Here is a 56463-nt window from a genome sequence, read left to right as displayed (position 1 = left end):
GGCCCGATCGGCCTCGGCCCCGAGCACCTGGCGATCATCCGGCTCTGCCAGCAGGTGATGTCGGTCGCCGAGCTGACCGGCCACCTCGACCTTCCGGTGGCCACCGTGCGGGTGCTGCTCGGCGACCTGCTCGGCAAGGGGCTCGTCACGATGCAGGAGCCCGAACCGGAGGCGGACATGCACGACATCAGGCTCTACAAGGCGGTGATCGATGGTCTCCGGGCTCTCTGACGCCGGGGGCGGGCGGCATGACGCGCGCGCCCGCCGGATGCCCACCGCGGTCAAGATCGTGATCGCGGGCGGTTTCGGGGTCGGCAAGACGACGATGGTCGGCACGGTCTCCGAGACGCGGCCGCTGCGCACCGAGGAGATCCTCACCGACGAGAGCGTCGGTGTCGACGACGTCTCCGGGGTGGAGCGCAAGAAGACCACCACGGTCGCGATGGACTTCGGGCGCCTCACCTTCCGCGACGACTACGTCCTGTACCTGTTCGGCACCCCCGGGCAGGAGCGGTTCTGGTTCATGTGGGACGAGGTGTCGCTCGGCGCGCTCGGCGCCGTCGTCCTCGCCGACACCCGCCGGCTGTCGGACTGCTTCCCGTCCGTCGACTACTTCGAGCGCCGCGGCACCCCGTTCGTCGTCGCGGTCAACTGCTTCGAGGGCGCCCGGCAGTACGACCTCGCGGAGATCCAGCTGGCGCTGAACCTGGGCCCGAAGGTTCCGGTCATGCTCTGCGACGCCCGCCGTCTCGACTCCTGCAAGCAGGTGCTCATCGACCTGGTCCTGCACGCGATGAAGTACCGGGGGCTCCCCGCGCTGGAGTCGCAGGGCGCCTAACCCCGGACGGCCCCGGCGCCTCGGCCGGGGGCGTCCGGGGCCTCGTCCTGGACGGCCCCGGCGACCGCCCGGGCGAAGGCGCGGACGCGCGCGGTGGCGCGGTCGCGGTGCCAGACGAGGGTGAGCGCCGAGTCGGGCAGGCCGGTGAGCGGGACGAAGACGACGTCGCCGCGGACGTGGCGGCGGGCTGTCGGGAGGCACAGCGGCATCGCGCCACGTCCTGCGGCGACCATCGCCAGCGCCTCCTGGATCGTGCCCGCGGCCGGCCCGGACGGGATCGCGCGGCCGCCGGGCGTCGCCGTCGGCGACTGCACGTCGCGCCAGTACCGCGGGGCCGGTCCGGCGATCCGGATGAGCGGGTGCCCGGCCAGTTCCTCGGCGGGGACCGACGGGCGGTCCGCGAGCGGATGGCGGGCCGGGACGGCGAGGCTGAGCGGCGCCTCCGAGAACGCGGGGCCGGGGACCAGTCCGGGTTCCCGCACCGGCGCCAGCACGATCGCGGCGTCCACGTCCCCGTCGCGTACCTGCCCGAACGGGTCGGCGAGCGGCACCTCGACGGTCCGCACCTCGCAGCCGGGATGGTCGCGCTCGAACGCGCGGACGAGGCCGGTCAGGTCCTCGTCCAGCGATCCGACGAAGCCGATCCGCAGCACGCCGTCGACGCCGCGGGCCCGGGCGCGGGCCGCCTCGACGACGTCGAGGAGGGCCGTGTAGGCGGGCGCCAGCTCGTCTCTCAGGCTCGCGCCGAGCGGGGTCAGCCGGACGCGGCGGCTGGTGCGCTCCACGAGCCGGGCTCCGATCCGCGACTCCAGGGAGCGCAGGAGCTGGCTGACGCGGCTCTGGGAGAGGTACAGGCGTTCCGCCGTCCGCCCGAAGTGCAGTTCCTCGCCGAGGACGAGGAAGCACTCCAGCTCCCGGGCCTCCAGTTCCGGCACGTCGCTCCCCCGTCGCCGATCGATGAGCCTCGCTCATAGAAGGATGCGATCTTCGCCGTTGTTCCCGGTGCGCCGCCGGACCAGGGTCGACGGCATGACGGTTCCTCCCGACTCCCCGCCCCGGGGCGGCTGGCCCGCGGTGCTCGCGGTCGCCGCGGCCACGTTCCTCGTCGTCACCAGCGAGATGCTGCCGATGGGGCTGCTGACCTCGATCGGCCCGGACCTCGGTACGTCCGCGGGCACGGCCGGGCTGGCGATGACCGCGCCCGGCCTGGTCGCCGCGCTCTGCGCGCCCGCGCTGTCCGCTGCCACCGCGCGGCTGGACCGCCGCGCCGTGCTGGCCGCGCTGGCGGGCCTGCTGGCGGCGGCCGACCTCGGCTCGGCCGCCGCGCCCGGACTGCCCGCATTGCTGGCGTCGCGGGTCCTGGTCGGCGTCGCGATCGGCGGGGTGTGGGCGATCGCGGGCGGGCTCGCGGCGCGGCTGGTGCCGGAGCGCTCCGCCGGGGCCGCCACCTCGGTGGTCTTCGGCGGGATCTCGGTCGCGTCGGTGGTGGGCGTCCCCGCCGGCACGCTGGTCGGCGACCTCGCGGGCTGGCGCGCCGCGTTCGCCGTCGCGGGCGCGCTGTCCCTGGCCGCCTGCGCGGCGCTCGCCGTGCTGCTGCCGCCGCTGCCCGGAACCGGCCCGGCGGGCCTGCGGAACGTGCCGCGGGTGCTGCGCGCCCCGCGTGCGCGGGCCGGGCTGGTGGTGACGCTCCTGCTGGTCACCGGCCACTTCGCGGCGTACACCTACGTGCGTCCGGTGCTGGAGCGGGTGTCCGGCGTGGCCCCGGACCTGGTCAGCACCCTGCTGCTGCTGTACGGCGTCGCGGGCGTCGCCGGGAACTTCGCCGCCGGGACCGCCGCCGCGCGCGGCCCGCGCCGCACCCTCCTGGCGCTCGCCGCGGTGCTCGCGCCGGCCGTGCTGCTGTTCCCCGTCGTCGGACGGGCTCCGCTCCCGGCGATCGTGCTGCTGGTGCTGTGGGGCGCCGCCTACGGCGGTGTGTCCGTCACCTTGCAGACCTGGCTGCTGCGTGCCGCGCCTCCGCACGCCGCTGAGCCGGCGTCGGCGCTGTTCGTCGCCGCGTTCAACGTCGCCATCTCGATCGGGGCGCTGGCGGGCGGGCGCGTGGCCGACGCCACCGGGGAGTCGGGTGCCCTGTGGCTCGGCGGGTCACTGGGCGGCGTCGCCCTGGCCGCCGCCGCAGTGCTCGGCCGCCGGGCGGAACGGGACGACCGGCCGGCCCCGGCGCCGGTCCCGGCGCGCCCCCAGGGCGTGCCGGACCGGCGGCCGTAGCCGTCAGCCGGTGCGCGACACCACGTAGTCGCAGAGGCCGGTGAACGCGTCGCGGGCGGGGATGGCGGGGAGGGTGAGGAATTCCGCACGCGCGTCCTCCGCGTACTGGCGCAGGTCGGCGCGGGCGAGGTCCATGGCGGGGTGGGCGCGCAGGAGGGCGAGGGCCTCGGCGTGCAACTCGTCGCCGGACAGGTCCTGGACGAGCAGCTCGCGCAGCCGGGCGTCGTCGGGGCCGGAGCCGACGCCGGCGAGGACGTGGTGCATCGGGAGGGTGCGGATGCCTTCGCGGAGGTCGGTGCCGGGGGTCTTGCCGGACTCCTCGGTCTCGGACTCGATGTCGAGGATGTCGTCCGACAGCTGGAACGCGATGCCGATCTTCTCGCAGGCGGAGGTGATGGTGTCGACGACGCGGGCGGGGGCCCCCGACAGCAGCGCGCCGAACTGGCCGGACACCACGATGAGGGACGCGGTCTTGTCGGCGACGACCTGGAGGTAGTGCTTGAGGGGGTCGGCGTCCTCGGCGGGGCCGACGGTCTCCTGGATCTGGCCGCGCACCAGCCGGGCGAACGCGCGGGCCTGGATCCGGACGGCCTCCGGGCCGAGGTCGGCGAGCAGGTCCGACGCGCGGGCGAACAGGTAGTCGCCGGTGAGGATCGCGACGGTGTTCGTCCAGCGGGAGTTCGCGGACGCCTGGCCGCGCCGGACGGTCGCCTCGTCCATCACGTCGTCGTGGTAGAGGGTGCCGAGATGGGTCAGCTCCACGACGACGGCGGCGGGCACCACACCGGGCGCGGCCGGGTCTCCGAAGTGGGAGGCGAGCAGCACCAGCATCGGCCGGAACCGCTTGCCCCCCGCCTCGACGAGGTGCTTGGAGGCCTGGGTGAGCAGCGGGTCCTCGCCCCGCACGGATTCCAGCAGCAGTTCCTCGACTGCGGCCAGGCGCTCCCTGGCGTCGGCCGCGAGGGCCGAGTCGACGGGAAGCCCGAACGGGCCGGACTCCTGTCGAGCCGGCCCGCCGGACCTCTCAGCGATTGGGTCGCTCACCCAAGACTCCCTAGTGGACGAACATGTAGGTCGTTGCGTGGCCCGCGAGGTCCAGAACGGGTTGCGGGATCACGCCGAGTACCACAGTAGCCGTCGCGCCGAGCGCCACCGCAGCCGCGGTCGCCGGCCCGGCGACGACGACGGGGCCGTCCGCCTCCGGCTCGCTGAAGAACATCACGACGATCACCTTCACGTAGAAGAAGGCGGCCACCGCGGAGGAGATGACGCCGACCACGACCAGCGGGGTCGCGCCGCCCTCGACGGCGGCCTTGAACACCGCGAACTTGCCGGTGAACCCGCTGGTCAGCGGGATGCCGGCGAAGGCGAGCAGGAAGAAGGCGAACACCCCGGCGACGACCGGGGAGCGCTTGCCGAGCCCCGCCCAGCGCGACAGGTGCCCGGCCTCGCCGCCGGCGTCGCGCACCATCGTGACGACCGCGAAGGCGCCGATGGAGGTGAACCCGTAGGCGACGAGGTAGAACATCGTGCTGGACAGGCCGTCGCGCGACGTGGCGACGACGCCCATGAGCAGGAAGCCCGCGTGCGCGATGGAGGAGTACGCCAGCATCCGCTTGATGTCGGACTGCGTGATCGCGATGATCGCGCCGACCACCATCGTGAGAATCGCCACGCCCCACATGTAGGGCCGCCAGTCCCACTTCAGCGTCTCGAACCCGACGTAGTACACGCGGAGGATCCCGCCGAACGCGGCGACGACCGTGCACGACGCCATCAGCGCGGTGATCGGGGTCGGGGCGCCCTGATAGACGTCCGGCTTCCACATGTGGAACGGGACGCCGCCGAGCTTGAACAGCAGCCCGACCGACAGCAGCGCGACGCCCGCCAGCAGCAGCGTCTCGCTGCCGGCGTCCTTGCTGACCTGCGCGGAGATGTCCGACAGCCGGACCGAGCCGGCGTAGCCGTACAGCAGCGCCGTCCCGTACAGGAAGAACGCGGAGGAGAACGCGCCGAGCAGGAAGTACTTGACGGCCGCCTCCTGGGAGAGCAGCCGCCGCCGGCGGGCGAGGCCGCACAGCAGGTACAGCGGCAGCGACATGACCTCCAGCGCCACGAACATGGTGAGCAGGTCGTTGGCGGCGGGGAACATCATCATGCCCGCGACCGCGAACATCATCAGCGGGAACACCTCGGTCTGGGTGATCCCGGCGGCAGTGCTGCGCTGCTCCGCCTCGCTGCCCGGCAGCGCGGACGCCTGCGCGGCGAAGTGGCCGCCGCCGACGCCGCTGCGGCCGCTGCCGCGTTCGGCGATCAGCAGCAGGCTGACCAGGGCGAGGATGAGGATGGTGCCCTGGATGAACAGGGCGGGGCCGTCAACGCCGAGGGCGCCCTGCGCAGCGACGTGGTGCGGGTGCACGCGCCGGGCGTGGTTGATCGTCCACACCCACGGCGGCTGGTTGGTGAGGCCGAGGCCGATCCTGATCGTCCACACGAACGCGCCGACGAGGCCGAGGAACGCGACCGGTACCTGGACCGCGTACCGCCAGGTGCGGCCGACGAACGCCTCCACGAGGACGCCCGCGACGGCGATGCCGAGGACGAGCAGCAGCGGGCCGATCTGCCTGTACTCGATGTGCGGCGCCGGGATGTCACCCCCCTGGGCGAGCACCCCGCTGGGGAGCACCGCGCTCACGTGACTGGCAGGGCTCATGGACGGGCTCCGTTCTCGGCGACGTTACCGGTGAGCGTCGGCGCCGGGTCGTGCCGGTCGACACGGGCGAGCGTCTCCTTCACCGACGGGTTGATCACATGCAGCACCGGCTGCGGGAAGAAGCCCATCGCCACGATGATCGCGATGATCGGGGCGACGGCCCACTTCTCGCGGGCCGTGAGGTCCTTCATGCCCTCGACGGCCGGGACCTTCGGGCCGCCCATCGTCCGCTGGTACATCCAGAGGACGTAGATGGCGGCGAGGACGACGCCGGTCACGGCGAAGCACGCGGCCACCTTGTAGCGGCTGAACGTGCCGACCAGCACCAGGAACTCCGACACGAACGGCGACAGGCCGGGCAGCGAGAGCCCGGACAGGCCGGCGACGAGGAACGTCCCGGCGAGCACCGGTGCCGCCTTCTGCACCCCGCCGAAGTCGGTGATCTTCGCCGACCGGCGCCGGACGATCATGAAGCCGACGAGCAGGAACAGCGCGCCGGTGGAGAAGCCGTGGTTCACCATGTACAGCGCGGCGCCGGACTGGCCCTGCGACGTCATCGCGAAGATGCCGAGCACGATGAACCCGAAGTGCGACACCGACGTGTAGGCGATGAGCCGCTTCAGGTCGACCTGCCCGATCGCGAGGATCGCGCCGTAGATGATGCTGATCACCGCGAACACGAGCACGGCGGGCGTGGCCCACTTGGACGCGCCGGGGAACAGCTCCAGGCAGAACCGCAGCATCCCGTAGGTGCCGACCTTGTCGAGCACGCCGACGATCAGGACGAGCGCGCCGGGCGGCGACTGCTGCGCCGCGGTCGGCAGCCAGGTGTGCACCGGCACCATCGGCGCCTTGATCGCGAACGCGACGAAGAAGCCGAGGAACAGCCACTTGGCGGTGGTCGGGTCGACGTGCAGGCCGCGCAGCTCCTGGAACATGAAGGTGCCGTGGCCGAGGCCGCCCTCGCTGACCGGCTTGTTCGACAGCGGGTACAGCCAGATGACCGAGACGAGCATCAGCAGCCCGCCGAACAGCGAGTACAGCAGGAACTTCACCGCGGCGTAGGAGCGCTCGCGGGCGGCGCCGCCGCCGTAGTGCCCGATGATGAAGTACACCGGGATGAGCATCGCCTCGAAGAAGACGTAGAACAGGAACACGTCGGTCGCCGCGAAGACGCCGATCATCGCGGCCTCGAGGGACAGCAGCAGCGCGAAGTAGGTCTTCACGGACCGCTTCGCCGGGACGTCCACCCCGCCGGACCGCTCGTCGTCCGTCCAGGACGCCAGCATGACGAGCGGGACGAGGATGACCGACAGCAGGATCAGCACCAGCGCGACGCCGTCGACGCCGAGCGCCCAGTGGATCCCGAACTCCTTGATCCACCAGTACTTCTCGGTGAACTGGAACCGGTCGCCGCCCGCGTCGAAGCCGGCCGCCATACCGATCGAGAGGGCGGCGACGACGAGGGAGACGCCGAACGAGAACCACTTGACGAGCGGCTCGTTGTCGCGCGGCAGCACGCTGACCGCGACGGCGCCCAGCAGCGGCAGCGCGATGAGGACGCTCAGCCAGGGAAAGTCACTCATGACACGTTCACCACCAGGAGGGCGGCCACCACAAGGGCTGCGCCGAAGAACATCGAGAGTGCGTAGGAACGGGCGAAGCCGGTCTGGATGCGGCGGAACCGGCCGGACGTGCCGCCGATGAGGGCGGCGAGCCCGTTGACGGCGCCGTCGACGCCGCGCCCGTCGAGCCAGACCGCGAGCCGGGTCAGCCACTGGCCGGGCCGCATCAGCAGCGACTCGTTGAGGGCGTCGCCGTACAGGTCCTTGCGGGCCGCGACGGTGACGAACGACCCCTTGGGCGCCTCGCGCGGCACGGGACGGCGCCCGTACTGCATCCACGCGATCGCGAAACCGGCGACCATCAGGACGAGGACCACGATGCCCGGCAGCGTGACCCACTTGAACGACTCCGCGTGCGCCGGCTTGCCGGTGACGGGCTCCAGGAAGTCGGAGAACCCGCCGAGGATCAGCCATCCGCCGGCGAAGACCGAGCCGACCGCCAGCAGCATCAGCGGGATCGTCATCACCTTGGGCGACTCGTGCGGGTGCACGCCCTCCTCCCAGCGCTTCTCGCCGAAGAAGGTCATGATCATCACGCGCGACATGTAGTACGCGGTGATGCCCGCGCCGATGACGGCGCAGACGCCGAGGATCGCGCCGGACGTGCCGCCCTTGTCGAACGCGGCCTCGATGATGGCGTCCTTGGTGAACCAGCCGGACAGGAACGGGAACCCGATGATGGCGAGGAACCCGAGCCCGAACGTCACGTACGTCGCCATCATGACGCCGCGCAGCGCGCCGTAGTGGCGCATGTTCACGTCGTCGTTGGTGCCGTGCATGACCGAGCCGGCGCCGAGGAACAGGCCCGCCTTGAAGAAGCCGTGCGCGATGAGGTGCGCGATGGCGAACACGTAGCCGGGCCGGCCGAGGCCGGCGGCGAGCGTCATGTAGCCGATCTGCGACATCGTCGACCCGGCGAGGGCCTTCTTGATGTCGTCCTTGCCGCAACCGATGATCGCACCGGCGAGCAGCGTGGCCGCGCCGACGATCGTCACCACCAGCTGCGCGGTGTCGGACATCTCGAAGATCGGCCCGGACCGGACGATCAGGTAGACGCCCGCGGTCACCATCGTCGCCGCGTGGATGAGCGCCGACACCGGGGTCGGGCCCTCCATCGCGTCCAGCAGCCAGGACTGCAGCGGGAGCTGCGCCGACTTGCCGCACGCGCCGAGCAGGAGCAGCAGCCCGATCGCGGTCGCGGTGCCGGTGCTCAGCTTGGCGGCGAGCCCGGCGTGCTCGGCGCCCGCGCCGAGGATCGGCCCGAAGTCGACGGTGCCGAACGTGGAGAACATCAGCGCGATCGCGATGATCAGCCCCATGTCGCCGACGCGGTTGACGACGAACGCCTTCTTCGCCGCGGTCGCCGCGGTCGGCTTGTGCTGCCAGAACCCGATCAGCAGGTACGAGGCGAGGCCCACGCCCTCCCAGCCGAGGAACAGCACGAGGAAGTTGCCGCCGAGCACCAGCAGCAGCATCGCCGCGACGAACAGGTTCAGGTAGGCGAAGAACCGGCGCCGGTCGGGGTCCTCGGCCATGTAGCCGACGGAGTAGACGTGGATGAGCGAGCCCACCCCGGTGATCAGCAGCACGAAGCTGATGGACAGCGGGTCCACCAGCAGGTCCATGCCGATCTTGAATCCGCCGACGCTGATGAAGTCCCACAGGTGCACGGTGCGGCGGCGCGCGGCGTCGTCGTACCCGAGCATCTGGACGAGCATCGCGACGCCGATGGCGAACGACGCCACCGGCGTCGCCACGCCGAGCAGGTGCCCCCACTTGTCGGTGCGCCGCCCTCCCAGCAGGAGGATCGCGGCGCCCACCAGGGGCAGCGCGATGAGAAGCCAGGACGCGGCCTGGATGCCTTCCGCTTTCATCCCCGACCTCTCAGTACTTCAGCAGGTTCGCGTCGTCCACCGACGAGGACCTGCGGGTCCGGAAGATGGTCATGATGATCGCCAGGCCGACCACGACCTCCGCCGCCGCCACCACCATCACGAAGAACGCGATGATCTGGCCGTCGAGGGTGCCGTGCATGCGGGAGAACGTCACGAACGCGAGGTTCGTGGCGTTCAGCATGAGCTCGACGCACATGAACACCACGATCGCGTTGCGGCGCACGAGGACGCCGAGACCGCCGATGGTGAACAGGATCGCCGAGAGCGCCAGGTAGTGCCCCGGACTCATTGACCAGCCTCGCCTTCACGCTCGTTGGCCGAGCCGCCGCCGGACCCGCCGGCGGCCGGTGTCCCGGCCCTGACGACGCGCGACTCGGCGTCCGCGTCCTTCGCCTCTTCGGTGGCCGCCTTGACCGCGGCGACGTCCTCGTCGACCGCGCCCTGCTCGGTCCCGCCGTACAGGTCGGCGTGGCGCTCGGAGGTGTCGGTGCGGGCCGCGATGACGGGGTTGATCGACAGCTCCGACGGCGTCCCGTCCGGCAGCAGCGCCGGCATGTCGACGGCGTTGTGCCGCGCGTAGGTGCCGGGGCCGGGCAGCGGGCCCGGGTGCGCGCCGGACGCGAACCGCTGCTTGGACAGGTCCTTCTGCGTCGGCTTCGGCTCGGTCCGCTCGCGGTGCGCCAGCACCATCGCGCCCAGCGCCGCGGTGATCAGCAGCGCGCTGGTCGCCTCGAACGCGAACACGTACTTGGTGAACAGCAGCCGCGCGAGGCCGAGGACGTTGCCGTCGGCGTTGGCGGCCTTCAGCCCGGCGGAGTCGCCGAGCGCGGCGTTGCCGAGCCCGGTGCCGAGCAGCACGATGAACCCGATCGCGACGATGACCGCCCAGAACCGCTGGCCCTTGATCGTCTCCACCAGCGAGTCGGTGGAGGTGACGCCGACGAGCATCAGCACGAACAGGAACAGCATCAGCACCGCGCCGGTGTAGACGATCACCTGGACGAACGCCAGGAACGGCGCGTTCTGGATCGCGTACATCGCGGCGAGGCAGAGCATCACGGTCGCCAGCAGCAGCGCCGAGTGCACCGCCTTGCGGACCAGGATCATGCCGAGCGCGGCGCAGACCGACACGACTGCGAGCAGCCAGAAGAAGAACGGCTCACCCGACTGCTTGTCGGCGACGTGCCCGGCCAGCACGTGCGCGGCGGCGAGGTGGTCGGCGGAGAGCGCGGCGCTCACTTGCCCTCACCGCCCTTGGCCGCCTTCTCCCGCTTCACCGCGCTGTCGGCGCTCGCCCGTCCGCCGCCTTCGGCGGGGACGGTCGGCGCCGCGTCCTCGGGCTGGAGGCCGAGGCGGTAGTAGTCCTCCTCGGTGTCGCCGAGCCGCATCTCGTGCGGCGGCGTCTCCATGCCCTCGCGCAGCGGGGCGAGCAGCATGTCCTTGGTGTAGATCAGGCTCTCGCGGCTGTCGTCGGCGAGCTCGTACTCGTTGGTCATCGTCAGCGCCCGCGTCGGGCACGCCTCGATGCACAGGCCGCAGAAGATGCACCGCAGATAGTTGATCTGGTAGGTGCGGCCGTACCGCTCGCCGGGCGAGTACCGCTCGTCCTCGGTGTTGTCGGCGCCCTCGACGAAGATGGCGTCGGCGGGGCACGCCCAGGCGCACAGCTCGCAGCCGATGCACTTCTCCAGGCCGTCCGGCCACCGGTTGAGCTGGTGCCGCCCGTGGAAGCGCGGGGCGGTCGGCTTCTTCACCTCGGGGTACTGAACGGTCTCGCTCTTCATGAACATCTGGTGGAACGAGACCCCGAACCCCTTGACCGGATTCAGGAAATCAGTGAGTCCCACTGGTGACCTCCTCAGAGGCGGATTCGATCGTGGCCGGGCGGGCCGGCTCGTCGCGGGCCCGGCCGTGGTAGTGGGGGGCGTCCATCGGCGGCACCGGGAACCCGCCGGCGAACGGGTCGCCCTGCGGCGCGCCGGGCGCCGGCCGCTCCGCACCCGGGACGATCTCGCCGCCGTCGCCGCCGCGGACCATCTCCCAGACCACCGTGATCACCAGCACCACGGCGATGACCCCGGCGGTGATCCACAGGATCTGCTGGATGTCGTAGCCGTCGTTCTTGAACGCCTTGATGGTCGACACCAGCAGGATCCAGGCCAGCGAGACCGGCATCAGGATCTTCCAGCCGAGCTTCATCAGCTGGTCGTAGCGCACCCGCGGGAGCGAGCCGCGCAGCCAGATGAAGAAGAAGATGAACAGCCACAGCTTGACCAGGAACCACAGCACCGGCCACCAGCCGGAGTTGGCCCCCGACCAGACGGTGGAGATCGGCGCGGGCGCCCGCCACCCGCCGAGGAACAGCGTGGTGGCGAGGGCCGACAGCGTCGCGAGGTTGATGTACTCGGCGAGGAAGAACATCGCGAACTTCAGCGACGAGTACTCGGTGTGGAAGCCGCCGACCAGCTCGCCCTCGCCCTCGGGGAGGTCGAACGGGATGCGGTTCGACTCGCCCATCATCGTGATCACGTAGACCACGAACGACGGGGCGAGCAGCACCGCGAACCAGATGTGGTCCTGCTTGGCGACGATCTCCGAGGTGGACATCGACCCGGCGAACATGAACACCGCGACGAACGACAGCCCCATCGCGATCTCGTAGGAGATCATCTGCGCGGACGAGCGGAGCCCGCCGAGCAGCGAGTACGGCGACATCGACGACCAGCCCGCCAGCACGATCCCGTAGATGCCCATCGACGACATCGCCAGCACCAGCAGCACCGCGACCGGCAGGTCGGTGCCCTGCAGCGCGGTGTGGTGCCCGAAGATCGACACCGTCGGGCCGAACGGGATGATGATGAACGAGATGAACGCCGGCACCGCCGACATCACCGGCGCGAGGACGAACACGACCTTGTCGACCTGGCGGGGGACGATGTCCTCCTTCAGCGCCAGCTTCACGCCGTCGGCCAGGCCCTGCAGCAGGCCCTGGGGCCCGGCGCGGTTCGGGCCGACGCGCAGCTGCATCCGCCCGATGACCCGCCGCTCGACCCACATCGACAGCAGGACGGTCAGCACCAGGAAGACGAAGATGACCAGCACCTTGCCGCCGATCAGCCACCACGGGTCCTTGCCGAACGTGGCGAGGGTGGGATCGGCGGCGGGCGCCGCAAGCGGACTCATCGGGTACCTCCCGCGTTCTCGGTCGGGCGGGCGAGCACCCCGCTCGCGATCTTGACGACGCCGCCCGCCGCCGCGCCCAGGTCCCGGTGGAGCGCGCAGCCCGCCGAGTTCGTCGGCAGCCACACCACCCGGTCGGGCAGGTCGGCGGTGATCTCCAGCGGGAGCGTCACCTCGCCGCGCGGCCCCGACACCGTGACCGCCGCGGTCGCGCCGATCTCCGCCGCGGTCGCGGGCGACAGCCGGGCCACCGCCGCCTTCGCGGTGCCCGCGAGGAACGGCTCGCCGTCCTGCAGCCGGCCCCGGTCCAGCAGCAGCCGCCAGGTCGCCAGCAGCGCCTCGCCCTGCTCGGGGTGCGGCGGCAGCGCCGGCGCGACGTCCGGCGGCTCCGGCCGCTCGCCGCGGTGGGCGCCGAGCTGCGCCAGCTCCCGCCGCGCCGCCTCCGGGCCCGGGAGCCCGAGGTGGACGTCCATCTCGTCGGCCAGCGACTGCAGGACCCGCAGGTCCGACATCTTCCCGGCGGACTTCAGCACGACGTCGAACGGGCGGCCGCGGCCCTCCCAGTCGACGAACGTGCCGGCCTTCTCGGCGACGGCCGCGACGGGCAGCACCACGTCGGCGCGGTCGGTGACCGCGCTCGGCCGCTGCTCCAGGCTCACCACGAACGGGGTGGCGTCGAGCGCCCGCAGCGCCGCGTCCGGGTCGGGCAGGTCGTAGGGGTCGACGCCGCCGACCAGCAGCGCGCCGAGCCGTCCGGCGGCGGCCGCCGCGATGATCCCGGCGGTGTCCTCGCCGGGCCCGGCGGGCAGGTCCGCGACGCCCCAGGCGCGGGCGACCTCCGCGCGCGCCTCCGGGTCGGTGACGGGGCGGCCGATCGGCAGCAGCCCGGGCAGCGCGCCGGCCTCGATCGCGCCGCGCTCCCCGGCCCGGCGCGGCACCCACGCCAGCCGGGCCCCGGTCACCTGCGCCAGCCGGACCGCCGCGGTCAGCGCGCCGGGGCTGGCGGCGAGCCGCTCGCCCAGCATGATGACGGCGCCGGGCGTCTCCAGCAGGGCGCGGACGCCGGCGCGCGACGGGTCGCCGATCAGCGAGCCGAGCGTCTCCGACTCCGAGCCGGGCGCCGTCGCCAGCAGCGTCCCGCCGACCTTCCGCAGGCCGCGCGTCGCGAACGGCGCGATCCCGAACACCTTCAGCCCGTTCTTGCGGAACGCCTTGCGCAGCCGCAGGAACACGATCGGGGACTCCTCCTCCGGCTCGAAGCCGGCGAGGACGACCGCGGGCGCCTTCTCCAGGTCGGCGTAGGACACCTCGATCGGGCGGCCCGCGACGGAGGAGGCGAGGAACCGCGTCTCCTCGTCCGACAGCGGCCGGGCGCGGAAGTCGACGTCGTTGGTGCCGAGCGCGATCCGCGCGAACTTGGCGTAGGCGTAGGCGTCCTCGAGGGTGACCCGGCCGCCGGTCAGCACGCCCGCGGAGCCGCGCGCCGCCGACAGCCCGCGGGCCGCGACGGTCAGCGCCTCCGGCCACGACGCCGGCTCCAGCTCGCCGTCGGCGTTGCGGATCAGCGGGTGCGTGAGCCGCTCGGGGCGCGTCCCGTAGGTGAACGCCCAGCGGCCCTTGTCGCAGTTCCACTCCTCGTTGACCTGCGGGTCGTCCCCGGCCAGCCGGCGGGTGATCTTCCCGCGCCGGTGGTCGGTGCGCAGCGCGCAGCCGGACGCGCAGTGCTCGCAGACGCTCGGCTGCGACACCAGGTCGAACGGCCGGGACCGGAACCGGTACGCGGCGCCGGTCAGCGCCCCGACCGGGCAGATCTGCACGGTGTTGCCGGAGAAGTAGGACTGGAACGGCTTGCCCTCGGCGGTGCCGACCTGCTCCTTCGCGCCGCGGTCGAGCAGGTCGATGAACGCGTCGCCGGCGATCTGGTCGGAGAACCGGGTGCAGCGGGCGCACTGGATGCAGCGCTCCCGGTCCAGCAGCACCTGGCTGGACAGCGGGATCGGCTTGGGGAACGTCCGCTTGGTCTCGACGAACCGGGACTCGCCGCGCCCGTTGGACATCGCCTGGTTCTGCAGCGGGCACTCGCCGCCCTTGTCGCAGATCGGGCAGTCCAGCGGGTGGTTGATCAGCAGCAGCTCCATCACGCCGTGCTGCGCCTTGTCGGCGACCGGCGAGGTGAGCTGGGTCTTGACGACCATCCCGGGCATCACCGTGGTGGTGCAGGACGCCTGCGGCTTCGGCATGCCGCGCCCGTTGCCGGCGTCGGGGATCTCCACCAGGCACTGCCGGCAGGCCCCGACCGGGTCCAGCAGCGGATGGTCGCAGAACCGCGGGATCTGGATGCCGAGCAGCTCGGCGGCCCGGATGATCAGCGTGCCCTTCGGCACCTCGATCTCGAAGCCGTCGATGGTGCAGGAGACCATCTCGACCGGCTTCTCCACCGCCGACTTGTCGTCGGTGACGGTCACTTCGCACCTCCCCAGAGGGTGGACTTGGCCGGGTCGAACGGGCAGCCGCCCTGCTCGAAGTGCTGGAGGTACTCGTCCCGGAACAGCTTGATCGACGAGACCACCGGGCTCGTCGCGCCGTCGCCGAGGGCGCAGAACGAGCGGCCGAGGATGTTGTCGGACAGGTCGAGGAGCGTCTCCAGGTCCTCTTCCTTGCCCTGGCCGGCCTCCAGCCGCTTGAGCATCTGCTTGTACCAGTAGGTGCCCTCGCGGCACGGCGTGCACTTGCCGCACGACTCGTGCGCGTAGAACTCCGACCAGCGCAGCACCGCGCGGACGACGCAGGTCGTCTCGTCGAAGATCTGCAGGGCGCGGGTGCCGAGCATCGACCCGGCGGCGCCGACGGACTCGAAGTCCAGCGGCACGTCCAGGTGCTCGTCGGTGAAGATCGGGGTGGACGACCCGCCGGGCGTCCAGAACTTCAGCCGGTGCCCCGCGCGGATCCCGCCCGCCATGTCGAGCAGCTCCCGCAGCGTGATGCCGAGCGGCGCCTCGTACTGCCCGGGCCGGGTGACGTGCCCGGACAGCGAGAAGATCCCGTAGCCCGCGGACTTCTCGGTGCCCATCGAGGTGAACCAGTCGGCGCCGTTCTCCACGATCGAGGGAACCGATGAGATCGACTCGACGTTGTTGATGACGGTGGGGCCGCCGTACAGGCCCGAGACCGCCGGGAAGGGGGGCTTGAGCCTGGGCTGACCGCGGAACCCTTCGAGGGAGTCCAGCAGCGCCGTCTCCTCGCCGCAGATGTAGGCGCCGGCGCCGGTGTGCACGACCACGTCCAGGTCGTAGCCGGAGCCGAGGATGTCCGTGCCGATGTAGCCGGCCTCGCGCGCCTCGGCGACCGCCTGCTGCAGCCGGCGGATCACGTGCAGCACCTCGCCGCGCACGTAGATGAACGCCTGGTTCGACTTGATGGCGTACGAGCTGATGATGACGCCCTCCACGAGGACGTGCGGGTTCGCCATCATCAGCGGGATGTCCTTGCAGGTCCCCGGCTCGGACTCGTCGGCGTTGACGACGAGGTAGCGCGGGTTCGGGCTCTCGGCGGGCAGGAACCCCCACTTCATGCCGGTGGGGAACCCGGCGCCGCCGCGGCCGCGCAGGCCGGAGTCCTTGACCATCTGGACGATGTCGTCCGGCGCCATCCCGAGCGCCTTGCGCAGCGCCCGGTAGCCGCCCTCGCGCTCGTAGCCCGCGAGGGTGAACGAGTCGGCCTGGTCCCAGTTCTTCGTGAGGATCGGGGTGAGCGTGGTCACTGGTTCCGCCCCTCCTGGCTGCCCGGCTTCACGTCGCCGCCGATCGGCTTGCCCGGCTCGTTGGGCGGCGGATCGGTGATCTCCCGCGCCTGGACCGGCTCCTCGGGCGCCTCCCGGCCGGTGTCGGCGGACGGCGCCTCCCAGCCGCGCTGCTTGGCCAACTCCAGGCCGCGCAGCGACTCGGGCCCGGCCTGCACGCCTTCGTGGGCGCGGCCGTCGGGGAACCCGGCGAGCACCCGGGACGCGTCCTTCCAGCTGCACAGCTTGTTCGGGCCGCGCGAAGGAAGCACTTCCTTACCGGCGCGCAGGTCGTCGACCAGCCGCTTGGCCTTCTCGGGAGTCATGTTGTCGAAGAACTCCCAGTTGACCATCATCACCGGCGCGAAGTCGCAGGCCGCGTTGCACTCGATCCGCTCCAGGCTGACCTTGCCGTCCGGGGTGGCCTCGTCGTGCCCGACCCCGGTGTGCTCGGTCAGCTCCTGCCAGATCTGGTCGCCGCCCATCACCGCGCACAGCGTGTTGATGCACACGCCCACGTGGAACTCGCCGACCGGCTCGTGCTTGTACTGCGTGTAGAACGTCGACACGCCCGTCACCTGGGCCGGCGTGATGCCGAGCTGCTCGGCGCAGAACTCGATGCCGTCCTGCGAGACGTGCCCCTCCTCCGACTGCACCAGGTGCAGCAGCGGGAGCAGCGCCGACCGCGGCTTCGGATACCGGCCGATGATCTGCTTGGCGTCGCGTTCGAGGCGCTCGCGCACCTCCGGTTCGAACGTCATCGGTCCACTCCCCCCATGACCGGGTCGATGCTGGCCACCGCGGCGATGACGTCGGCGACCATGCCGCCTTCGGCCATCGCGGGCACGGCCTGCAGGTTGACGAAGGACGGCTCGCGGAAGTGCACGCGGTACGGGCGGGTGCCGCCGTCGCTGACCACGTGCGCGCCGAGCTCGCCCCGCGGCGACTCGATGTGCGAGTACGCCTGCCCCGCCGGCACCCGGAAGCCCTCCGTCACCAGCTTGAAGTGGTGGATCAGCGCCTCCATCGAGGTGCCCATGATGTGCGCGATGTGCCGGGGCGAGTTGCCCATCCCGTCCGCGCCGATCGCGAGCTGCGCCGGCCAGCCGATCTTCTTGTCCTCGATCATCACCGGGCCCTTGACCCGCTGCAGCCGCTCCACGCACTGCTCGACGATCTTCAGCGACTCCTCCATCTCCTGCATCCGCACGAGATAGCGGCCGTACACGTCGCAGGTGTCCTGCGTCGCGACCTCGAAGTCGTAGGTCTCGTAGCCGCAGTAGGGCTGCGACTTGCGCAGATCCCACGGCAGACCGGTCGCGCGAAGCATGGGGCCGGTGATGCCCAGCGACATGCACCCGGTAAGGTCGAGATACGCGATGTCCCTGGTCCGGGCCAGATAGACGGGGTTGGCGTCCATCAGCTTCCGCATCGCCTGGATCCGCTTGGGCATCCGGTCGAGATAGTCGCGGATCTTGCTGAGCGCACCGCTCGGCAGGTCCTGGGCAACGCCGCCCGGACGGACGTACGCCATGTTCATCCGCAGACCCGTGATCTCCTCGAAGAGGTCAAGGGTGTACTCGCGCTCGATGAAGCCGTTCAGCATGACGGTCGTCGCGCCCAGTTCGAGGCCGAACGTGGCGATGGCGACCAGATGGGAGGAGATCCGGTTCAGCTCCATCATCATCACGCGGATGATCTGGGCCCGTTCCGGCACCTGGTCGGTGACGTCCAGCAGCTTCTCCACGCCCAGGCAGTACGCCGTCTCGTTGAAGATCGGCGCGAGGTAGTCCATGCGCGTGCAGAACGTGGTGCCCTGCGTCCAGGTGCGGTACTCCATGTTCTTCTCGATGCCGGTGTGCAGGTACCCGATGCCCACCCGGCAGTCGTCGACGGTCTCGCCGTCGAGCGTGAGGATCAGCCGCAGGACGCCGTGCGTGGACGGGTGCTGCGGGCCCATGTTGACCACGAGGCGCTCGTCCCCGAGGTCCTCGGCGCCCGCGACGACCTGGTCCCAGTCCTGGCCGTTGACGTCGAACACGCGGCCCTCGGCCGCCTCCTCGGCGGCGTAGGCGTCGTACTCGGTGTACTTCGTGGAGCTCATACGTACGACCGCCTTTCGTCCGGCGGGGGGATCTCCGCGCCTCGGTACTCGACGGGGATGCCGCCGAGCGGGTAGTCCTTGCGCTGCGGATGGCCGACCCAGTCGTCGGGCATCTCGATGCGGGTGAGGGCCGGATGACCGTCGAAGACGATCCCGAAGAAGTCGTAGGTCTCGCGCTCGTGCCAGTCGCACGTCGGGTACACCGGCACCAGCGACGGGACGTGGGGGTCGGCGTCCGGGCAGGTGACCTCGAGCCGCACGCGCCGGTTGTGGGTGATCGACAGCAGGTGCACGACCGCGTGCAGCTCGGCGCCCTCGTCCTTCGGGTAGTGCACGCCGGAGACGCCGGAGCACAGCTCGAAGCGCAGCGTCGGCTCGTCCCGCATGGTGCGCGCGACGTCCAGGAGCCGCTCGCGCTTGACGAAGAACGTCAGCTCGCCGCGGTGCACGACGACGCGCTCGATCGCGTCGCCGAAGTCGGGGAGCGCGCGCTCCAGCTCGTCGGCGATCTCGTCGAACTCGCCGGCCTCGGCGGCGCCGCCGGGCCCGCCGTAGGGGCGCGGCGCGGTGACCTTCGGGCTCTGCCGGATGACCAGCCGCCCGTATCCGGAGGTGTCGCCGGTCGTCTTGGCGCCGAACATGCCCGTGCGGGCGATCGGCTGCTCGCGGCGCTCCTCCTCGGCCTGCGCGGGCAGCTGGTCGGCGCCCTGCTCGGCCCTCTGCTCAGGGTTCTCGGAAGACATCTAAACCGTTCCTTGTCCCAGCAGCGGCAGCTGGCGGCGCTTGGCCTCTTCCAGCTCGACGATCTGCTTCTTGCGCTGCGGGCCGAGCTTGGTGTTCTGGATCTTGTCGTGCAGCTTGAGGATCGCGTCCAGCAGCATCTCCGGCCGCGGCGGGCAGCCGGGCAGGTAGATGTCCACCGGGACGATGTGGTCGACGCCCTGCACGATCGCGTAGTTGTTGAACATGCCGCCGGACGAGGCGCACACGCCCATCGCGATGACCCACTTGGGCTCGGTCATCTGGTCGTAGATCTGCCGCAGCACCGGGGCCATCTTCTGGCTCACCCGGCCCGCGACGATCATCAGGTCGGCCTGCCGCGGCGTCGCGGAGGCGCGCTCCATCCCCCACCGGGAGAAGTCGTGCCGCGGGTCGCCGGTCGCCATCATCTCGATCGCGCAGCACGCCAGGCCGAACGTCGCCGGCCACACCGAGCTCTTGCGCGCCCAGCCCGCGACCTGCTCGACCGTCGTCAGCAGGAACCCGCTGGGGAGTTTCTCCTCAAGACCCATGTCAGTCCCACTCCAGACCGCCGCGACGCCAGATGTAGGCGTAGGCGACGAGAACGGTGACGATGAAAAGGACCATCTCCACGAGGCCGAACATGCCCATGTGGTCGAAGGCGACGGCCCACGGGTACAGGAAGATGATCTCGATGTCGAAGACGATGAACAGCATCGCCGTCAGGTAGTACTTGACGGGGAACCGCCCGCCGCCGACCGGCTGCGGGGTCGGTTCGATGCCGCATTCGTAGGCGTCCAGCCGCGCGCGGTTCCAGCGCTTCGGGCCGGTGAGCGAGGCCATCGCCACCGAGCCGACGGCGAAGACGGCGGCGAGCGCTCCCAGCACGATGATCGGAACATAGAGATCCATGTCTCTACCGCCCCTCCTCGGTACGTACGACGCTGTACGGGGCGCGGGGTCCGGGGCCGGACCGGCGCGCCTCGGCGGCGTGACCCTTCGCACGCTCGTGAAAATTCTCACGAGCACGGGTCGCCACCCTAGCCAAGGTGATCAATAGCACTCCCCTCAGGGGGTCGGGTAATGCACTGTAGTCCGCTCACCTGCGACTTCGCGGCGAACAGCGATATCTGCGGGAGCATCCGGAACTCGCTCATGCCGCCGGCGCCACCTTCTGCATCGCGTTGATGACCCGGTCCATCGCGTCGCCGCCCTTCGGGTCGGTCAGGTTGGCGAGCAGCTTGAGGGTGAACCGCATGAGGGTGGGGTGCGGCAGGCCGTGCGCGGTCAGGAACTTCATGATCCGCGGGTCGCCGATGGCCTGCACGAACACGCGGGCCAGTGTGAAGTAGCCGCCGTGCTCGTCCTTCAGGATGCGCGGGTACTCGTACAGGGTCCGCTCGCGCTGCGCAGGGGTGCGCCGGGCCAGTGCCTGCACCATGATGTCAGCGGCCAGCCGGCCGGACTCCAGCGCGTAGTCGATGCCCTCGCCGTTGAACGGGTTGATCATGCCGCCGGCGTCGCCGACCAGCAGCATCCCGCGGGTGTAGTGCGGCTGCCGGTTGAAGCCCATCGGCAGCGCCGCGCCGCGGATCTTCGAGGTCGCGTGCTCCTCGTCGAACTGCCAGTCCTCCGGCATCTGCGCGCACCAGCGCCGCATCATGCCCCGGTAGTCGACGTTCTGGAACGCCTTGCTGGTGTTGAGCAGGCCGAGCCCGACGTTGGACGTGCCGTCGCCGACGCCGAACACCCAGCCGTAGCCGGGGAGCAGGCGCTCGCCGTCCCACAGTTCGAGCCACGCCTCCATGTACTCGTCGTCGTGGCGCGGCGTCTGGAAGTAGCGCCGGACGGCGACGCCCATCGGGCGGTCCTCGCGGCGGCGCAGGCCCATCGCCAGCGACAGCCGGGTGGAGTTGCCGTCGGCCGCGACGACCAGCGGCGCGTGGAACTCGACGTCCTCGTCCTCGTACCGGGCGGTGACGCCCTTGATCCGGTCGGTGCGCTCGTCCAGGATCGGGCCGGTCACGGTGCAGCCCTGCAGCAGCCGGGCGCCGGCCTTCGCGGCGTGCTCGGCGAGCAGCTGGTCGAGGTCGGTGCGCTTGCGGACCAGGCCGAAGTCGGGGAAGCTCGCGAGCTCCGGCCAGGGCAGCTCCACCTTCACGCCGCCGCCGTAGATGCGCAGCCCCTTGTTGCGCCCCCAGCCGGGGTCGTTGATGTCGACGCCCATCCCGATGAGCGCGCGGACCGCGCGCGGGGTGAGGCCGTCGCCGCAGATCTTGTCGCGCGGGAAGGTGGCCTTCTCCAGCAGGAGCACGTCCAGCCCGGCCTGCGCGAGCCAGTAGGCGGTCGACGATCCGGCGGGGCCTGCCCCGACGACGATCACGTCCGCGTGTCGGGTGGAGTCGGTCACGGCGTTCCTCTTTAGCTCGTTCGCTTGTGAAGTACTTCACAAGGATCCGGTGGGGAGTCTATTCCTTTATCACGACCGGTGGGTACTTCTGGGCCGGTTCAGTTTTGGACCGGTCCCGTACCCGCCGGGCGGGCGATCAGCCGGGGTTGATCGCATGGTGCATCGCCGCCACCCCGAAGGTGAGATCGCGCCAGCGCACCTTCGTCCAGCCCGCGTCCTGGACGAGCCGGGCCAGCGCCGCCTGGTCGGGCCAGGCGAGCGTCGACTCGGCGAGGTAGCGGTAGGAGTCGGGGTTGGAGCTGACCCGCGCCAGCAGCGGCAGACCGTACTTCAGGTGCGCCTTGTGGCCGAGCGCGAGCAGCGGGTTCGGCGGATGGCTGACCTCGCAGATCAGCAGCCGGCCGCCGGGCTTGGCCACCCGCCGCAGCTCGCGCAGCGCCCGCCCGGTGTCGGCGACGTTGCGCAGCCCGAAGGAGATCGTCACCGCGTCGAAGGAGCCGTCCGCGAACGGCAGCCGCAGCGCGTCGCCGGCCGCGAAGCGCAGCCGCGGCACGCCCGCCTGCCGGCGCACCCCCACCCGGAGCATGCCGAGGGAGAAGTCGCACGCCACGGTCTGGGCGCCGGCCTCGGCGAACGGCACCGAGGACGTCCCGGTCCCGGCCGCGAGGTCGAGGATCCGCTCGCCCGGCCGCGCGTCCAGCGCCCGGACGGCCGCCCGCCGCCAGCGCCGGTCCTGCCCGCCCGTCATCAGCGTGTTCAGCAGGTCGTACCGCTCTGCGGTGCCGTCGAACATCGCCGCCACGTCGGCGGGCTTCTTATCCAAGGAGGCGCGGGTCATGGGGCCAGCCTATTGCCGCCCCGCGCGCGCCATCGAGGCGCCCGTGCGGTACCGGGCTACGCGTCCTCGCGGGTCTTCGCGCGCTGCAACCGGTCGCGCTGGGCGCTCAGGCCGGAGGTCACCGCGGCCGACATCCGGTCGCGCTGGCCGGACAGCAGGACGAAGCTGACGATGCCGCTGATCAGCAGCGCCAGCAGCAGGAGCAGGAACCCGCGGGCCCCGAACAGCGCGAGCACGCCGGCCGTGGCCGCGAAGATCGCCAGCCGGCCGGCGGTGTAGAGCAGTACGGAACGCATGACCCCTCGAGATTACCCCCGGCTGTGTTGTGCCAGGGGAGCGACCCCCTGGAACCCCCGTCACGGTCGACAGGCCGTTTCCCGCTCCGCTGGAGCTCCGCGCGAAACGGCCTGCCGACCGGCGGGCAGGCCCGCTGCGCTCGCTGCACTCGCTCCGCGTGCCCGCCCGTGGCGATCTTCCTCGCGGGTTACTTGAGGACGTCCAGGAAGAGGGCGGGGTCGACGTTGCCGCCGGAGAGGACGGAGACGTAGGTGGTGCCGGCGGGGAGTTCGGCGCGGTGGTAGAGGAAGGCGGCCGTGGCGACGGCGCCGGCGGGCTCGGCGATGAGGCGGGCCTCGCGGGCGAGGCGGCGCATGGTGCGGCGGATCTCGTCCTCGGTGACGGCGATCATGCCGTCGACGTGCTCGCGCATGTGCGCGAACGGCAGGGCGCCGACGCGCTGGACGCGCAGGGCGTCGGCGATGGTGCGGCCGGTCTTCTCGGCGTCCCAGGCGACGGGCCGCCCCTCGCGCATCGAGTCGCGGGCGTCGGCGGCCAGCTCGGGCTCGACGCCGATCACCTTCGCCTCGGGGCGCAGCGCCTTCACGGCGGCGGACACGCCGGCGATCAGGCCGCCGCCGCTGACCGGGACGAGCACGACGTCGACGTCCGGGCGGTCGCGGACGGTCTCCAGCCCGACGGTGCCCTGGCCGGCGATGACGCGGGCGTCGTCGTAGGGCGGGACGAGGGTGAAACCGTGCGCGGCGGCGAGCTTGGCCGCGGTCTCCTCGCGGGCCTCGGCGGTCGGCTCGACGTAGACGATCTCGGCGCCGAGCGCGATGCAGGCGTCCACCTTCACGCCGGGGGTGGTGTGCGGCATGACCAGCACGGCGGGGATGCCGAGCGCGCGGGCGGTGTAGGCGACGGCCTGGGCGTGGTTGCCGCTGGAGTGGGTGACGACGCCGCGCTCGCGCTCCTCCTCGGGCAGTCCCGAGATGGTGCTGTACGCGCCGCGCAGTTTGAACGCTCCGATCGGCTGCAGGGACTCCGCCTTCACCAGCAGTTCCGTCCCGTCGCCCGGCCCGGGGAACGGGACCAGCGGCGTGCGCACGGTGACGCCGGCGAGGCGTTCGGCGGCGCGCTCGATCTCCGGCAGCGAGACAAGATCGGACATGGTCACGAGGGTATGGGGTGGCGGCCACCGCCGCACGCGCGCACGGTGCGGCGCGGTGCCGACGCTTTCGCCGGCGCGTTCGCCCGGCGCCGGCACCGAGCGGCCATCGGCCTGTCAAGGGCCCGTTTCCAGCGTGACACGGCAGGTCAAGTGTGGTGTGCGAGGCCGCGGAGGCCCAGGTGGCGGGCACCGACCGTCATCGCCGCTGCTCGGCGAATTACGGAGCGTGATGTTTTCCGAAAACAAGGGAGAAATCGGTCTTGACCCGCCACACTGTTAAACAGTCCACCCGCGCCGAGAGCGGGACAAAGGGGGAGAGAAAACGTGGAGAGCACGAGCGAGCGCCTGCTGACCCCAGGGGAAGTCGCCGCCCTCTTCCGGGTCGATCCGAAAACGGTCACCCGGTGGGCCGCGGCCGGCCGGATCAGCAGCATCCGCACTCCCGGCGGCCACCGCCGCTTCCGGGAGTCCGAGGTCCACGCGCTGCTGCGCGGGGAAGAGCCGGTCGCCGAGCACTCGGTTCACTGACCCCGGCGAAACAGGCCGGGGGCGCGCGGGTCGTCCCACCCCGAGAAGGACCGGACCCGACGACGCCGGCCAGGGGACGCGGAGGGCCGTCCCCCCTCGGAAGGCACTGACCCCGGCGACACCGGCCGGGACGCACGGGGGTGCGCCCCCGCCTCGGAACCGCCCGGACCGCCGCCCTCCCGCGGCCGGTCCACCAGCCCGGGCGGCCGGGGCAGCGCGATGATCCGGCACGGCTACTCCTCCGCCTCGCCGTCCCGCCACTCCTCGAACCTGCGCGCCAGCTCGGCGTCCTCGTCCCGCCACCGGCGGCGCCTGTCCTCCAGCTCCTCCTCGGTCAGCGACTGGCCAAGGAGCCGGTCGTAGTCGGGATCGCCGGGCCCGATCTCCACGTAGGCGTCGGCGATGATCCGCCCGCCCCGCTCCCGCTCCGCCCCGTCGTGACCCGCGCCCACCGCGTCGTCGCCCGGGTCGGCGAGGACGCTGTGGGGCACCCGGAGCGTGCCGTCGGGGAGCCGGATCACGTACATCGTCGATCACCTTCGGAGTCCATCGCCTTCGCCGGCATCACGGGGTCCTAGATGCCGTATCTGCGGTTGAAGAAGAGCATGACTTCCAGTGCCGTCCTGATGTTGCCGGCGAGCATATCGACCAGCGCGGGCCGCTGCCGGGACGAGATCGCGGCGAACGCGTCGGCGAAGAACTCGCGCCGCCCGAGCGCGTCGGGCTGCCGGTGGAAGTCGCTGGCCAGGTGCGGGCGGCACAGCTCGTACAGCTCCCGGAAGGCGGGGCTGTCGGAGGTCCAGCCGCCGGACTCGCCGTCGATGTCGTCGAGCGCGTGCCCGACCTCGTGCAGCATCACGTCCGGGGTCGGCGACGGCCGGTCCCCCACGATGATCTTGCGGTCGCCGTAGGCGCCGGCGCAGATGTCCCAGGTGGCGCGGCCGGACGGCAGCGGGCGGTCGCGCAGGTGGCCCATGTCGTCGAGCTGCGGGACGCCGCCGGGCCCGACGTAGATGCCGTCGAGGCCGCCCGCGAGCTTCTCCTTGAGCGGCTCCGGCAGCGACGCGAGGCTGTCGACGGCCCGGATCACCTCCGGCGGCGGCGGGCCCTGCCGCGCGTCCCACTGCCGGTGCAGGACGCTCTCCAGCACGCCGCAGTGCCGCCGGCCGTCGGCCGCGTGCGGCATGCCCGGCGGGTACGGCTCGACGCGCAGCACGTCGTCGAGCTCGAAGTCGCTCCACGCGTAGTCGCCGGGGCGGGGGCGGCCCGCGCCGCGCCGCCCGTACCGCCCCTTCTGCGCCTCGGCGGCGTCCGGGCGGTCGGCGCCGGGGGCGAGCGCGAAGTCGTCGTCGCGGCCGGCCTTGCGGAACCGGCCGAACCGGTCGCGGGGCTGGTTGCTGCGCGGCCGGAGATGCCCGGGCTCCGGGCGCCGCTCCGCGTCCGGCGGCGACGGCGCGTAGCCCGTGTCGTCCCCGCGGACCGCGCCGTCCCCGCGGGCCGCGGAGCCCCGGGGCGCCTCCCGATTCCTGAGCTCCCGGGGCTTTCGGTGGATGCCTTTGAAGCGCATCGGGCTCCTCTGTCAGCGGGGCCCGCGGAGTCGCCGAGCGAGAGGGCCCCCGAGGCAGGGTAAGCCGCAACCCGACACGGCGTCATCCCCGCGAGTCACCACGGAACGGGCGGGCGCGGATGTGCGAGGACCGCGGCACCCGCCGGAACGGTGGCCGCGGTCCTCGATGACCTGCTCGTGACGTGCTCGGGGAGCGCGCTCAGGCGTAGGAGTGCATGCCCGAGAACATGTAGTTGACGCCGAAGAAGTTGAACAGCAGGCAACCGAAGCCGATCAGCGACAGGATCGCCGCCTTGCGGCCCTTCCACCCGGCCGTCGCGCGCGCGTGCAGGTAGGCGGCGTAGACGATCCAGGTGACGAACGACCAGACCTCCTTGGGGTCCCAGCCCCAGTACCGGCCCCACGCCTCGTCGGCCCAGATGGCGCCCATGATGATGGCGGCCGTCCAGATCGGGAAGGCGAACGTCGTCACCCGCATCGACAGCCGGTCGAGGTCCTCGGCGGACGGGATGCGCGACAGCATCCCGCCGCCCACCCCGGCCTCGCTCGCCTCCGCGCGGGACTTCAGCAGGTACAGGATGGTCGCGGCGCCCGCCACCGTGAACGAGCCCGTCGCGATGATCGCGGCGGTGACGTGGATCGCGATCCAGTACGAGTTCAGCGCCGGGCTGACCGGGCCGGCCGAGTCGTACAGCCAGATGTTGTCGACGCCGAGCGCGATCACCACGGCGGCCATCACGAACGCGCCGAGGAACCGCGCCTTGTAGCGCAGCGCCACGATCATGAACGCGGTCACGGCGGCGAACGACAGGGCCGTCATGAACTCGTACATGTTGCCCCACGGCCAGCGGTGCACCGCCAGCCCGCGGGTCACCAGGATGCCGAGATGCGCCACCCAGCCGAGCACGTTCAGCAGGACCGCCAGCCGCGCCCATTCGACCCGCTGGCGCTCCGGCTCCGCGTCCCCGTCCGCGGCGGCCGCCGCGCCGGCCGGCCCGGCGTCCTCGACGGTCTCGGCGCCCGCGGCGCCGACGAGCACCTTCGCCTCGGCCCGCTCCTCGGCCACCGCCGCGGAGCGGCGGCCGAAGCCGAGATCGGCCGCGTAGGCGACCAGCGCGACGATGTACATCACCACGGTGGTCAGCATGAGCTTGTCGCTCAGGTTCGCGAGGTCGGCGTTGCTCACCTCGTCACTCCTTCGGTTCGGTTGCCGACCCGGAACCCCGATCGGCGCCGGGTTCCGCTTCGGACCCGTTCTGTTCTGGCGCGGCCTCGTCCTTGACGGGCTCGTCCTGCACGGCCTTGTCCTGGACGCCCTCGTCCTGGACGGACCCGGCCTTCTCGGCTTCCGGTTCGGTGCCCGGGTCGGTGTCCGGTTCGGCGCCGGGGCCGCGCAGGGCGGTCACGATGTCGTCGAACTCCGAGGTCGGGTTGCCGAGCGTGAGGCCGCCGACCTCCACCACCGTACGCCCGCCCTCTCCGGCGCTCGCACGGACCCACACCCTGCGGCGCCGGACGAGGAACGAGGTCGCCACGCCCAGCACCGCGAGCACCGCCGCGATCAGCGCGGGGATGCGACCGGGGTCGTGGTTGACCGACAGCGTCGCGTACTCCGCCATCCCGTCGAAGGTGATCGAGCCCGCGTTGCCGGGGAGCTTGAAGGTCTCGCCCGGCTCCAGCAGCTTCTCCCCGCCCTTGATGGGCTGGAGCGTCTTGCCGATGCCCTCCAGCTTGTACACCGACTGCGGGGTGCCGGAGTCCAGTCCGAGGTCGCCCTTGAACGACGACAGGGTGATGACGGGCCGCAGCGCGCCGGGGAACGCCGACACGATCTGCTTGCCGTCCTCGCTGGCGACCGCGGTCGGCCACAGGATCGCGTAGAACGCGAGCTGCTCGGGCTCGGCGTCCGGGACCTTGATGACGCCCTCGGACGTCAGGTTGCGCGGCTCCATCGCCAGGAACGGGACGGCGTCCTGGAAGGCGACGTTCCCCTTGGCGTCCTTCACGGTGAACTTCGGCGCGTAGCCGTGGCCGAGCAGGTACACCTTCGTGCCGCCGACCTTCAGCGGATGGTTGAGCCGCAGGTCGTACTTCTTGTCCTTGCCGGACGGCTTGTCCCGGTAGTGGATCCAGGCGTCGAACGCCGTGGCCTGCCCGCGCTTGTCGCCCGACACCTCGTACTTGGCCCTGAAGTCGTCCAGGCTGACGGTGAACGGGGAGAGGTCGCCGTCCTTGAACAGCCGGCCGGGGGTGAACTCGTCGTACTGGCCGAGCGAGTTCGCGAACGTCTTGCCCTCGGTGATCAGCACGCTGCCCCGGTAGCCGAACATGTTGCCCGCGCCGAGCGCGAACAGCAGCCCGAGCAGCGCCAGGTGGAAGACCAGGTTGCCGGTCTCCCCCAGGTAGCCCTTCTCCGCGGCGGCCGCGCCGCCCGACACGTCCACCCGGAACCTGCGGCCGCGCAGCACCTTGCGCGCCTCGGCGAGGACGTCCTCGGGCGCGTCGTCCGTCTCGTACGACACCGACTGCGGCAGCCGTTCGAGGTTGCGCGGCGCCGCGGGCGGGCGGGCGCGCATCGACTGGTAGTGCTTGACGGCGCGGGGGACGACGCAGCCCGCCAGCGACACGAACAGCAGGATGTAGATCGCCGCGAACCAGGGCGCGGCGAACACGTCGAACAGCGAGAGCTTGTCGAAGAACGGGCCGAGCGTCTTGTGGTCGGACAGGTACGCCGCGACCTTCTCCGGCGCCTGCCCGCGCTGCGGCAGCGCCGACCCCGGCACCGCGCCCAGCGCCACCAGGAACAGCAGGATCAGCGCCGTGCGCATCGTGGTGAGCTGCCGCCAGCCCCAGCGCAGCCAGCCCAGCGGGCCGATGCCCCTGGGCCGCGGCACCTCCTCGGGCGCCTGCCGCGCGGCGGGCGCCTCCGTGCCGGTCTCGATGTCCTTGATGTCGCTCATATCAATGCCTCTGCCGATCCGTCGGCCTCACAGAACCGGCTCGAAGCCGCTGATCCACGACTTCAGTTCGATGTTCAGTTCCCCCCACAGGCCGCTCACCAGCAGCACCCCGATGAGGACGAGCATCCCCCCGCCGATCCGCATGACGAGGGGGTAGTGCCGCTTGACCGCGCCAAACGCGCCGAGCGCGCGGCGGTAGGCGATCGCCGTCACCACGAACGGCACGCCCAGCCCGGCGCAGTACGCCAGCGACAGCAGCGCGCCGCGGGTGGCGCTCGCCTCGCTGATCGCCAGCGACTGCACGGCGCCGAGCGTCGGCCCGATGCACGGCGTCCAGCCGAGCGCGAACAGGGCGCCGAGCAGCGGCGCCCCGGCGAGGCCAGCCGACGGGAGCCGGCCCGACTTCATCGTCCGCTGCAGCCCCGGGATCAGGCCCATGAACGCCAGCCCGAAGACGATCGTGACGATGCCGAGCACGCGGGTGATCTGGTCCTGGTACTCCAGCAGCCAGCGGCCGAGGCCGCCGAACGCCACCCCGTAGCTGACGAACACCACGCTGAAGCCCGCGACGAACAGCAGCACGCCGGACAGCAGCCGGCCGCGCCGCTGCTCGGCGAGGTCCGCGCCGGTCATCCCCGTCACGTACGACAGGTAGCCGGGGACGAGCGGCAGCACGCACGGCGACAGGAACGAGACGAGCCCGGCGAGCGCCGCCAATGGCGCCGCCGCCACCAGCGACCCGCTCGTCACCGTCTCGTCAACGTTCACCGCGCCGCGCTCATTTTTCCGCGAGCACCTTCGCGACCAGCGGGTTCAGCTTGGAGTAGGTGGTGGCGCCGATGATGCGCGCCGCGATCCTCCCCTGCCGGTCCAGGACGAGGGTGCTGGGGACGGCGCTCGGCGGCACCTCGCGGAACGCGAGCGTGACCTGGCCGTCCCCGTCGAACACGCTGGGGTAGCCGACCTTGAACTTGCGCTCGAACGCCTTGGCGTTGTCCTTGGCGTCCTTGAAGTTGACGCCGAGGAACTCCACGCCCTTCGCCTTGTTCTCGGTGTAGATCTGCTGCAGCGACGGCGCCTCGCCGCGGCAGGGCGCGCACCACGACGCCCAGAAGTTGACGACGGCGACCTTGCCCTTGAGGGAGTCGAGCCGGAACGCCTGCCCGTCGAGCGTTTGCCCGGTGACCTCTTGGAGGCTCTTACGCCGGTCGGGCTGGTACTGGGTGACGTTGCCGTCGCCCGCGATGAACCGGTTGTCGTTCCCGTCCGGGCCGCTCTTGGCCGAACCGGTTCCCGCGCAGCCGGCCAGCAGCCCGCAGAGCGCGACGGCACCGGCCGCCGCGCGCGCATGGGAGATTCGGGGGCTCAACGGACCCTCCTACTACTACAGGACGTAGTACACAACTTAGCGGTGCGGTCAGGCACCCGCGACACTGGGGCCCTTCGCGATCCCCTCGGCGGGCTCGTGGTAGCCGACGTCCACGAGCCTGCTGCCCTCGAACGTGAGGCTGGTCACGCTGGCCAGCGCGCACTCGCGCCGGTTCGGGTGGTGCCAGAGGCGGCGGTGCTCGGCGTGCAGCCGCAGGATCCAGATCGGCAGCTGGTGGCTGACGCACACCGCCTCGTGGCCGCGCGCCGCCTCCCGCGCCCGGATCACGGCCGCGCGCATCCGCGCCGCGAGCTCCTTGTACGGTTCACCCCACGACGGGCGGAACGGGTTCACCAGGTGGCGCCAGTGCTCGGGGCGGCGCAGCGAGCCCGGCCCCACCCCGAAGGTCAGCCCCTCGAAGTGGTTCTCCGCCTCGATCAGCCGATCGTCCACCGTCACGGGCAGGTCGAACGAGTCGGCCAGCGGCGCGGCGGTCTCCAGCGCCCGCTGCATCGGCGAGGAGAACAGCGCGGTGACGTCCCGGTCGGCGAACCACTTGGCGGCGGCCTTGGCCATGAGGACGCCGTCCTCGCTGAGCCGGTAGCCGGGCAGGCGGCCGTACAGGACGCCTTCGGGATTGTGCACCTCACCGTGCCGCAGCAGGTGAACGATCGTCGTGTCACTCATCGCTCGTTAGGCTACCTAGACGAACCACCTACCTCGGCCCCGGCCCGTCGCCCCGCCCTCCGCGCGGGCGATCCGCTCCGAAGCGCCGGCGCCGCCGCGCCGGTGCCGCGCCAGTGCCGCTTCAGTACCGGGCCGCCGACCGGACGTACGCGGCGATGCGCGCGGCGACCCGGTCCAGCTCGGCCTTGGTGATCTTCGTGTCCTGGGCGGCCTGGACGAACCAGTAGGTGAAGGCGGCGTCGCACATGTCGGCGCGCGACGCCGGCGCCAGGCAGCCGACCGGGTTCGGCAACCCGTTGGAGCCCATGGTGGCCATGGTCACCGACACGTAGGGCGACGGCGGCGACTGCCCGTTCGGGAGCTCGACCCCCAGCATCAGCCGCAGCGCGGGCACCCCGGTCGGGACGTCCTGCCGCGCCCGCACGTCCGACGTGCAGTCGCCCAGGTCCCGCTTCGCCTTCGCGCCCTCCGGGGAGTTCGGGAAGTACATGCAGACCTGCGAGGCGATGTTGCCGACGGATCCCTGCCAGTTCTGCGAGATCTGGAGCGTGCCGGCGTCGCCGATCGTGTTGTAGCCGGCGTTCGCGCCGAGGGATCCCGAGCAGGAGGCCGAGGCGGGCCCGATCAGGTACCCGCCCTGGTCGACGCGGTAGACGGCGGCGTCCTTCGGCAGCTTCACCTGCTCGGGGAGGCGGACCTGCGCGGGGCCGGGCGACGGTGTCGTCCTCCGGCCGCCGGCGTCGGTGGTGGGGCAGCCGCGGACGGCCGCGACGGCCGCGACGGGCCGGGTCCTCGTGGGGCGCGGCGCCGGGTCGTCGCCGCCGAACTGCTGGACCGCGATGGCGCCGGCGCCGACGACCACGGCCGTCCCGGCGGCGGCCGTCGCGATGCCGCCCGCGCTGCCGAAGAACGCCTTGATCGCGCTCGCCACACCGATCTTGCCGGCCGCGTGGCCGGCGGCGGCCTGCCCGGCCGCGTGCCCGGCGGCCTGACCGGCGGCGTGCGCGGCGCCCTGCGCGGCGGCGGTCCCGGCCGCGGACGCGGCGCCCGGGACGATCCACGCGGCCAGCGGGAACAGCGCCGCGAGCGCGACGGCGGACGCGGCGAGCGCACGGACCCCGCGCGACTCCCAGTCCGGCCCGTACGCCTCCCGGGCGGTCCGCTCCAGGTCGTCGACGAACGCGGCGGCGCCCGGCGGGCGGTCGGCGGGGTCCTTCGCCATGCCCCGCGCGACGAGGTCGCGGAGCGGTTCGGGGACGGTCTCGACCGGCACGGGGCCGGTGAGGTGCGCCCGCATCAGCTCGGCGCGGCCGCCGCCGAACGGCCGTCGGCCGCTGACGCACTCGACGAACACGCAGGTCGCGGAGTACACGTCGGACGCGGGCGTGGCGGTGTGCCGGTCCCACTGCTCGGGCGCCATGTAGTACGGGGTGCCGGCGCCGCCCGCCTCCTGCCCGGCGGGGGCCGCGATGCCGAAGTCGACGAGGCGGCTCCGCCCGTCCGCCGGGACGACGACGTTCGCGGGCTTGTAGTCGCGGTGCACGACGCCGAGGGCGTGGGCGGCGGCGAGGCCGAGCAGCGAGCCCTTCAGCACCGACAGCGACGCCTCGGGGCCGAGCGCCCCGTGCCGGGCGAGCAGCTCCTTGAGCGACACCCCGTCGACGGCCTCCATGATGATCGCGGCACCGCCGGGGCCCTCGACGAGGTGGAAGAGGCGGGCGACGTGCGGGCTCTCGGCCCGCCCCAGCATCCGGGCCTCGTGCCGCAGCCGCTCCCGCTCGGCCTCGCTCGCGGACGCGTTCAGGTACTTGATCGCGACGGGGGTGCCGGACGGCTCGTGCCGGGCGAGCACGACGCGTCCCTGGGCGCCCGCGCCCAACTCCCGCACCTCGGTGTAGCCCTCGACCCGCCAGCCGCTCAACGCGCCCTCCCGCCATGATCGCGAAGAACGTACCGAATCGGGCGCGGTGCGGCGAACCGGCGGCTTCGAGGCGAAGAGCGGGCGGGAAACGTCAGGCGGCGCGCTCGGCGGACGCGGGGACGCCGGCGCGCAGCGCGGTCACGACGGCGCGGATCGCGGGACGGCGCGCGGCCTCCTCCCGCCAGACGGCGTACACGCGGCGGGTCAGCGGCTCGGCGAGCGGCACGATCGCGACGCCCGGCGGCACGTCGCAGCGGCCGAGGCGGGGCAGGATCGCGTTGCCGAGGCCGGCGGCGACGAGCGCGAGCTGCGTCGCGAACTCGTAGGCCATGTGCTCGATGCGGGGCTCGCTGTCGATGGCCCGCAGGGTGCGCAGGAGCCAGTCGCAGCAGATGCTGTCCGGCACGGAGCTGATCCACGGGTCGCCGGCCAGTTCCTTCAGGTCGACGCTGGTGCGGCCGGCCAGCGGGTGCCCGGCGGGCAGCGCGACGTCGGCGACGTCCTCGCAGATGGCGCCCTTGTGCAGGCCCTCGGGCAGTGGGAGCGGCTCGTTGCTCCAGTCCTGGACGACGGCCATGTCGAGGTCGCCGCGCAGGACGAGGGGCATGCTGTGCAGCGGGTCCTCTTCGCGGACCAGGACGTGCAGGTCGGGGTGCTGGGCGCGGAGCGGCGGCAGCGCCTGCGGCATCAGCCCGCGCACGGCGGTGGGGAACGCGGCGATGGTCAGCTGGCCGACGACCGAGCCGCGGTGCGCCTCCAGGTCGGCCTGGGCCTGCTCGACGAGGGACAGGATCCGCTCGGCGTGCCCGACGAGCAGCTCGGCGGCGTCGGTGAGCCGCACGCCGCGGCCGTTGCGCTCGAGCAGCTTCTGCCCGGTCTCCCGCTCCAGCTTGGCGAGCTGCTGGGAGACCGCGGAGGTGGTGACGTGCAGCACGTCGGCGGCGGCGCTGACCGAGCCGTAGGTGGCGACGGAGTGCAGGGCGCGCAGCCGTTCGAGATCGAGCATGTAGCAATTCTAAAACGAGAAGTCGACAGATTCTAGCTTGTCCTAAAACAAGGCCGCGGCGGACGATCGGGGCATGAGACCGCGCCACGTCCTGCTGGCCACCCTGATCGCCGCGATCTGGGGATTCAACTTCGTCCCGATCAAGGTCGCGCTGGAGGACTTCCCGCCGCTGCTGCTCGCCGCGCTGCGGTTCACCGCCGCCGCGCTGCCCGCGGTGTTCTTCGTGCGGCGCCCGCCGGTCGCGGTCCGCTGGCTGTGGCTGGTCGGGATCCCGCTGGGCGTCGGGCAGTTCGCGCTGCTGTTCATCGGGATGCGGCTGGGGATGCCGGCGGGGCTGTCGTCGGTGGTGCTCCAGGTCCAGGCGATCTTCACCGCGCTGTTCGCCGGGGTGCTGCTGCGCGAGCGGCTCGGCGCCCGGCAGATCATCGGGATGGCCGTCGCGTTCGCCGGCGTCGCCCTCCTCGGGATCGCTCAGGCGGCCGGGAGGTCGGACGGGGTCGGTTGGTCGGGGGAGCACAGCGGCAGTCCGATCGGCGCGTTCCTGCTGTGCATCGGCGGGGCGGCGAGCTGGGGGCTGGCGAACGTCGCGATGCGGCGGATGAACCAGACCGCGGCCGAGCCCGTCGACGCGTTCGGGTTCATGGTCTGGATGTCGCTGGTCCCGCCCGTCCCCCTGTTCGCCCTCTCGCTGATCTTCGAGGGGCCCGGGGCGGTGCCGGACGCGGCGCGCCACCTGTCCGTCGCCGGGGTGAGCTCGCTGGCGTTCATCGCCTACGTCTCCACGCTCGTCGGGTTCGGCGTGTGGGGCTGGCTGATGCGCCGCTACGAGGCCGGCACCGTGGCCATGTACTCGCTGCTCGTCCCGCCGTTCGGGCTGCTGTCCGCCGCGCTGGTCCTCGGCGAGCACGTGGACGGAACGCGCCTCGCCGGGGCGGCGCTCATCATCTGCGGCGTCGCGGCGGGCAGCGTCCGGCTGCGGTCCCGCGCGGGCCGCGCGTCCGGCGCGTCCGGCGCGTCCCGCGGCCCCATCCAGGTGGCTCCGCCGGAGCCCGTCCAGACGAGGTGACACCCATGCACGGAATCGACGCGGCCCTGGTCACGCCGTTCACCCGCGACGGCGAGGTGGACGCCAAGTCCCTCGAACGGCTCGCCGCGCACTGCCTCCGCGACGGCGCCACCGGGCTCGTCGCGCTCGGCACCACCGGCGAGGCCGCGCTGCTGACGCCCGAGGAGCGGCGGACCGTCCTGGAGGTGTGCCGGGCCGTGTCCATCGAGCACGGCGCCCGGCTGATCGTCGGCGCCGGGACGATGGGCACCGCGGACACGATCCGCGAGGCCCGCGAGCACGCGCCGCTCGCCGACGCGCTGCTCGTCGTCGTGCCGTACTACCTGCGCCCGTCCGACGACGGCGTGATCGACCACTTCGCGGCCGTCGGCGCCGCCGTGGACGTCCCGCTCATCGCCTACAACGTCCCGTACCGGACGGGGAAGGCGCTGTCCGGGGAGGCGCTCGTCCGGCTGCTCGGGCTCGACTGCGTCGCCGGGATCAAGCACTGCGCGGGCGCCGTCGACCAGGCCACCCTGGACATGCTGGCGGCGGAGACCGGCAAGGCCGTGCTGTGCGGCGACGACGCCTACGTCTACCCGATGCTGCAGCTCGGCGCGTCCGGCGGCGTCGCCGCGTCCGCGTGCCTGGCGCCGCGGGCCTACGCGGACATGGCGGACGCGGCCCGGCACGGCAACGCCGCCCGGGGGCTGGCGCTGCACAACGCGCTGCTGCCGCTCGCGGGGGCGCTGTTCGCCGAGCCGTCGCCGTCCGTGCTGAAGGCGTGCCTGGCCGAGATCGGCGTGATCGACGACCCCGCGGTCCGCGCGCCCCTGCACGCCCCGCGTCCCGAGTCGACCGCCGCCGCGCTCCGCGCCTTCCGCGCCCTCAGTCCACTCAGGCTGCCTTGAGGTGCCTCAGCCGTCACGCGAGCGCGTTACCTGACCGGTGAGGCGAAGCCGAAGGCGAGCCTCACCGGGAAGATCGCGAAGCGATGCCGCGCTCGCCCGATCCCGGTCAGGGGGCGAGCCGCCAGGCGAGCCCCCTGGGCCGGGATCAAGAAGACAGCGCCGCCGCGCGGGCGGCGTGCGGCAGGGCGTCCAGGATGCGGCCGATCGCCTCGTCGTCGTGGGCCGCCGACAGGAACCACACCTCGTACGCCGACGGCGGCAGGTAGACGCCGCGCTCGAGCGCCGCGTGGAAGAACGCCCCGTACGCCTTGACGTCCTGGCGCTGCGCGGCGGCGAAGTCGCCGACCGCGCCGTCCGTGAAGAAGATCGAGAAGAGGTTGCCGGCGTTCTGCAGCGAGTGCGGGACGCCCTCCTTCGCCAGCGCCTCCGACGCGGCCCGCGACACGATCCCGGCGGCCCGGTCGATCGCCGCGTACACCTCGTCGGTCGCGCCGCGCAGCGTCGCCAGCCCCGCGGCCGTCGCGAGCGGGTTCCCCGACAGGGTGCCCGCCTGGTAGACGGGCCCGGCGGGCGCGAGCCGGTCCATGATCTCGGCGCGGCCGCCGAACGCCGCGGCGGGCAGCCCGCCGCCCATCACCTTCCCGAACGTCACCAGGTCCGCCGCGACGCCCTCGATCCCGTACCAGCCGGACCGCGACGCCCGGAAGCCGGTCAGCACCTCGTCCAGCACCAGCAGCGCCCCGTACCGCTCGCACAGCCGCTTCAGCAGCGCGTTGAAGCCGTTCAGCGGCGGTACCACGCCCATGTTGCACGGCACCGCCTCGGCGATCACGCAGGCGATCTCGTGGCCGTGCTCGTCGAACGCCGTCTCCACCGCCGCGACGTCGTTGTACGGCAGCACGATCGTGTCGGCGGTCGTCGCGCCCGTCACGCCGGGGGTGTCCGGCAGCGCGAACGTCGCCACCCCCGACCCGGCCGCGGCCAGCAGCGAGTCGACGTGCCCGTGGTAGCAGCCCGCGAACTTGACGATCTTCGGGCGGGAGGTGAAGCCGCGCGCCAGCCGGATCGCCGACATCGTCGCCTCGGTCCCCGAGTTGACCAGCCGGACCTTCTCCACCGGCGCCCGCGCGACGATCTCCTCGGCCAGCTCGACCTCGCCGGGCGTCGGCGCCCCGTAGGACGTGCCGCGGCCCGCCGCCTCCCGCACGGCCGCGACCACGTCCGGGTGCGCATGCCCGAGGATCATCGGGCCCCACGAGCAGATCAGGTCGACGTACTCGTTGCCGTCGGCGTCGGTCAGGTAGGGGCCGCGCGCCGAGGCGATGAAGCGCGGCGTCCCGCCGACCGCGCCGAAGGCGCGGACCGGTGAGTTCACGCCGCCGGGGACGAGCCCTTCGGCGCGCTCGAACAACTGCTGGGAGCGATCGGTGACAGTCACGTTTCCAGTCTCTCAGTTGCAGTTCGGCGACTGCGCTTGACCTCGCCGGGTACGGGCCGATATTCCACCAAGTACGACATCGGCGCCCGTTCGGGAGGCGCCCCTTATCTTCACCGGCGTCCGCCGTATCGGAGGGATGGCTTTCAACGTGGTTGACGGCTGGACGGTCCCGGGCTTCACCCAAGAGCGGGAACTGGGCGACGGCGCCGCGGGCCGGGTGGTGCTGGCGGTCGACGACATGACCAGCACGAAAGTCGTGATCAAGTACCTCGCCGGCGGGTTGCGCGCCGACGAGGCGTTCATGGCGCGGTTCCGTGCGTCCGCGCGCACACTGTCCCAGCTCGAGGACCCGAACGTCGCCGATCTCTACGACTTCGTCGAGGCCCCCGAGGGCGCCGCCGTCGTCATGCAGTACGTCGACGGGGTCGGGCTGCGCCGGGTGCTGGCCGCACAGGGCCCCACGGGCCCCCTGGCGGCCCTGTCGCTGCTCGGCGGGACCCTGCTGGGGCTCGCCGCCGCGCACGCCCTGGAGGTGGTCCACGGCGCCGTACGGCCGTCCGCGGTCCTCGTCGACGGCGAAGGCAACGCGCGCCTCACCGACTTCGCGACCGCCGCGCCCGGCACCGAGGCGCAGCTCGCGCCCGCCTACGCGGCGCCGGAGCTGTGGGACGGGGCGGCCGCCAGCGTCGCCACCGACCTGTACGCGGCGACGGCGATCTTCTTCGAGTGCCTCACCGGGCATCCGCCGTACGCCGGGCGCAACATGGCGCGGCTGCACCGCGAGGCGCCGATCCCGGCCGAGGAGGTGCCCGGCCCGCTGCGCGAGCTGATCGGCCACGGCCTCGCGAAGGACCCGGAGACGCGGCCGAAGTCCGCGGCCGACTACCTCGGCGCGCTCGAAGAGGCCGCCGTGGCGGCGTACGGGCCGTCGTGGGAGGCGCAGGGCCGCGGCCGGCTCACCGAGCTCGCCGCGCAGGCCGCGATGCAGCCCGAGCCGGCCAAGCCCAAGGCGTCCCGCAGCACCGGCCGCAACCAGGTCATCGCCACCGGGCAGACCGCCGCGCGCGGCTCCGGCAACCGCCGGATCGCGGCCGCCATCGCGGCGGTCGTCGTCGCCGGCGCGGTCGCGGGCGGCTTCGTCTTCATGAAGTCCGGGGAGGGCGACGCCACGCCGCCGACCCCGTCGCCCGCGCAGAGCAGCACGCCCCAGCCGTCGCTGCCGCCCGGCGGCGTCGCCCCCGCGCCGCTCGCGGCGCGCATCGTCCAGGCCACCGACCAGGCGCCCGGCGCCCGGTTCAGCTTCCGCCGCACCGGCTGCTGCGGCGCGCCCAGCGTCGCGCAGGGCACCTTCGGCCTGGTCCAGGGGACGGAGCCGTCGTACTCGATGACGCTGTCGGGGTCCGCCAAGACGCGCAAGCGGGCGCAGGCCGTGGTGGTCGGCGACCGGGTGTTCCTGCGGGCGGGCAAGAAGTGGCGGCCCTCCCCCGTCGGCGGTCGCGGCTACCCGGGGCTGGCCGAGCAGGTGCGGCGCGGCAGCTCGGTGTCCGCGGTGACGACGCTGCTCAACGCCGCCTCGACGCTGAGCGAGTCCGGAGGGGTGTACAAGGGCGAGGCGCCCGTCGCCAAGCTCGCGCAGGCGCCCGGATCGGGCGCGCTGTACACCGAGATGGCACGCGCCACGGGCGTCCAGCAGATCAGCTTCGCGCTCAAGCTGGACGGCTCGTCCCGCCCGGTGAAGCTGTGGCTGCGGGCCGGGCCGGCGAAGGGCCGCAACCAGATCGTCACGACGTCGTACTCCGCCTGGGGCCGCAAGGCGATCAAGGCGCCGCGCTGACCGCGGGCCGGACCGGTCCTCCCCGAACGCGGGCGGGGGCCGGTCCGCTCTGACGGCGGGCCGGAACCGGCCCGCCCGGGCCGGTCACTCGCAGCTGTCGGCGAGGACCTCCAGGAGCCGCAGCGGGTCGGGCAGCGGCTCGTCCCGCGGCGGCCGCACCCAGGCCGCCTCCTTGCCGGACGCCAGCACCGACGGCGGCGCCACCACGTAGCTGTCGCGGCAGTGCCACCGCATCCCGGGCGTCTCGGCCACGGTCTCCGGCGAGGTGTCGAGGTGGCACGACCACCACTCGTCCTCGTCGGCGGGGGCGCCGCGGGTGGCGACGAAGAACAGGTACCGCTCGTCGCCGAGGTTCGCGACGGGCCCGACCGGCAGGTCCTCGCGGGCGATCCGGCCGAGGGCCGCGGCGCCGGCGGCGGCGGGGACGTCGAACACGTCGAAGACCCGGCCGGTCGGCAGGATGATGTTGGACTCCGGGCGCTGCGTCCACCAGCGCCGGATCCGGTCCGGGTCGGCCGACGCCTGGTGCGCCCACGCCGCCGACACCGGATGCGCCGCCGGGTCGGGACAGCCGATCCGGTCGCACGAGCAGGACCGGTCGCCGGCGGCGGGCGGATGCGCCCCCGGAAAGCAGGGCCAGCCCATCGCGGCGTACCGCAGGGCGGCCGAGGCCATCCGGTCGCGTGCCGCCCGTTGCCGCCTGTTCCCCGAGACCGCCAGCATCTCCGCCCCCCAATACCCAAGGTCGAACGTGGGTTCTTGATAGACGATGATGCCCGCGCGCCGCCGCGCCAGACACGGCGCCCCTGCCAAAACGACCCTAAGTAACTACCCGCCCATGATCATTGGAGCTTCTTGGCGACCTCCGTGGCCCAGTAGGTCAGGGTGAGGTCGGCGCCCGCGCGGCGGATCGAGAGCAGCGACTCCATGATGATGCGGTCGCGGTCGATCCAGCCCTTCTCGGCGGCGGCCTCGATCATCGCGTACTCGCCGCTGACCTGGTAGGCGACGACGGGGACGTCCACGGCGTCGCGGACCCGCCGGACGATGTCGAGGTAGGGGCCCGCGGGCTTCACCATCACCATGTCGGCGCCCTCGTCGAGGTCGAGGAACACCTCGCGGAGCGACTCGTCTGCGTTGGCCGGGTCCTGCTGGTGGGTGGAGCGGTCGCCGAACTGCGGGGCGCACTCGGCCGCGTCGCGGAACGGGCCGTAGTAGGCGGAGGAGTACTTCACCGAGTACCCCAGGATCGCGACGTCGCTGTAGCCGGCCTTGTCGAGGGCCTCGCGGATCACGCCGACCTGGCCGTCCATCATCCCGGACGGGCCGACCACCTGGGCCCCGGCGGCGGCCTGCGCGACGGCGATGGACGCGTACCGCTCCAGCGTCGCGTCGTTGTCGATCTCGCCGCCGGCGGTGAGGATGCCGCAGTGGCCGTGGTCGGTGTACTCGTCCAGGCACAGGTCCGTCATCACCACGGCGGCGTCGCCGAGGTCGGACTTCAGGTCGCGCAGGGCCAGCTGGACGATCCCGGCGGGGTCGTCGGCGCCCGAGCCGGCGCCGTCCTTGACCGCCGGGATGCCGAACAGGATGAGGCCGCCGACGCCGGCCTCCGCCGCCTCGTGCGCGGCCTTGCGCAGGCTGTCGCGCGTGTGCTGCACGACGCCCGGCATCGACGCGACCGGCTGCGGCTCGGAGATGCCCTCCTTGACGAACATCGGCAGCACCAGATCGGCGGGCGCGAGCCTGGTCTCGGCGACCATCCGGCGCAGCGCGGGCGTGCGGCGCAGCCGCCGCGGCCGGGCGACGGGGAACTGAGCAGACATGATCCTTCTTTCCCGGTGCCCGGCGCGGCCGCGCCGGGCCCGGTCGGCGGGCTCCTACTTGCGGCGCCGGGCTCCCCGGCGCATCTGGCTGGGCTTGCGCAGCGGGTCGCCGGCCTCGATCTGGGCCGCCCGCCGCTTCGCACCGTACTCCGCGAGCGCCTCCGCGAGCGCCGACACCGACGGCTTCGGCGCCATCACGTCGACGCGCAGCCCGTACTCCTCGGCGGTCTTGGCGGTCTGCGGGCCGATCACCGCGATCACCGTCACGTTGTGCGGCTTGCCGGCGATGCCGATCAGGTTCTTCACCGTGGACGACGAGGTGAACAGCACCGCGTCGAACCCGCCGCCCTTGATCGCCTCGCGGATCGGGGCGGGCGGCGGCGCGGCCCGGACCGTCCGGTAGGCGGTGACGTCCTCGCACTCCCAGCCGAGCTCGGTGAGCTTGGCGATGAGGGTGTCGGTGGCGATGTCGGCGCGCGGCAGCAGGACCCGGTTGATCGGGTCGAGGTCCTCGTCGTAGGGCGGCCACACCTCGGCGAGGCCCTCGCTGGACTGCTGCCCGGTCGGGGTCAGGTCGGGGTGGATGCCGAACTCGACGAGCGCGGCGGCGGTCTGCTCGCCGACGGCGGCGACCTTCAGCCCGGCGAACGCGCGGGCGTCCAGCCCGTAGGCGACGAACTTCTCCCGGACGGCCTTGACCGCGTTGGTGGAGGTGAACACCACCCACTCGTAGCGTCCGGTGACGAGGCCCTTGACGGCCCGGTCCATCTGCTGCGGGGTGCGCGGCGGCTCGACGGAGATCGTCGGGACCTCGTCGGGGACGGCGCCGTACCCGCGGAGCTGGTCCGACAGCGAGGCGGCCTGCTCCTTGGTGCGCGGCACCAGCACCCGCCAGCCGAACAGCGCCTTGGTCTCGAACCAGGACAGCCGGTCGCGCCAGCCGACCACGTCCCCCACGATGATCATCGCGGGGGCCTCCATGCCCTTGGTGTCGGACGCCAGCTTCTGCAGCGTGGAGACCACGGTCTCCTGCTCGGTGGTGGTGCCGAGGCTGGTCATCGCGGCGGGCGTCGACTCGGGGCGGCCGGCCGCGACCAGGCCCTTGGCGACCTCGGCGACGGCGCCCTCCGCACCGAAGATCACGAGGGTGGCGTCGGACCCGCCGAACCGCTCCCAGTCGACGCCGCCGTCGGAGGCGTCGACGAACCGGAACTCGCGGTGCTCGGGATCGGTCAGCGGGATGCCCGCGTAGGCGGGCACACCGGTCACGGCGGACACGCCGGGGACGACCTCGAACGGCACCCCGGCCTTGTGCAGCGCGGCGCCCTCCTTGGCCAGCCCGCAGACGACGCCGGGGTCGCCGTGGAACAGCCGGACGACGCGGCGGCCCGCCTTGGCGGCGCGCGACGCGAGCTTCACCGGGTCGCCCTCGGCGGTGTCGAGGATCTCCACGTCCGGGCGGCAGTGCGCGAGGATGTCGGCGGGGCAGTACGCGCGGCTGACCACGACGGTGTCGGCGCGCTCCAGCTCGGCGGCCGCGCGCAGCGTCAGCAGGCCCGGGTCGCCCGGGCCCATCCCGACGATCGCGACCGTGCCGGGGTCGGCGGTGCGGCTCGGCCTCCCCGCCGTGGTCGATCCGGCCGTGGTCGATCCGGCCGCGGTCGATCCGGCGGCGCCCGGGCCGGCGGCCCCCGGGCGGGCGGGGCTCTGGCTAGCGGGGCTCAATCGCGCTCCCCCATCAACTGGTCGGCCCCCTGCGCGAGCAGCCGGTGCGCGAGATCGCGCCCCAGCCTCTCGGCGTCGTCCGGGTGGCCGCTTGCGGACAGCCTCATCTGCCGGCTCCCGTCGTACGCGGCGACGGTCGCGGTCAGATGCAGCTCTTCTTCTACTTCGGCAGCGTATGTTCCCACGGGCGCGGAGCAACCGCCCTCCAGGACGGCGAGCACCGTCCGCTCCGCGGTGACGCAGGCCCTGGTCATCGGATCGTCGACCGTTCCAAGCAGCGCGCGGAGGTCGTCCCTCCCGGCGGCGCATTCGAGCGCGAGCGCGCCCTGCCCGGGCGCCGGCAGCATCTGGTCGGGGTCGAAGACCTCGGCGACCGCGTCCAGCCGGCCGATCCGGCGCAGCCCCGCGTGCGCGAGCACCACCGCGTCCAGCTCCCCGTCGGCGACCTTGCGCAGCCGGGTGTCGGCGTTGCCGCGGATCGCCACGACGTCCAGGTCCGGGCGCATCGCGCGCAGCTGCGCGACGCGGCGCGGCGACCCGGTGCCGACGCGGGCGCCGCGCGGCAGGTCCGCCAGCTTGCAGGGGCCGCACAGGGCGTCGCGCGGGTCGTCGCGGACGGGGGTCGCGGCGAGCGCGATCCCCTCCGCGGGCCCGGTCGGCAGGTCCTTCAGCGAGTGCACGGCGAAGTCCACCTCACCGGCCAGCAGCCTGTCGCGAAGCGCGTTGACGAAGACACCGGTCCCGCCGATCTGGGCGAGCAGCGCCTTGGAGACATCACCTTCGGTGGTTACCCCGACGAGCTCCACGGCATGCCCGGTACGCTCCGTCAATGCGTCCGCGACCAGCCGCGACTGCGTCATCGCCATCAGGCTCTTGCGGGTGCCGAGCCGCAGCGGGCCCCTGTCCGCGGTACTCAATGCGCTGCTCCACTCACTGCTCGGCTCCGACCGTAGGACGGGCGGCCCGCTCCACGGCCGCCGCGTTCACGACTGTTCTCCTTCGCGCGGCGCGCCGCCGCGGGCGCTGACCGCCCGGACGCTCGCGGCCTGCGCGTTCACGGTGCCGGCGTCGACCGCGTCCGCCGTGGCGTCCGCGGGCGCGCCGCTCACGCAGTCGGCCTCGGCGCACTCCACCCGGGTCACCCGGGCTACCTCCGCGGCCTTCGCCGCGTCCGCGACCCGCGCCCCGGCGGCCTCGTCCGCCGCACGGGACCCTTCCACCGTACGTGCGGAACCGCTCCAAGGCGCCGGAGCGCTCCCGGGCGCCGGCTCCCCGTCGTCGTCGTCGGCGCGCATGTCGGCGCGCGCGACCGCCACCGGCGCCTTCGGGTCCAGGTCGAACAGCCGGCGCAGCGCGTCGGCGTAGGAGTCGCCGCCCGGCGCCGCCGCCAGCTCCTTCACCCGGACGGTCGGCGCGTGCAGCAGCTTGTCGGCGACCCGCCGGACGGTCTGCTGGATCTCCTTGACGGCCCGCTCGTCCAGCTCCGGCAGCCGGCCCGCGAGCCGGGTCAGCTCGGACTCCACGACCGCCGCGGCCTTGGTGCGCAGCGCCACCACCGTCGGCGCGACCGCCGCGGCGCGGGCCGCGCTGAGGAACGCCTCGACCTCGTCCCGGACGATCCGCCGGACCGCCTCCACCGCCTCAGGGCCGATCGCCCGCGCGGCCTCCTGCGCCGTGCGCAGCTCGTCCAGCCCGGCGAGCCGCACCCCGGGCAGCGCGCCGACGGCCGGGTCCACGTCGTGCGGGAGCGCCAGGTCCAGGAAGAACCGGTCCCGGCCGTCCGCCCCGACGCCCTGCGCCGCCACCTGCGGCGCCGTCAGCACCAGGCCCGTCGCGCCCGTGCACGACACCACCAGGTCCGCGTCGGCGATCGCCGCGTCCAGCGCCGCCAGCTCCACCGCCCGCGACGGCACCTCCAGCGACTCCGCCAGCCGGGCCGCGTTGGCGTACGTGCGGTTGGCGACCACGACCTCGCGGGCCCCGGCCCGGCTCAGCGTCGTCGCCGCCAGCGAGCTCATCGACCCCGCGCCGACCACCAGCGCCCGCACGCCGTCCAGCGGGCCGAGGTGCCGCTGCGCGACCTCCAGGCCCACGCTGACCAGCGACGCGCCCGCCTGGTCGATGCCGGTCTCCGCGTGCGCGCGCTTGCCGACCCGCAGCGCCTGCTGCAGCACGTCGTGCAGGTCGCGGCCGAGCGTCCCCTCGTCCTGGCCGAGCCGGAACGCCTTCCGCAGCTGCCCGAGGATCTGGCCCTCGCCGACGACCATCGACTCCAGCCCGCACGCCACCGCGAACACGTGCTGGACGGCCCGCTCCTCGTAGTGCACGTACAGGTGCCGGGACAGCTCGTCCAGCGGCACGCCGGAGTGCAGCGCCAGCAGCTCGGAGATCGCCGAGACGCCGCCGTGGAACTTGTCGACCACCGCGTAGATCTCGACCCGGTTGCACGTCGACACGATCGCCGCCTCCGCGACGTTCGCGGACTCGTGCACCGCGTGCAGCAGCTTCGCCAGGTCGTCTCCGGACACCGCGGCGCGCTCCAGCACCGGCACGGGCGCGCTCCGGTGACTCAGCCCCACCACCAACACACTCATGCTGCGTCTCCCGCGAGCCTGCGCGGCTCCATTCGCCGCCGCCTTCCCTCGTCGCTCTGGTCGCTCGTTCCTCGCTCCCGCCGCTCCTCAGTCCAGGCGACGCCGCGCCGCTCCGTCCCGCTCATGCTTCAACCGCCTCTACGTACTGCGTGGCGCCGGGAGGGGCGTCGCCGCTCTCCAGGGGGGCGTAGTCGTCCGGCCCCCCGGCCTTGCGCTGCTCGTGGAACGCGAGGATCTGCAGCTCGATGGACAGGTCGACCTTCCGCACGTCGACGCCGTCCGGCACCGACAGCACCACGGGCGCGAAGTTCAGGACGCTCGTCACGCCCGCGGCGACGACGCGGTCGCACACCCCCTGGGCGGCGGCCGCCGGGGTCGCGATCACGGCGATGGACACGCCGTGATCGGCGATCACGTCCTCGAGCCGGTCGGTGTGCTCCACGGTCATGCCGGAGATCTCCTGGCCGACGATCGCCTCGTCGGCGTCGAGCAGGCCGGCCACCCGGAATCCGCGGGACGCGAATCCGCCATAACCGGCCAATGCACGGCCCAGGTTACCGACACCGATGATGGCGACCACCCAATCCTGGGTGAGGCCAAGCTCACGTGAGATCTGGTAGACGAGGTACTCGACCTCGTACCCGACGCCGCGGGTGCCGTAGGAGCCCAGATGGGACAGGTCCTTGCGGAGCTTCGCCGAGTTCACCCCGGCCGCCGCGGCCAGTTCCTCGGACGAGACGGTCGCCACACCGCGCTCCTGGAGCCCGGTGAGGGCCCGCAGGTAGACGGGCAGGCGCGCGACGGTGGCTTCGGGGATGCCGCGGTCCGCGCGGTCGCGGTGCGTGCGGTTCTGTCGAGATGTCACGGCCTGCTCTTCGGGGCTCGACGCTGGGGGCGGGGCCCGAGAACCCCTCACCCCGGCTCGTGGCCGGACCGCACGGCCGCGGCCGGACCGCCCCAGGGCTATCCATCAGGTTAAGCCTTTGTGAATACGCGCACAAAGTGCCCCCCGGCGAGCGGGTGGGACGCCCGGGACGCGCACCGCCGTCCAAAGCCCGTCCAGCAGCGGGTTTCGTGACCGTACCGGCGGCGGGCCGCCCGGCGCGCCGCGGCGCGGTGTGACCGATGAGACATTCACCGGCCCGCTGTTTCAGGGCCCGGCCGTGGCCCCTGCGGGCGCCTCGGCGGCTCTCGGGCGGTGCTCCGGCGGCAGGCCTTTCAGGGCCGCCCGGGGCGGGCGGGTCAGGCGGTGCCGCGGGCCTTGGCGATCGCGGCGCGCAGGCGGTTCTCGTCGACCCGCCAGAAGTCGTGCTGGACGCCGTTGATCAGCGTGACCGGGATCTGCTCCCAGTACTCCCGGGTGTCCTCCTCGGACCGGGTGATGTCCCGCTCGTCCCACGGCACGTCCAGCTCGGACGCGACGCGCTCGATGATCGCGCGGGCGTCCTCGCACAGGTGGCAGCCCGGCTTGCCGAGCAGCGTGATGCGGACCTCGCGGTCCGGGGCTCCGGCCGGCATGGTCACCTCCCCTGGCGGTCGGGCGCGGGCAGCGGCAGCTTGGCCGCGCCGAGCCGCAGCTCGATCACGTTCGTGGCCAGGACGTGCGTCCGCGACTCGCCGAGGAACCGCTGCAGGTGCGGCTGGCGCCGGTGCGTCGCGAACGCCGCGTCGTCCCGGAACAGCTGGTAGAAGATCCGCTGGGTGGGGCCGCCCACCACCTCGTGGCAGGCGAAGACCAGCGTGTCCGGCTCGACGGCCCGGACGGCCTTGACCAGCTCGGCGGCGAGCCGGTCGAAGGCGTCCTCCCGGCCGTCCAGCAGCGTGTAGACGGTGATCTGGCCGCACCCGTCGGGCAGGCCGCTTCCGGACGGGGCGCCGGACGGGCCGAGCCCGCCGAGCGGGCCCGCGAGGGGGCCGCGGGACAGCACGGACTCGGGGACGGGCGGCGGGCCGTCGACGCTGGTCGGGCCGGCCGGGTCCGAGCCGAAGGCGGACGGGTCGAAGCCCGCGGGGACCGCGGGGGCCGGGGCCTCCAGCGCGGGCGCGTCGGGGAAGCGCAGCTCCTCGGCGGGCGCCGGCTCGGGGAAGCGCAGCTCGCCGCGGCGCGAGTCGCCGGGCGGCGTCGGCGCCGGGACCGGCTCGGAGCGCGACGCGTACGCCTGCTCCTCGTAGCCGGTGGCGGGCTCGTCGGCGTACTCCTCGCCGTACTCGTCGTAGCCCTCGTCGTCCTCGTACACCGGGATGGTGCGCATCGCGCCGTACCAGACGAGGCCGGCGGCGCCGCCGAGCGCGATGATCGCGAGCGGGGCGGGCAGGAACCCGCGGGTGCCGCTGACCACCAGCACCCCCGCGAGCGCGACGAGCGCGACGGGGATGAGCAGCTCGCCGGCCTCGCGGTCGCGCTTGCTCGCCAGCCACGCGGTGAAGCCCGTGCAGCCGACCAGCGCGATCACCGCGACCACGTGCGCGCCGTCGATCAGCAGCAGCGGCAGCGCGTCGTAGGTGGCGCTCGGCTTCGGCAGGCTCTTGGACAGCGAGCCCTTGAGCGGGTCGACCAGCAGGATGACGATCGCGACGACCGTGTAGGAGATCGTGAACAGCCAGGCGGCGAACCGGACCTGGACGTACCGGGCGATCAGCTCGATCATGCCGAGGGCCAGCCACACCGGTCCGATCAGCGCCGCGCCGAGCTCCATGATGCGGAAGAACAGGCCGTTGTAGCCGGCCATGAAGCCGATGGCCATGCACAGCAGCGCGAGGGTCAGTCCGACCTGTGTGAACGACCAGGCGATGAGGTAGAGCAGCCGGTCCTTGTAGGCGCGCTGGACGAGCAACCCGGTGGCCGCGAGGGCACCAAGGGTCGCAACGAACGCGATGAGGGCATCGACCATGGCGACCCCATGGTGCCCGATGGCGGGCGATGAGAGGTAACCGCCGTCTTCACAGGGCACCTCGCACCGCGCCCGCGCGGTGCTCGGCCGGCGCGCGGCCGGCGCCCGGCGCGCGCTCGGGGGGCGGGCGCTCCGCGCACGGATTCGCGGCCGGAGAGGGCTCCCCACCCATTGCCTGCTGTACGGATCGGTATCTAGAGTGGCAGATCGCGTCGGAGGTCGCGTACGCCCCGAGGAGAACTGCATGAGCAGCTTGGCCCTCGAAACCCGGGTCGTCCCGCTTCCTCGGCGTTCCCGGGAGCCCGCCCCCGGCGCCGACCGCGCCGAGGTCCTCAAGGCGCTGGTCCTGCGGGCCCGTGAGGGCGACGCCGAGGCGTTCGGCTCCCTCTACGACCACTATGTGGAGCTGGTCTACCGGTACGTCTACTACCGCGTCGGCGTCCACTCCCTCACCGAGGACCTCACCAGCGAGACGTTCCTGCGCGCGCTCCGGCGCATCCGCGACTTCCGCTGGCAGGGCAAGGACTTCGGCGCCTGGCTGGTGACCATCGCCCGCAACCTCGTCGCGGACCACTTCAAGTCGGGCCGCTACCGGCTGGAGGTCTGCACGGCCGAGCCGGTCGAGCCGGAGCGCCCGCAGGAGGGGCCCGAGCGGGCCGTCCTGGACGCGATGACGCACCGCACGCTGCTGGCCGCCGTCCGGCGGCTCGGCTCGGAGCAGCAGGAGTGCGTGGTGCTGCGGTTCATGCACGGGCTGTCGGTCGCGGAGACCGCGCTGATCATGGACAAGAAGTCGGGCGCGATCAAGGCGCTGCAGTACCGTGCCGTCCGCTCGCTCGCCCGGATGCTCCCGGCCGACCTGCACCCCTAGCCGTCCCGGCCTCGGCCCTCTCGCCTCCCCGATCGCGCCCCCGGTCGCCTCCCGGGCACCCGTGGAGCTTATTGGACGATTTGTCAATTAAGGTCGGGCCGTAACCCGGCGCGCCCTCCGGTCGTTCTTGCGAGCGTGAGGAGCAGGCACGGCAAGAGGACCGAGGCGAGCGCGCGGCTCGACGGGCTGCGCCCGGACCGGCCCGGGGCCGCCGACCCCGGACCCGATCCGCGCTTCCGCGCGCTGCTGCGCGAGCGCCTGGTGACCGCCGCCGGAAGCGCCGGTGAACGCGCGGGCGACGGCACCAGTGACAACGATCGCAATGAGGCGCGGGACGACGGCCGGAACGCGCGGATTGATTAGGCTCGGGCGTATGCGGCGATTCTGGCAGCGCGGCAAGCACGAGGACCCCGTGAGCGCCGGGGAGGCGGCCGCCGCGGCGGCGGCCGAACCGAGCCCGCTCCCCGAACCGGACCCCGCCGCGGCGGCGTTCTTCGACGTCGACAACACGATGATGCGCGGCGCGTCCATCTACTACTTCGCGCGCGGCCTCGCCGCCCGCAAGCTGTTCACCATGCGCGACCTGGCCATGTTCGCCTGGGGGCAGGCCGCGTTCCGGCTGCGCGGCACGGAGAACTCCGAGCACATCGGCAGCGCGAAGGAGGCGGCGCTGGCGTTCGTCGCCGGGCAGCGCGTCGCCGGGATCGTCCGGCTGTCCGAGGAGATCTACGACGAGGTGATGGCGGACCGCATCTGGCACGGCACCCGCACCCTCGCCCTCCAGCACCTGGACGCGGGCCAGCAGGTCTGGCTCGTCACCGCCACGCCCGTGGAGGTCGCCCGGACGATCGCGCACCGGCTGGGGCTCACCGGCGCGCTCGGCACCGTCGCCGAGACCCGCGACGGCGTCTACACCGGACGGCTCGTCGGGAACCTGCTGCACGGGCCGGCGAAGGCGGAGGCGGTCCGGGCGCTCGCGGCGCGCGAGGGGCTGGACCTGTCCCGCTGCTCGGCCTACAGCGACTCGGTCAACGACCTGCCGATGCTGACGGCGGTCGGGCACCCGCACGCCGTCAACCCCGACGCCGCCCTGCGCGAGCACGCCAAGGAGAACGGCTGGCCGATCCACGACTTCCGGACCGGGCGGAAGGTGACGATGGTCGCGCTGCCGGCCGCCGCGGGCGCGGGCGCGCTGGCGGGCGGGGTCGCCGCCGGCATCGCCCTGCGCCGCCACTACCGGTCGAACTGACACCCGTGCCCATAACTCGCGACCTATCGCGAGTTGTGGCGACACGCTCTAATCTGTCGGTGTGGAGCCGGACCGGGTGAACGTCGAACTCGCGCTGCTGTCGCGGGTCTCGTGCCGCGGACGCGAGATCACCGGCCCCCGGCTCCGCGGCCTCCTGGCGCTCCTGGCGGCCGAACCCCGCACCGGCCTCAGCGCGGCCCGTCTCGCCGAGGGCCTCTGGCCGGACGAGCGGCCGGAGAACCCGGCGAAGGCGCTGCAGGTCGTGGTGTCCCGCGCCCGGTCGCAGCTGGGCGCCGACGTCATCGTCAGCACCCCGGCCGGCTACCGGCTCGGGCTGGACGAATCGGCCGTGGACGCGTCCGCCGTGCTGGCCAGCGCGTCCAGGACCGCCCGCAGCGCGCGCGAAGGCGACCACGCCGCCGCGCTCGCGCACGCCGAGGACGGGCTCGCGCTCTGGGACGGCCCGCCGGACGCGTCCGGCGACGACCCGCTCTCGCTGCTGCGCGCCGACCGCGCCCGGACCTACCGCGGCCTCGTCCGCGGCCGCGCGCTGGCGCTCTCCCGGCTCGGCCGCCACGCGGAGGCGGCCGGCCCGCTCGCCGCCCTCGCCGCCGAGCACCCGCACGACGAGGAGATCCTCGCCGAACTGCTGCGCAGCGAGGCCGCGACCGCCGGACCGTCCGCCGCGCTGGCCCGGTTCGAGACCTACCGCCGCACGCTCCGCGACGCGCTCGGCAGCGACCCCGGCCCCGCCCTGCGCGCCGTCCACCGGGAGCTGCTGCGCGCCACCACCGCCGACACCGCCGATACCGACGCGGAGGCCGCCCCCGCCGTGCGGCGCGGCATCGTCCATGAACCGAACCCGCTGCTCGGCCGCGACGGCGACATCGCGAACGTCCTCGACCTGCTGCGCACCTCCCGCGTCACCTCGATCGTCGGGACGGGCGGCCTCGGCAAGACCCGGCTCGCGCACGCCGTCGCGCGCGCGGCCGAGCAGCGGACCGTGCACGTCGTGCCGCTCGCCGGCGTCGCACCGGACGGCGACGTCGCCGGCGAGGTCGCGTCCGTCCTCGGCGTCGGCGAGGCACGGCGCGCGTCCGCCCTGATGACCGGGTCCACCGGCGAGGTCGCCGGGATCGCCGACGCCCTCGGCCCCGGCCCGGCGCTGCTCGTCCTCGACAACTGCGAGCACGTCGTGTCCGCCGCCGCCGAGCTCGTCGGCGCGCTCGTCTCGACGACCCGCGACCTGCGCGTCCTCACCACCGGCCGGGCACCGCTCGGGCTGTCGTCGGAGACGGTGTACCCGCTGCCCGAGCTGGACGAGGCCACGGCCGCCGAGCTGTTCGAGCAGCGCGCCCGCGCCGCCCGCCCGAACGCCGAACTGCCCCCCGAGCGCGTCCGGGAGCTGTGCCGGCACCTGGACGGGCTGCCCCTCGCCGTGGAGCTCGCGGCGGCGCGCGTGCGGATCATGTCGGTGGCGGAGATCGCCCGCGGGCTGGACGACCGGTTCGCGCTGCTGCGCGGCGGCGCCCGCGACGCCCCCGCCCGGCACCGCACCATGCACGCGGTCGTCGACTGGAGCTGGACCCTGCTCGCCCCGCGGTCGCGGGCCGCGATGCGGGCGCTGTCGGTCTTCCCCGGCGGGTTCACCGCCGACGCCGCCCGCCACCTCGTCGGCGACGGCGTCCTGGAGGTCCTGGAGGACCTCGCCGACCAGTCCCTGCTCGTCGTCACCGACACCGGCTCCGGCGCCCGCTTCCGGATGCTGGAGAGCGTCCGCGAGTTCAGCGCCGCGTACCGCGAGGAGGCCGGCGAGACGGAGCGGGCCGTCGACGGGCTGCTCGCCTGGGCGCGCGAGTTCGGGACGGCGCACCACGAGCGGCTCTTCGACGCCGAACCGCTCGACACGATCGACCTCGTCCGGGCCGAGCAGGACAACCTCCAGCAGGCCCTGCGGCACGGGATCGCCCGCCGCGACGGCCCGTCGGTCGCGGCCGTGACGGCCGTCCTCGGAGCGCTCTGGACGATCGAGTCCGCCTTCACCCGGCTGTCCGCGCTCGCCGGGGAGGCGTCGGGCCCCCTGACCATGTTCCGGCCCGAGCCCGCGCAGGTCGCCACCACCCGCACGGCCCTCGCGCTGTGCTCCATGATCTCGCTGGTGCTCAAGGGCCCGCAGGTCACGCGCACGCTGGTCGCGCTGCGGCGGCTGCCCCCGCCGTCGCCGTCCACCCTGGGCGGCGCCATGGCGCTCGTCATCCGGTCCGCGCCGGAGATCTTCGCGAAGGACTCCACCGTCCTGGACGAGATGCGCGCGAGCGACGAGCCCCTCCTCGCCGGCATCGCGGACGTCCTCGCCGGATACGTCCTCGAACGGGACGGTGACCTGGAGGGGGCGCTCGCCGCCACCGAGGTCGCGCTGAAGGCGATCGAGGGGCCGGTCACCCCCTGGGTCGGGCTCGCCGCCCACTCGCGGCTCAGCGAGCTCCTCATGCAGGTCGGCGAGAGCGAACTCGCCCTGACGCACCTGCTGGCGGCGCAGCGGCTGATGGAGCGCTACCGCTGGCGGGACATGTTCGGGCTGCACTGGGCGATCGCCGGCGTCAACCTCCACCTCGGCGACCACGACGAGGCGGAACGCTGGCTCGACAGGTCCCTGCTCCACGGACCCGAGGATTCGTACGGCACCGCCAGCTTCGACCTCGGCGCCCGCGCCGAACTCGCGCTCGGACGCGGCGACACCGACACCGGGCTCCGGCTCTGGCGGGAGGCCGTCGGGCGGCTGAAGCACGACCCGGACCCGTCCGTCGAACCCGAATTCGACCCCTGGACGCTGGAGACGCACATCGCCGCGGTCGTCGCGCACGCCCGGCACGGGCGGCTCGACCTCGTCCAGGACGTCGTCGCGGGGCTCCCCGCCAAGCTCGCCGCCCTGCTGGCCGACCCGCCGCTGCCGGTGCCGGCGTTCTTCATGGACCTGCCCGTCCAGGGAGGGATCCTGGTGGCGCTCGCCATGGTGGACCTCGCCCGGGGCGGCGACCGGGCGCGCGCCGCGCGGATGATCGCCTTGGGCGAGCGGCTCAACTTCGTCCGGACGTTCCAGCCGACGATGGCCCCGCCCGCCCTCCGCCGCGCCGCCCAGGACGCCGACGGGCCGGCGTACGCCGACGCGGTGTCGGCCTACGCCGGCCTGGACCGGGACGGGCTGCGGACCGCCGCCCGCGCGGCGCTGGACGCCTGGGTCAGCGCGACGGATCGCGGTTGAACAGCCACTTCGCCCACAGGTAGCCGACCACCGCGACGCCCACGCACCACGCGATCGAGACCGCCGTGTCATGGCCCGCGGGCCGGCCCATCAGCAACTGCCGCAGCGCCTCGATCATCGGCGTGAACGGCTGGTACTCCGCGAACCACCGCACCCCCGCCGGCATCGAGTCCGGCGGGACGATCGCGCTGCCGAGGAACGGCAGGAACTGGATGATCAGCGGCGAGTTGCTCGCCCCCTCCGGGCCCTTCGCCAGCAGCCCCAGCGCCACCGCCAGCCAGGTCAGCGCGAACGTCAGCAGCACCATCAGGCCCGCCGCGGCGAGCCAGCCGCCGAGCCCCGCGTCCGGCCGGTAGCCCATCGCGACCGCCGCCAGGACCGCCAGCACCAGGCTGGTCAGGGTCTGGATCATGCTGCCGGCGACATGCCCCGTCAGCAGCGACGACCGCGCGATCGGCATCGTGCGGAACCGGGTGATGACGCCCTCCGTCATGTCCACCGCGACCGCCACGGACGGCGACATGCAGCCCGACGCCACCGCCATCAGGATGATCCCCGGCGTCACGTAGTCGACGTAGTCGACGCCGCCGACGCCCTTGCCGAGCGCCTTGCCGAACACCCCCACGAACAGCAGCAGGAACAGGATCGGCGTCATGATCGAGCTGACCGACAGCGCCGGGTAGCGCAGCGCGTGCCGGAGATTGCGGCGCAGCATCGTCGCCGAGTCCGCCGTCACCTGGGAGAGCGCGGTCATCGCGAAGCCGCCTTCCGGTCGTCGTCCTGCGTGGTGTCGGTGGGGGCGCCCGGGGCGCCGCCGGTGGCCGTGTGCGGGGCGTCCCCGGTGAGGGCGAGGAACACGTCGTCCAGATCGGGGGTGTGGACGGAGAACTCCTCCACCTCGATCGCCTCGTCCTCCAGGCGGCCGAGCAGCGCCCGCAGCGACCGGACGCCGCCGTCGCTCGGCACCTGGAGCGTCAGCGCCTCGTCGTCGCGCCCCGACACCGGCAGCACCCGCGCCGCCGCGTCCAGGCCGTCCGGACCGGCCAGCCGCAGCACCACGTGCCCGCCCGGCACCATCCGCTTGAGCTGCTCGGACGTGCCCTCCGCGACCAGCCGGCCGCCGTTCAGCACGCCGATCCGGTCGGCGAGCCGGTCCGCCTCGTCCAGGTACTGGGTCGTCAGGAAGATCGTCACGCCCGCGGCCACCAGGCCCCGCGCCAGGTCCCACATCGCCCGGCGGCTGCGCGGGTCCAGGCCCGTCGTCGGCTCGTCCAGGAAGATGATCTGCGGGTCGCCGACCAGCGTCATCGCGATGTCGAGCTTGCGCCGCATGCCGCCGGAGTAGGTGGACGCCAGCTTCCCGCCCGCCTCCACCAGGTCGAACCGCTCCAGCAGCTCATCGGCGCGCCGCCGGCCCTCCGCGCGGCCGAGCCGGTACAGGTCGGCCATCAGGATCAGGTTCTCGCGGCCGGTCAGCAGGCCGTCGACCGCCGAGTACTGGCCCGTCACGCCGATCGCGCGCCGTACCCCGTCCGGATCCGTCGCCACGTCGCGGCCCGCGACCCGCGCACGCCCGCCGTCCGCGCCGATCAGCGTGGACAGGATCTGCACCGCCGTGGTCTTTCCCGCGCCGTTCGGACCCAGCAGCGAGAAGACCGTCCCCCGGGGCACCTCGAAGTCGAGCCCGTCGAGCACGACCTTGTCCCCGAACGTCTTCCGCAGTCCGACCACCTCGATGGCCGTCTGCGCCGGTTTCGTCGTCATGCCGCCGACTCTGCGCCCGCCCGCCTTCAGAACGCTTTCACCGCGGTTTCAACCGGTTTCAGCTCGTCCTCTCCGCCGGACGGCGCTCGGACGGCGGCTGAGTGAGCGCCTCGATGAGCATGCCCAACGTGGCCCAGTCGACGAGCCGCGCCGCGCGGATCTCCCCGAAGGTCGCGATCTCCACCCACGTCCGCTCGGAATCGCCGTCCACGCCGTGCGGACGGTCCCGCTGCGTCCGCAACCAGGCCAGCTCGTCGTCGGTGATCTCGGCGGAGAAGAGATGCGCATGATGCGCGGACACGGTCGCGGCGACCTGGCGGCTTCCGTGCGCGCGGAACCGGCCGGCGTCGACCCGCAGGCCGGTCTCCTCCACCAACTCATCGACCGCCTGACCCAACACCTCAGCAAGCAACGTCACGCCACCGGTCTCGGTGGGCTTGGCCGCCTGGACGGGGGTGGCTGGCTCGGCGGGGGTGGCTGGCTCGGCGAGGGTGGCCGCTTTGGCTGGTGACGAGCCGCCGGGCAGTTCGTGCACGTACCCGTCGGGCGTCGAGGCCGGGCTGCGGAACTCCCGTACGAGCACCACCGTCGTCTCGTCCAGTGACGGACCAGGGCGGTAGAGGGCCACCACAGAGACGTCCGGCCGGGAGATGACGATCTCGTTGTCCTTCGTCCTGTCCTCGGCGGCGACATGCATGCGCACATGCAGCGCCCAGAAGAACACCGCACCCGATTCACCGTTGATGGTTGACGTCCATACGAGCCTGGCACCGAGCAGCGCATTGCCTGCGTCGCGCTGTGCGGTGTACCAGCGCTGAAAACTCGGGGTGCGCCAGATCCCCGACGGGACGTCCTGCTCGCCGCCGGTCATCGAATCCTTCATGCCATCCGTGTCCATGCTCAACATGCTTCTGCAAGGCCGCGCACGTTCAAAGTACGAAAGTTGGACGATTGGAAGTTGGGCGGAGAGACCAGAGAGAAGGCGGGATACAGGGGAAACGGGAGGCCGGAAGACGGGGAGACCGAGTTCTCGAGCATAGGACCCAGAGGCGGTGGGGGCGGCGCTTGCCTACGGGGCCACCCCTCCAAAGTCAAGGGCGCCTTCGGCGTCGCTTCGCGATGGACTTCGTCCACCCTTGACTTTGGAGCCTCTGCGGCCCCTGGGCAGGTGTTGG

Annotated in this window: 52 protein-coding genes (1 of these 52 only partly in view); 11 read left to right on the top strand and 41 right to left on the bottom strand. The window is 72.9% G+C overall.

Translation table 11 applies throughout. The features are described 5' to 3' along the window. Together ABT299_RS15555 and ABT299_RS15550 are read left to right on the top strand one after the other, a co-directional pair. On the top strand, nt 1-231 hold the 3' portion of the coding sequence (locus ABT299_RS15555; RefSeq protein WP_190867931.1) for a DUF742 domain-containing protein. Its footprint begins 198 nt before the window's first position; only the last 231 of its 429 coding nucleotides appear in the window; its start codon lies beyond the left edge, outside the window; the stop codon is at nt 229-231. Continuing rightward, nucleotides 212-838 carry a GTP-binding protein gene (locus ABT299_RS15550; RefSeq protein ID WP_190867933.1) on the top strand — a complete coding sequence of 209 codons (627 nt, stop codon included), beginning with the start codon at nt 212-214 and terminating at the stop codon, nt 836-838. The genes ABT299_RS15555 and ABT299_RS15550 overlap by 20 nt, the downstream gene beginning before the upstream one ends. Here the strand turns inward: ABT299_RS15550 and ABT299_RS15545 are convergent. Continuing rightward, nucleotides 835-1773, bottom strand: a complete 939-nt coding sequence (locus ABT299_RS15545) for a LysR family transcriptional regulator (RefSeq protein WP_500251158.1) — start codon at nt 1771-1773, stop codon at nt 835-837. The genes ABT299_RS15550 and ABT299_RS15545 overlap by 4 nt on opposite strands. Before the next feature lie 94 nt (nt 1774-1867). Here ABT299_RS15545 and ABT299_RS15540 point away from each other — a divergent pair, with 94 nt between their 5' ends. After that, entirely contained in the window at nt 1868-3106 is a 1239-nt protein-coding gene (locus ABT299_RS15540) for an MFS transporter (protein ID WP_500251157.1), read from the top strand. A 3-nt stretch (nt 3107-3109) separates the two neighbouring features. Here the strand turns inward: ABT299_RS15540 and ABT299_RS15535 are convergent, their stop codons facing one another. The 19 genes from ABT299_RS15535 to ABT299_RS15445 all read right to left on the bottom strand — a co-directional run bounded on the left by ABT299_RS15535 (nt 3110) and on the right by ABT299_RS15445 (nt 23840). Further along, complete coding sequence (locus ABT299_RS15535; RefSeq protein WP_387029304.1) at nt 3110-4150, bottom strand: polyprenyl synthetase family protein; 1041 nt, start codon at nt 4148-4150, stop codon at nt 3110-3112. Nucleotides 4151-4160: 10 nt separating this feature from the next. Then, nucleotides 4161-5819: an NADH-quinone oxidoreductase subunit NuoN gene (gene nuoN / locus ABT299_RS15530; RefSeq protein WP_500251156.1), complete on the bottom strand. Its 1659-nt coding sequence runs from the start codon at nt 5817-5819 to the stop codon at nt 4161-4163. Further along, on the bottom strand, nt 5816-7405 hold the full coding sequence (locus tag ABT299_RS15525; protein ID WP_500251155.1) for an NADH-quinone oxidoreductase subunit M: 1590 nt from the start codon (nt 7403-7405) through the stop codon (nt 5816-5818). Before ABT299_RS15525 ends, nuoN begins: the two co-directional genes overlap by 4 nt. Continuing rightward, nucleotides 7402-9318, bottom strand: coding sequence for an NADH-quinone oxidoreductase subunit L (nuoL, locus tag ABT299_RS15520; protein WP_500251154.1), 1917 nt, complete (start codon nt 9316-9318; stop codon nt 7402-7404). Before nuoL ends, ABT299_RS15525 begins: the two co-directional genes overlap by 4 nt. Nucleotides 9319-9328: 10 nt before the next feature. Continuing rightward, nucleotides 9329-9628: an NADH-quinone oxidoreductase subunit NuoK gene (gene nuoK / locus ABT299_RS15515; RefSeq protein ID WP_173096805.1), complete on the bottom strand. Its 300-nt coding sequence runs from the start codon at nt 9626-9628 to the stop codon at nt 9329-9331. Then, a complete protein-coding gene (locus tag ABT299_RS15510; RefSeq protein WP_500251153.1) occupies nt 9625-10578 on the bottom strand; it encodes an NADH-quinone oxidoreductase subunit J in 954 nt (317 codons plus the stop codon). The genes nuoK and ABT299_RS15510 overlap by 4 nt, the downstream gene beginning before the upstream one ends. Further along, nucleotides 10575-11186, bottom strand: coding sequence for an NADH-quinone oxidoreductase subunit NuoI (nuoI, locus tag ABT299_RS15505; RefSeq protein ID WP_190867946.1), 612 nt, complete (start codon nt 11184-11186; stop codon nt 10575-10577). Before nuoI ends, ABT299_RS15510 begins: the two co-directional genes overlap by 4 nt. Then, the gene (nuoH, locus tag ABT299_RS15500) at nt 11173-12522 is read right to left on the bottom strand and encodes an NADH-quinone oxidoreductase subunit NuoH (RefSeq protein WP_500251152.1); all 1350 of its coding nucleotides are present in this window, start codon (nt 12520-12522) and stop codon (nt 11173-11175) included. The genes nuoI and nuoH overlap by 14 nt, the downstream gene beginning before the upstream one ends. Further along, nucleotides 12519-14984 carry an NADH-quinone oxidoreductase subunit G gene (locus tag ABT299_RS15495; protein WP_387029297.1) on the bottom strand — a complete coding sequence of 822 codons (2466 nt, stop codon included), beginning with the start codon at nt 14982-14984 and terminating at the stop codon, nt 12519-12521. The genes nuoH and ABT299_RS15495 overlap by 4 nt, the downstream gene beginning before the upstream one ends. Beyond that, nucleotides 14981-16279, bottom strand: coding sequence for an NADH-quinone oxidoreductase subunit NuoF (nuoF, locus tag ABT299_RS15490; protein WP_190867952.1), 1299 nt, complete (start codon nt 16277-16279; stop codon nt 14981-14983). Before nuoF ends, ABT299_RS15495 begins: the two co-directional genes overlap by 4 nt. Further along, complete coding sequence (gene nuoE / locus ABT299_RS15485) at nt 16276-17058, bottom strand: NADH-quinone oxidoreductase subunit NuoE (RefSeq protein ID WP_500251151.1); 783 nt, start codon at nt 17056-17058, stop codon at nt 16276-16278. The genes nuoF and nuoE overlap by 4 nt, the downstream gene beginning before the upstream one ends. Further along, a complete protein-coding gene (locus ABT299_RS15480; protein ID WP_194737719.1) occupies nt 17055-18401 on the bottom strand; it encodes an NADH-quinone oxidoreductase subunit D in 1347 nt (448 codons plus the stop codon). Before ABT299_RS15480 ends, nuoE begins: the two co-directional genes overlap by 4 nt. Further along, a complete protein-coding gene (locus ABT299_RS15475) occupies nt 18398-19144 on the bottom strand; it encodes an NADH-quinone oxidoreductase subunit C (RefSeq protein ID WP_190867956.1) in 747 nt (248 codons plus the stop codon). The genes ABT299_RS15480 and ABT299_RS15475 overlap by 4 nt, the downstream gene beginning before the upstream one ends. After that, on the bottom strand, nt 19145-19693 hold the full coding sequence (locus tag ABT299_RS15470) for a NuoB/complex I 20 kDa subunit family protein (RefSeq protein ID WP_151543251.1): 549 nt from the start codon (nt 19691-19693) through the stop codon (nt 19145-19147). A 1-nt stretch (nt 19694) separates the two neighbouring features. Next, a complete protein-coding gene (locus tag ABT299_RS15465; protein ID WP_173096814.1) occupies nt 19695-20054 on the bottom strand; it encodes an NADH-quinone oxidoreductase subunit A in 360 nt (119 codons plus the stop codon). A gap of 241 nt (nt 20055-20295) precedes the next feature. After that, a complete protein-coding gene (locus ABT299_RS15460; RefSeq protein WP_190867958.1) occupies nt 20296-21552 on the bottom strand; it encodes a geranylgeranyl reductase family protein in 1257 nt (418 codons plus the stop codon). Nucleotides 21553-21688: 136 nt separating this feature from the next. Next, nucleotides 21689-22390 (bottom strand): demethylmenaquinone methyltransferase, encoded by a 702-nt coding sequence (locus ABT299_RS15455; protein WP_190867960.1) that lies wholly within the window; start codon nt 22388-22390, stop codon nt 21689-21691. Between the two features lie 56 nt (nt 22391-22446). After that, the gene (locus ABT299_RS15450) at nt 22447-22686 is read right to left on the bottom strand and encodes a DUF4229 domain-containing protein (protein ID WP_387029289.1); all 240 of its coding nucleotides are present in this window, start codon (nt 22684-22686) and stop codon (nt 22447-22449) included. Nucleotides 22687-22874: 188 nt separating this feature from the next. Continuing rightward, a complete protein-coding gene (locus tag ABT299_RS15445) occupies nt 22875-23840 on the bottom strand; it encodes a threonine ammonia-lyase (protein ID WP_500251150.1) in 966 nt (321 codons plus the stop codon). 324 nt (nt 23841-24164) lie between these two features. Here ABT299_RS15445 and ABT299_RS15440 point away from each other — a divergent pair, with 324 nt between their 5' ends. After that, a complete protein-coding gene (locus ABT299_RS15440) occupies nt 24165-24368 on the top strand; it encodes a BldC family transcriptional regulator (protein WP_151543245.1) in 204 nt (67 codons plus the stop codon). A 233-nt stretch (nt 24369-24601) separates the two neighbouring features. Here the strand turns inward: ABT299_RS15440 and ABT299_RS15435 are convergent, their stop codons facing one another. From ABT299_RS15435 to ABT299_RS15395, 9 genes are all read right to left on the bottom strand, one after another. Next, nucleotides 24602-24895, bottom strand: coding sequence for a hypothetical protein (locus ABT299_RS15435; RefSeq protein WP_500251149.1), 294 nt, complete (start codon nt 24893-24895; stop codon nt 24602-24604). Between the two features lie 47 nt (nt 24896-24942). Then, nucleotides 24943-25935 (bottom strand): hypothetical protein, encoded by a 993-nt coding sequence (locus ABT299_RS15430; protein ID WP_500251148.1) that lies wholly within the window; start codon nt 25933-25935, stop codon nt 24943-24945. Between the two features lie 199 nt (nt 25936-26134). After that, entirely contained in the window at nt 26135-27121 is a 987-nt protein-coding gene (gene ccsB / locus ABT299_RS15425) for a c-type cytochrome biogenesis protein CcsB (protein ID WP_433146844.1), read from the bottom strand. A 4-nt stretch (nt 27122-27125) separates the two neighbouring features. After that, a complete protein-coding gene (gene resB / locus ABT299_RS15420) occupies nt 27126-28895 on the bottom strand; it encodes a cytochrome c biogenesis protein ResB (RefSeq protein WP_500251147.1) in 1770 nt (589 codons plus the stop codon). Nucleotides 28896-28922: 27 nt separating this feature from the next. Further along, a complete protein-coding gene (locus ABT299_RS15415; protein ID WP_190867974.1) occupies nt 28923-29663 on the bottom strand; it encodes a cytochrome c biogenesis protein CcdA in 741 nt (246 codons plus the stop codon). A 10-nt stretch (nt 29664-29673) separates the two neighbouring features. Beyond that, nucleotides 29674-30264: a TlpA family protein disulfide reductase gene (locus ABT299_RS15410; RefSeq protein ID WP_500251146.1), complete on the bottom strand. Its 591-nt coding sequence runs from the start codon at nt 30262-30264 to the stop codon at nt 29674-29676. Nucleotides 30265-30312: 48 nt separating this feature from the next. After that, a complete protein-coding gene (locus tag ABT299_RS15405; protein ID WP_190867977.1) occupies nt 30313-30951 on the bottom strand; it encodes a histidine phosphatase family protein in 639 nt (212 codons plus the stop codon). A gap of 121 nt (nt 30952-31072) precedes the next feature. Continuing rightward, on the bottom strand, nt 31073-32872 hold the full coding sequence (locus tag ABT299_RS15400) for a serine/threonine-protein kinase (protein ID WP_500251145.1): 1800 nt from the start codon (nt 32870-32872) through the stop codon (nt 31073-31075). 91 nt (nt 32873-32963) lie between these two features. After that, on the bottom strand, nt 32964-33878 hold the full coding sequence (locus ABT299_RS15395) for a LysR family transcriptional regulator (RefSeq protein ID WP_500251144.1): 915 nt from the start codon (nt 33876-33878) through the stop codon (nt 32964-32966). 73 nt (nt 33879-33951) lie between these two features. Between ABT299_RS15395 and ABT299_RS15390 the strand changes: the two genes are divergently transcribed. After that, the gene (locus ABT299_RS15390; RefSeq protein ID WP_500251143.1) at nt 33952-34944 is read left to right on the top strand and encodes an EamA family transporter; all 993 of its coding nucleotides are present in this window, start codon (nt 33952-33954) and stop codon (nt 34942-34944) included. A gap of 5 nt (nt 34945-34949) precedes the next feature. Beyond that, nucleotides 34950-35834, top strand: a complete 885-nt coding sequence (locus ABT299_RS15385) for a dihydrodipicolinate synthase family protein (RefSeq protein ID WP_500251142.1) — start codon at nt 34950-34952, stop codon at nt 35832-35834. Nucleotides 35835-35979: 145 nt separating this feature from the next. Here the strand turns inward: ABT299_RS15385 and hemL are convergent, their stop codons facing one another. Beyond that, nucleotides 35980-37272, bottom strand: a complete 1293-nt coding sequence (gene hemL / locus ABT299_RS15380) for a glutamate-1-semialdehyde 2,1-aminomutase (RefSeq protein ID WP_190859381.1) — start codon at nt 37270-37272, stop codon at nt 35980-35982. Nucleotides 37273-37408: 136 nt separating this feature from the next. Here hemL and ABT299_RS15375 point away from each other — a divergent pair, with 136 nt between their 5' ends. Next, nucleotides 37409-39106, top strand: coding sequence for a serine/threonine-protein kinase (locus ABT299_RS15375; RefSeq protein WP_500251141.1), 1698 nt, complete (start codon nt 37409-37411; stop codon nt 39104-39106). Between the two features lie 84 nt (nt 39107-39190). On the opposite strand, the gene ABT299_RS15370 is transcribed toward ABT299_RS15375, so the two are convergent. From ABT299_RS15370 to ABT299_RS15335, 8 genes are all read right to left on the bottom strand, one after another. Continuing rightward, entirely contained in the window at nt 39191-39829 is a 639-nt protein-coding gene (locus tag ABT299_RS15370) for a bifunctional DNA primase/polymerase (protein WP_190859385.1), read from the bottom strand. A 119-nt stretch (nt 39830-39948) separates the two neighbouring features. Next, a complete protein-coding gene (gene hemB / locus ABT299_RS15365) occupies nt 39949-40932 on the bottom strand; it encodes a porphobilinogen synthase (protein WP_190859387.1) in 984 nt (327 codons plus the stop codon). 54 nt (nt 40933-40986) lie between these two features. Beyond that, nucleotides 40987-42516, bottom strand: coding sequence for a bifunctional uroporphyrinogen-III C-methyltransferase/uroporphyrinogen-III synthase (locus tag ABT299_RS15360; RefSeq protein ID WP_500251205.1), 1530 nt, complete (start codon nt 42514-42516; stop codon nt 40987-40989). Between the two features lie 137 nt (nt 42517-42653). Next, complete coding sequence (gene hemC, locus ABT299_RS15355) at nt 42654-43523, bottom strand: hydroxymethylbilane synthase (protein ID WP_241755839.1); 870 nt, start codon at nt 43521-43523, stop codon at nt 42654-42656. A 117-nt stretch (nt 43524-43640) separates the two neighbouring features. Continuing rightward, nucleotides 43641-45251 carry a glutamyl-tRNA reductase gene (locus ABT299_RS15350; RefSeq protein WP_500251140.1) on the bottom strand — a complete coding sequence of 537 codons (1611 nt, stop codon included), beginning with the start codon at nt 45249-45251 and terminating at the stop codon, nt 43641-43643. 121 nt (nt 45252-45372) lie between these two features. After that, nucleotides 45373-46116, bottom strand: coding sequence for a redox-sensing transcriptional repressor Rex (locus ABT299_RS15345; RefSeq protein WP_190859391.1), 744 nt, complete (start codon nt 46114-46116; stop codon nt 45373-45375). Between the two features lie 377 nt (nt 46117-46493). Next, nucleotides 46494-46769 carry a glutaredoxin family protein gene (locus ABT299_RS15340; protein ID WP_190859393.1) on the bottom strand — a complete coding sequence of 92 codons (276 nt, stop codon included), beginning with the start codon at nt 46767-46769 and terminating at the stop codon, nt 46494-46496. Nucleotides 46770-46771: 2 nt separating this feature from the next. Continuing rightward, nucleotides 46772-48142 carry a putative quinol monooxygenase gene (locus ABT299_RS15335; protein ID WP_500251139.1) on the bottom strand — a complete coding sequence of 457 codons (1371 nt, stop codon included), beginning with the start codon at nt 48140-48142 and terminating at the stop codon, nt 46772-46774. Between the two features lie 244 nt (nt 48143-48386). Here ABT299_RS15335 and ABT299_RS15330 point away from each other — a divergent pair, with 244 nt between their 5' ends. The 4 genes from ABT299_RS15330 to ABT299_RS15315 all read left to right on the top strand — a co-directional run bounded on the left by ABT299_RS15330 (nt 48387) and on the right by ABT299_RS15315 (nt 53524). Then, nucleotides 48387-49013 carry a sigma-70 family RNA polymerase sigma factor gene (locus ABT299_RS15330; RefSeq protein WP_190859397.1) on the top strand — a complete coding sequence of 209 codons (627 nt, stop codon included), beginning with the start codon at nt 48387-48389 and terminating at the stop codon, nt 49011-49013. 135 nt (nt 49014-49148) lie between these two features. After that, on the top strand, nt 49149-49376 hold the full coding sequence (locus ABT299_RS15325; RefSeq protein WP_190859399.1) for a hypothetical protein: 228 nt from the start codon (nt 49149-49151) through the stop codon (nt 49374-49376). 10 nt (nt 49377-49386) lie between these two features. Then, nucleotides 49387-50262 carry an HAD family hydrolase gene (locus ABT299_RS15320; protein WP_190859401.1) on the top strand — a complete coding sequence of 292 codons (876 nt, stop codon included), beginning with the start codon at nt 49387-49389 and terminating at the stop codon, nt 50260-50262. Between the two features lie 61 nt (nt 50263-50323). Beyond that, the gene (locus tag ABT299_RS15315) at nt 50324-53524 is read left to right on the top strand and encodes an ATP-binding protein (RefSeq protein ID WP_500251138.1); all 3201 of its coding nucleotides are present in this window, start codon (nt 50324-50326) and stop codon (nt 53522-53524) included. On the opposite strand, the gene ABT299_RS15310 is transcribed toward ABT299_RS15315, so the two are convergent. From ABT299_RS15310 to ABT299_RS15300, 3 genes are read right to left on the bottom strand one after another with little or no spacing between them, the layout of a single operon-like run. Next, on the bottom strand, nt 53502-54278 hold the full coding sequence (locus ABT299_RS15310) for an ABC transporter permease (RefSeq protein WP_190859403.1): 777 nt from the start codon (nt 54276-54278) through the stop codon (nt 53502-53504). The two genes, ABT299_RS15315 and ABT299_RS15310, sit on opposite strands and share 23 nt — an antisense overlap. Then, nucleotides 54275-55288: an ATP-binding cassette domain-containing protein gene (locus ABT299_RS15305; protein WP_500251137.1), complete on the bottom strand. Its 1014-nt coding sequence runs from the start codon at nt 55286-55288 to the stop codon at nt 54275-54277. Before ABT299_RS15305 ends, ABT299_RS15310 begins: the two co-directional genes overlap by 4 nt. Nucleotides 55289-55346: 58 nt before the next feature. Beyond that, nucleotides 55347-56186: an NUDIX hydrolase gene (locus tag ABT299_RS15300; protein WP_500251136.1), complete on the bottom strand. Its 840-nt coding sequence runs from the start codon at nt 56184-56186 to the stop codon at nt 55347-55349. Nucleotides 56187-56463: the final 277 nt, after the last annotated feature.

The sequence above is a fragment of the Spirillospora sp. NPDC000708 genome (genome assembly GCF_040299565.1).
In the GTDB taxonomy this organism is placed as follows: domain Bacteria; phylum Actinomycetota; class Actinomycetes; order Streptosporangiales; family Streptosporangiaceae; genus Spirillospora.
Note: the sequence above shows the minus strand (reverse complement) of the source record. Positions and strands in the feature narration are given on the sequence as shown.

What these genes read in the sequence shown, in the direction of transcription:
- ABT299_RS15480 (WP_194737719.1), bottom strand. Translation starts at nt 18,401, where the DNA reads ATGAGCTCCACGAAGTACACCGAGTACGACGCCTACGCCGCCGAGGAG.
- ABT299_RS15370 (WP_190859385.1), bottom strand. Translation starts at nt 39,829, where the DNA reads ATGCTGGCGGTCTCGGGGAACAGGCGGCAACGGGCGGCACGCGACCGG.
- ABT299_RS15340 (WP_190859393.1), bottom strand. Translation starts at nt 46,769, where the DNA reads ATGCCGGCCGGAGCCCCGGACCGCGAGGTCCGCATCACGCTGCTCGGC.
- ABT299_RS15450 (WP_387029289.1), bottom strand. Translation starts at nt 22,686, where the DNA reads ATGCGTTCCGTACTGCTCTACACCGCCGGCCGGCTGGCGATCTTCGCG.
- ABT299_RS15455 (WP_190867960.1), bottom strand. Translation starts at nt 22,390, where the DNA reads ATGACCCGCGCCTCCTTGGATAAGAAGCCCGCCGACGTGGCGGCGATG.
- ABT299_RS15435 (WP_500251149.1), bottom strand. Translation starts at nt 24,895, where the DNA reads ATGTACGTGATCCGGCTCCCCGACGGCACGCTCCGGGTGCCCCACAGC.
- nuoH (WP_500251152.1), bottom strand. Translation starts at nt 12,522, where the DNA reads ATGAGTCCGCTTGCGGCGCCCGCCGCCGATCCCACCCTCGCCACGTTC.
- ABT299_RS15405 (WP_190867977.1), bottom strand. Translation starts at nt 30,951, where the DNA reads ATGAGTGACACGACGATCGTTCACCTGCTGCGGCACGGTGAGGTGCAC.
- ABT299_RS15335 (WP_500251139.1), bottom strand. Translation starts at nt 48,142, where the DNA reads ATGGTCGATGCCCTCATCGCGTTCGTTGCGACCCTTGGTGCCCTCGCG.
- ABT299_RS15430 (WP_500251148.1), bottom strand. Translation starts at nt 25,935, where the DNA reads ATGCGCTTCAAAGGCATCCACCGAAAGCCCCGGGAGCTCAGGAATCGG.
- ABT299_RS15390 (WP_500251143.1), top strand. Translation starts at nt 33,952, where the DNA reads ATGAGACCGCGCCACGTCCTGCTGGCCACCCTGATCGCCGCGATCTGG.
- ABT299_RS15375 (WP_500251141.1), top strand. Translation starts at nt 37,409, where the DNA reads ATGGCTTTCAACGTGGTTGACGGCTGGACGGTCCCGGGCTTCACCCAA.
- ABT299_RS15300 (WP_500251136.1), bottom strand. Translation starts at nt 56,186, where the DNA reads ATGGACACGGATGGCATGAAGGATTCGATGACCGGCGGCGAGCAGGAC.
- ABT299_RS15310 (WP_190859403.1), bottom strand. Translation starts at nt 54,278, where the DNA reads ATGACCGCGCTCTCCCAGGTGACGGCGGACTCGGCGACGATGCTGCGC.
- nuoN (WP_500251156.1), bottom strand. Translation starts at nt 5,819, where the DNA reads ATGAGCCCTGCCAGTCACGTGAGCGCGGTGCTCCCCAGCGGGGTGCTC.
- ABT299_RS15445 (WP_500251150.1), bottom strand. Translation starts at nt 23,840, where the DNA reads ATGTCCGATCTTGTCTCGCTGCCGGAGATCGAGCGCGCCGCCGAACGC.
- ABT299_RS15525 (WP_500251155.1), bottom strand. Translation starts at nt 7,405, where the DNA reads ATGAGTGACTTTCCCTGGCTGAGCGTCCTCATCGCGCTGCCGCTGCTG.
- ABT299_RS15395 (WP_500251144.1), bottom strand. Translation starts at nt 33,878, where the DNA reads ATGCTCGATCTCGAACGGCTGCGCGCCCTGCACTCCGTCGCCACCTAC.
- nuoL (WP_500251154.1), bottom strand. Translation starts at nt 9,318, where the DNA reads ATGAAAGCGGAAGGCATCCAGGCCGCGTCCTGGCTTCTCATCGCGCTG.
- hemB (WP_190859387.1), bottom strand. Translation starts at nt 40,932, where the DNA reads ATGTCTGCTCAGTTCCCCGTCGCCCGGCCGCGGCGGCTGCGCCGCACG.
- ABT299_RS15385 (WP_500251142.1), top strand. Translation starts at nt 34,950, where the DNA reads ATGCACGGAATCGACGCGGCCCTGGTCACGCCGTTCACCCGCGACGGC.
- ABT299_RS15305 (WP_500251137.1), bottom strand. Translation starts at nt 55,288, where the DNA reads ATGACGACGAAACCGGCGCAGACGGCCATCGAGGTGGTCGGACTGCGG.
- nuoK (WP_173096805.1), bottom strand. Translation starts at nt 9,628, where the DNA reads ATGAGTCCGGGGCACTACCTGGCGCTCTCGGCGATCCTGTTCACCATC.
- ABT299_RS15540 (WP_500251157.1), top strand. Translation starts at nt 1,868, where the DNA reads ATGACGGTTCCTCCCGACTCCCCGCCCCGGGGCGGCTGGCCCGCGGTG.
- ABT299_RS15320 (WP_190859401.1), top strand. Translation starts at nt 49,387, where the DNA reads ATGCGGCGATTCTGGCAGCGCGGCAAGCACGAGGACCCCGTGAGCGCC.
- ABT299_RS15475 (WP_190867956.1), bottom strand. Translation starts at nt 19,144, where the DNA reads ATGTCTTCCGAGAACCCTGAGCAGAGGGCCGAGCAGGGCGCCGACCAG.
- ABT299_RS15550 (WP_190867933.1), top strand. Translation starts at nt 212, where the DNA reads ATGGTCTCCGGGCTCTCTGACGCCGGGGGCGGGCGGCATGACGCGCGC.
- ABT299_RS15350 (WP_500251140.1), bottom strand. Translation starts at nt 45,251, where the DNA reads ATGAGTGTGTTGGTGGTGGGGCTGAGTCACCGGAGCGCGCCCGTGCCG.
- ABT299_RS15465 (WP_173096814.1), bottom strand. Translation starts at nt 20,054, where the DNA reads ATGGATCTCTATGTTCCGATCATCGTGCTGGGAGCGCTCGCCGCCGTC.
- hemC (WP_241755839.1), bottom strand. Translation starts at nt 43,523, where the DNA reads ATGGCGATGACGCAGTCGCGGCTGGTCGCGGACGCATTGACGGAGCGT.
- ABT299_RS15470 (WP_151543251.1), bottom strand. Translation starts at nt 19,693, where the DNA reads ATGGGTCTTGAGGAGAAACTCCCCAGCGGGTTCCTGCTGACGACGGTC.
- nuoE (WP_500251151.1), bottom strand. Translation starts at nt 17,058, where the DNA reads ATGACGTTCGAACCGGAGGTGCGCGAGCGCCTCGAACGCGACGCCAAG.
- ABT299_RS15330 (WP_190859397.1), top strand. Translation starts at nt 48,387, where the DNA reads ATGAGCAGCTTGGCCCTCGAAACCCGGGTCGTCCCGCTTCCTCGGCGT.
- resB (WP_500251147.1), bottom strand. Translation starts at nt 28,895, where the DNA reads ATGAGCGACATCAAGGACATCGAGACCGGCACGGAGGCGCCCGCCGCG.